Annotated in this window: 47 protein-coding genes and 1 riboswitch (2 of these 48 cut by a window edge); of the genes, 19 read left to right on the top strand and 28 right to left on the bottom strand. The window is 65.4% G+C overall.

All coding sequences use genetic code 11. The features are described from left to right. Nucleotides 1-303, top strand: partial view of a phosphodiesterase gene (locus D7S86_RS19380; RefSeq protein ID WP_121088501.1) — the 3' portion only. The gene continues 498 nt to the left of window position 1, outside the view; only the last 303 of its 801 coding nucleotides appear in the window; its start codon lies beyond the left edge, outside the window; its stop codon occupies nucleotides 301-303. A 174-nt stretch (nucleotides 304-477) separates the two neighbouring features. On the opposite strand, the gene D7S86_RS19375 is transcribed toward D7S86_RS19380, so the two are convergent. The 3 genes from D7S86_RS19375 to D7S86_RS19365 form a co-directional block, all read right to left on the bottom strand. Continuing rightward, nucleotides 478-996, bottom strand: coding sequence for a ferritin-like domain-containing protein (locus D7S86_RS19375; RefSeq protein WP_240648299.1), 519 nt, complete (start codon nucleotides 994-996; stop codon nucleotides 478-480). 113 nt (nucleotides 997-1,109) lie between these two features. Further along, the gene (locus D7S86_RS19370) at nucleotides 1,110-1,271 is read right to left on the bottom strand and encodes a DUF1328 domain-containing protein (RefSeq protein WP_121088499.1); all 162 of its coding nucleotides are present in this window, start codon (nucleotides 1,269-1,271) and stop codon (nucleotides 1,110-1,112) included. 39 nt (nucleotides 1,272-1,310) lie between these two features. After that, a complete protein-coding gene (locus D7S86_RS19365; protein ID WP_121088498.1) occupies nucleotides 1,311-1,487 on the bottom strand; it encodes a DUF1328 family protein in 177 nt (58 codons plus the stop codon). A 349-nt stretch (nucleotides 1,488-1,836) separates the two neighbouring features. Here D7S86_RS19365 and D7S86_RS19360 point away from each other — a divergent pair, with 349 nt between their 5' ends. The 8 genes from D7S86_RS19360 (at nucleotide 1,837) to D7S86_RS19325 (ending at nucleotide 15,235) form a co-directional block, all read left to right on the top strand. Further along, entirely contained in the window at nucleotides 1,837-4,008 is a 2,172-nt protein-coding gene (locus D7S86_RS19360) for an NADPH-dependent 2,4-dienoyl-CoA reductase (protein ID WP_121088497.1), read from the top strand. 123 nt (nucleotides 4,009-4,131) lie between these two features. After that, nucleotides 4,132-4,233, top strand: a riboswitch (TPP riboswitch). 73 nt (nucleotides 4,234-4,306) lie between these two features. Next, nucleotides 4,307-6,223: a phosphomethylpyrimidine synthase ThiC gene (thiC, locus tag D7S86_RS19355; RefSeq protein ID WP_121088496.1), complete on the top strand. Its 1,917-nt coding sequence runs from the start codon at nucleotides 4,307-4,309 to the stop codon at nucleotides 6,221-6,223. Nucleotides 6,224-6,535: 312 nt separating this feature from the next. Then, the gene (locus D7S86_RS19350) at nucleotides 6,536-6,901 is read left to right on the top strand and encodes a hypothetical protein (protein WP_147432391.1); all 366 of its coding nucleotides are present in this window, start codon (nucleotides 6,536-6,538) and stop codon (nucleotides 6,899-6,901) included. A 440-nt stretch (nucleotides 6,902-7,341) separates the two neighbouring features. Further along, nucleotides 7,342-8,979 (top strand): L-lactate permease, encoded by a 1,638-nt coding sequence (locus D7S86_RS19345; RefSeq protein ID WP_121088494.1) that lies wholly within the window; start codon nucleotides 7,342-7,344, stop codon nucleotides 8,977-8,979. A gap of 454 nt (nucleotides 8,980-9,433) precedes the next feature. Next, entirely contained in the window at nucleotides 9,434-10,813 is a 1,380-nt protein-coding gene (locus D7S86_RS19340; protein ID WP_158602030.1) for a sensor domain-containing diguanylate cyclase, read from the top strand. A gap of 61 nt (nucleotides 10,814-10,874) precedes the next feature. Further along, nucleotides 10,875-12,212, top strand: a complete 1,338-nt coding sequence (locus D7S86_RS19335; RefSeq protein ID WP_121088492.1) for an EAL domain-containing protein — start codon at nucleotides 10,875-10,877, stop codon at nucleotides 12,210-12,212. Between the two features lie 12 nt (nucleotides 12,213-12,224). Next, nucleotides 12,225-12,632: an alternative ribosome rescue aminoacyl-tRNA hydrolase ArfB gene (gene arfB, locus D7S86_RS19330; protein ID WP_121088491.1), complete on the top strand. Its 408-nt coding sequence runs from the start codon at nucleotides 12,225-12,227 to the stop codon at nucleotides 12,630-12,632. A 224-nt stretch (nucleotides 12,633-12,856) separates the two neighbouring features. Then, nucleotides 12,857-15,235, top strand: a complete 2,379-nt coding sequence (locus D7S86_RS19325; RefSeq protein WP_121088490.1) for an FUSC family protein — start codon at nucleotides 12,857-12,859, stop codon at nucleotides 15,233-15,235. A gap of 58 nt (nucleotides 15,236-15,293) precedes the next feature. Here D7S86_RS19325 and D7S86_RS19320 read toward each other — a convergent pair whose 3' ends face one another. Further along, entirely contained in the window at nucleotides 15,294-15,506 is a 213-nt protein-coding gene (locus D7S86_RS19320) for a hypothetical protein (protein WP_121088489.1), read from the bottom strand. Between the two features lie 65 nt (nucleotides 15,507-15,571). Next, entirely contained in the window at nucleotides 15,572-16,036 is a 465-nt protein-coding gene (locus D7S86_RS19315) for an Lrp/AsnC family transcriptional regulator (RefSeq protein WP_121088488.1), read from the bottom strand. 205 nt (nucleotides 16,037-16,241) lie between these two features. On the opposite strand from D7S86_RS19315, the gene D7S86_RS19310 reads away from it, so the two are divergent. Next, nucleotides 16,242-16,790 (top strand): cysteine dioxygenase family protein, encoded by a 549-nt coding sequence (locus D7S86_RS19310; protein WP_240648288.1) that lies wholly within the window; start codon nucleotides 16,242-16,244, stop codon nucleotides 16,788-16,790. Between the two features lie 77 nt (nucleotides 16,791-16,867). Here the strand turns inward: D7S86_RS19310 and D7S86_RS19305 are convergent, their stop codons facing one another. The 3 genes from D7S86_RS19305 to D7S86_RS19295 form a co-directional block, all read right to left on the bottom strand. Next, nucleotides 16,868-19,411, bottom strand: coding sequence for a mechanosensitive ion channel family protein (locus tag D7S86_RS19305; RefSeq protein WP_240648287.1), 2,544 nt, complete (start codon nucleotides 19,409-19,411; stop codon nucleotides 16,868-16,870). Nucleotides 19,412-19,621: 210 nt separating this feature from the next. After that, nucleotides 19,622-20,083, bottom strand: a complete 462-nt coding sequence (locus tag D7S86_RS19300; RefSeq protein WP_121088485.1) for an Rrf2 family transcriptional regulator — start codon at nucleotides 20,081-20,083, stop codon at nucleotides 19,622-19,624. Nucleotides 20,084-20,342: 259 nt separating this feature from the next. Continuing rightward, nucleotides 20,343-20,744, bottom strand: coding sequence for a hypothetical protein (locus D7S86_RS19295; RefSeq protein WP_121088484.1), 402 nt, complete (start codon nucleotides 20,742-20,744; stop codon nucleotides 20,343-20,345). Here D7S86_RS19295 and D7S86_RS29600 point away from each other — a divergent pair. Further along, the gene (locus tag D7S86_RS29600; RefSeq protein WP_158602029.1) at nucleotides 20,743-20,895 is read left to right on the top strand and encodes a hypothetical protein; all 153 of its coding nucleotides are present in this window, start codon (nucleotides 20,743-20,745) and stop codon (nucleotides 20,893-20,895) included. The two genes, D7S86_RS19295 and D7S86_RS29600, sit on opposite strands and share 2 nt — an antisense overlap. A gap of 227 nt (nucleotides 20,896-21,122) precedes the next feature. On the opposite strand, the gene D7S86_RS19290 is transcribed toward D7S86_RS29600, so the two are convergent. From D7S86_RS19290 to D7S86_RS19225, 14 genes are all read right to left on the bottom strand, one after another. After that, nucleotides 21,123-21,869, bottom strand: a complete 747-nt coding sequence (locus D7S86_RS19290) for a DUF2968 domain-containing protein (RefSeq protein WP_240648286.1) — start codon at nucleotides 21,867-21,869, stop codon at nucleotides 21,123-21,125. A 39-nt stretch (nucleotides 21,870-21,908) separates the two neighbouring features. Then, nucleotides 21,909-23,300 carry a sigma 54-interacting transcriptional regulator gene (locus D7S86_RS19285; RefSeq protein ID WP_121088483.1) on the bottom strand — a complete coding sequence of 464 codons (1,392 nt, stop codon included), beginning with the start codon at nucleotides 23,298-23,300 and terminating at the stop codon, nucleotides 21,909-21,911. A gap of 48 nt (nucleotides 23,301-23,348) precedes the next feature. Beyond that, nucleotides 23,349-25,193 carry a TadG family pilus assembly protein gene (locus D7S86_RS19280; protein ID WP_121088482.1) on the bottom strand — a complete coding sequence of 615 codons (1,845 nt, stop codon included), beginning with the start codon at nucleotides 25,191-25,193 and terminating at the stop codon, nucleotides 23,349-23,351. 94 nt (nucleotides 25,194-25,287) lie between these two features. Beyond that, entirely contained in the window at nucleotides 25,288-25,590 is a 303-nt protein-coding gene (locus tag D7S86_RS19275; protein ID WP_121088481.1) for a DUF3613 domain-containing protein, read from the bottom strand. Beyond that, complete coding sequence (locus D7S86_RS19270) at nucleotides 25,587-26,363, bottom strand: tetratricopeptide repeat protein (protein ID WP_240648285.1); 777 nt, start codon at nucleotides 26,361-26,363, stop codon at nucleotides 25,587-25,589. Before D7S86_RS19270 ends, D7S86_RS19275 begins: the two co-directional genes overlap by 4 nt. 8 nt (nucleotides 26,364-26,371) lie before the next feature. After that, nucleotides 26,372-27,460, bottom strand: a complete 1,089-nt coding sequence (locus D7S86_RS19265; protein WP_121088595.1) for a type II secretion system F family protein — start codon at nucleotides 27,458-27,460, stop codon at nucleotides 26,372-26,374. Between the two features lie 45 nt (nucleotides 27,461-27,505). Further along, on the bottom strand, nucleotides 27,506-28,450 hold the full coding sequence (locus tag D7S86_RS19260) for a type II secretion system F family protein (protein WP_121088480.1): 945 nt from the start codon (nucleotides 28,448-28,450) through the stop codon (nucleotides 27,506-27,508). Beyond that, nucleotides 28,443-29,843: a TadA family conjugal transfer-associated ATPase gene (locus tag D7S86_RS19255; RefSeq protein WP_121088479.1), complete on the bottom strand. Its 1,401-nt coding sequence runs from the start codon at nucleotides 29,841-29,843 to the stop codon at nucleotides 28,443-28,445. The genes D7S86_RS19260 and D7S86_RS19255 overlap by 8 nt, the downstream gene beginning before the upstream one ends. Then, complete coding sequence (locus D7S86_RS19250) at nucleotides 29,840-31,132, bottom strand: fimbrial protein (protein ID WP_121088478.1); 1,293 nt, start codon at nucleotides 31,130-31,132, stop codon at nucleotides 29,840-29,842. Before D7S86_RS19250 ends, D7S86_RS19255 begins: the two co-directional genes overlap by 4 nt. Nucleotides 31,133-31,186: 54 nt before the next feature. Beyond that, the gene (locus tag D7S86_RS19245; RefSeq protein WP_420813265.1) at nucleotides 31,187-32,515 is read right to left on the bottom strand and encodes a type II and III secretion system protein family protein; all 1,329 of its coding nucleotides are present in this window, start codon (nucleotides 32,513-32,515) and stop codon (nucleotides 31,187-31,189) included. Between the two features lie 270 nt (nucleotides 32,516-32,785). Beyond that, entirely contained in the window at nucleotides 32,786-33,871 is a 1,086-nt protein-coding gene (gene cpaB / locus D7S86_RS19240; protein ID WP_121088477.1) for a Flp pilus assembly protein CpaB, read from the bottom strand. Nucleotides 33,872-34,073: 202 nt separating this feature from the next. Next, nucleotides 34,074-34,628: a TadE/TadG family type IV pilus assembly protein gene (locus tag D7S86_RS19235; protein WP_240648283.1), complete on the bottom strand. Its 555-nt coding sequence runs from the start codon at nucleotides 34,626-34,628 to the stop codon at nucleotides 34,074-34,076. A gap of 2 nt (nucleotides 34,629-34,630) precedes the next feature. Continuing rightward, entirely contained in the window at nucleotides 34,631-35,155 is a 525-nt protein-coding gene (locus D7S86_RS19230; RefSeq protein WP_121088476.1) for an A24 family peptidase, read from the bottom strand. Nucleotides 35,156-35,167: 12 nt separating this feature from the next. Further along, nucleotides 35,168-35,353 (bottom strand): Flp family type IVb pilin, encoded by a 186-nt coding sequence (locus D7S86_RS19225; protein ID WP_121088475.1) that lies wholly within the window; start codon nucleotides 35,351-35,353, stop codon nucleotides 35,168-35,170. 715 nt (nucleotides 35,354-36,068) lie between these two features. Between D7S86_RS19225 and D7S86_RS19220 the strand changes: the two genes are divergently transcribed. The 4 genes from D7S86_RS19220 to D7S86_RS19205 all read left to right on the top strand — a co-directional run bounded on the left by D7S86_RS19220 (nucleotide 36,069) and on the right by D7S86_RS19205 (nucleotide 42,267). Beyond that, complete coding sequence (locus D7S86_RS19220) at nucleotides 36,069-37,580, top strand: collagen-like triple helix repeat-containing protein (RefSeq protein ID WP_121088474.1); 1,512 nt, start codon at nucleotides 36,069-36,071, stop codon at nucleotides 37,578-37,580. Between the two features lie 168 nt (nucleotides 37,581-37,748). Then, a complete protein-coding gene (locus tag D7S86_RS19215; RefSeq protein WP_121088473.1) occupies nucleotides 37,749-39,242 on the top strand; it encodes a collagen-like triple helix repeat-containing protein in 1,494 nt (497 codons plus the stop codon). A gap of 610 nt (nucleotides 39,243-39,852) precedes the next feature. Then, complete coding sequence (locus tag D7S86_RS19210; protein ID WP_240648298.1) at nucleotides 39,853-41,496, top strand: ShlB/FhaC/HecB family hemolysin secretion/activation protein; 1,644 nt, start codon at nucleotides 39,853-39,855, stop codon at nucleotides 41,494-41,496. Nucleotides 41,497-41,817: 321 nt separating this feature from the next. Beyond that, the gene (locus D7S86_RS19205) at nucleotides 41,818-42,267 is read left to right on the top strand and encodes a DUF2147 domain-containing protein (protein ID WP_240648297.1); all 450 of its coding nucleotides are present in this window, start codon (nucleotides 41,818-41,820) and stop codon (nucleotides 42,265-42,267) included. 119 nt (nucleotides 42,268-42,386) lie between these two features. On the opposite strand, the gene D7S86_RS19200 is transcribed toward D7S86_RS19205, so the two are convergent. The 6 genes from D7S86_RS19200 to typA all read right to left on the bottom strand — a co-directional run bounded on the left by D7S86_RS19200 (nucleotide 42,387) and on the right by typA (nucleotide 52,686). Beyond that, nucleotides 42,387-43,316: a transposase gene (locus tag D7S86_RS19200; protein WP_158602028.1), complete on the bottom strand. Its 930-nt coding sequence runs from the start codon at nucleotides 43,314-43,316 to the stop codon at nucleotides 42,387-42,389. Between the two features lie 141 nt (nucleotides 43,317-43,457). Next, nucleotides 43,458-44,555, bottom strand: coding sequence for a cell division protein ZapE (gene zapE, locus D7S86_RS19195; protein WP_121088471.1), 1,098 nt, complete (start codon nucleotides 44,553-44,555; stop codon nucleotides 43,458-43,460). Between the two features lie 112 nt (nucleotides 44,556-44,667). Further along, nucleotides 44,668-46,098: a dihydrolipoyl dehydrogenase gene (lpdA, locus tag D7S86_RS19190; protein WP_121088470.1), complete on the bottom strand. Its 1,431-nt coding sequence runs from the start codon at nucleotides 46,096-46,098 to the stop codon at nucleotides 44,668-44,670. A gap of 28 nt (nucleotides 46,099-46,126) precedes the next feature. Next, nucleotides 46,127-47,398, bottom strand: a complete 1,272-nt coding sequence (gene odhB / locus D7S86_RS19185; protein WP_121088469.1) for a 2-oxoglutarate dehydrogenase complex dihydrolipoyllysine-residue succinyltransferase — start codon at nucleotides 47,396-47,398, stop codon at nucleotides 46,127-46,129. An 89-nt stretch (nucleotides 47,399-47,487) separates the two neighbouring features. Continuing rightward, on the bottom strand, nucleotides 47,488-50,343 hold the full coding sequence (locus D7S86_RS19180; RefSeq protein ID WP_121088468.1) for a 2-oxoglutarate dehydrogenase E1 component: 2,856 nt from the start codon (nucleotides 50,341-50,343) through the stop codon (nucleotides 47,488-47,490). A 516-nt stretch (nucleotides 50,344-50,859) separates the two neighbouring features. Continuing rightward, entirely contained in the window at nucleotides 50,860-52,686 is a 1,827-nt protein-coding gene (gene typA, locus D7S86_RS19175; protein WP_121088467.1) for a translational GTPase TypA, read from the bottom strand. Between the two features lie 236 nt (nucleotides 52,687-52,922). Between typA and D7S86_RS19170 the strand changes: the two genes are divergently transcribed. From D7S86_RS19170 to D7S86_RS19155, 4 genes are all read left to right on the top strand, one after another. Further along, nucleotides 52,923-53,393, top strand: coding sequence for a MarR family winged helix-turn-helix transcriptional regulator (locus D7S86_RS19170; RefSeq protein WP_121088466.1), 471 nt, complete (start codon nucleotides 52,923-52,925; stop codon nucleotides 53,391-53,393). 163 nt (nucleotides 53,394-53,556) lie between these two features. After that, nucleotides 53,557-55,116 carry an efflux transporter outer membrane subunit gene (locus D7S86_RS19165; protein ID WP_121088465.1) on the top strand — a complete coding sequence of 520 codons (1,560 nt, stop codon included), beginning with the start codon at nucleotides 53,557-53,559 and terminating at the stop codon, nucleotides 55,114-55,116. 96 nt (nucleotides 55,117-55,212) lie between these two features. Further along, a complete protein-coding gene (locus tag D7S86_RS19160) occupies nucleotides 55,213-56,394 on the top strand; it encodes an HlyD/EmrA/EmrK family protein (protein WP_121088464.1) in 1,182 nt (393 codons plus the stop codon). Nucleotides 56,395-56,408: 14 nt separating this feature from the next. After that, nucleotides 56,409-57,671, top strand: partial view of a DHA2 family efflux MFS transporter permease subunit gene (locus tag D7S86_RS19155; protein ID WP_121088463.1) — the 5' portion only. Its footprint extends 294 nt past the window's final position; 1,263 of the gene's 1,557 nt are visible here — the first part of the coding sequence; the start codon lies at nucleotides 56,409-56,411; the stop codon falls past the right edge of the window.

The raw sequence follows: 57,671 nt of genomic DNA, 5'->3' as shown, positions 1-57,671 counted from the left end.
GATTCGATCTGCCTCGCGGCCGACGACGCGCGTGCCTTCGCGCAGATCGTGCACGCTCATCCGAATATCGAACGCGTCATTGCCGGGCATGTCCATCGCGCGATCGTACGGCGCTTCGGCGGCACGATCGCCTCGACGTGTCCATCGACCGCGCATCAGGTCGCGCTCGATTTCCGCGCGCACGTCCCGCTCGGCCACATCATGGAACCGCCCGGCTTCGCGATCCACGACTGGCAACCGGACCGCGGCCTCGTCACGCACTATGCGCCGCTCGGACAATACGGCAAGGCGACGCCGTACTAGCGTCGCCTTGCCGGTCGCCGTGCATGCTTCGCGCGTCAGGTCGGACCGTTCACCGTCTTCGATTCACGGTCCTAACGTCATGCCCGCCCCTCACGGCTCGCGACTCATGCGGCGTTCGCCGCGCGACGCCACGTTCGGTCCGCCCATCACGACGCGCGATTCACGACAAACGACTCACGACTCACGCCCCGCCAGCAAATCGGCCATATCGTCCGCATGCTCTTCCTCGACGGCCAGAATCTCTTCGAAGATCCGTCGCGTCGTGATGTCGTTCTCGCCAAGGTACGTGACAATCGCACGATAACTGTCGATCGCGATCCGCTCGGCGATCAGGTTCTCGCGAATCATCTCGGTCAATGTCGTGCCCTCCGTGTATTCGGAGTGACTGCGCGACGCCAGGCGATCGGGCGCAAAATCCGGCGCGCCGCCGAGCTGCACGATGCGTTCGGCGAGCCGGTCCGCATGCTCCTGCTCCTGCGTCGCGTGCTCGGCGAACTCGGCCGCGACCGCTTCGGACTGAATGCCCTTGGCCATGAAGTAATGCCGCTTGTATCGCAACGCGCAGACGACTTCGGTCGCCAGCGCATCGTTGAGCAACCGGATCACCGTCTCGCGATCCGCGCGATAGCCTTCGGTCACGGCGCCTTCCTCGATATCGTGACGCGCGTGCTCGCGGATCTTCGCCACATCCATCACGAACGCGTGATGCGACGCGCGTGCGCCGTCCTTGTCGTGTTTGTCGTCCCGGCCGGCGGCACGCCGCGTGTGTTGTGTCGTATCAGACATCTGCGCCTCCCTGAGTCCCATCAAGTTCGAAACACGCCAAGCAGCAACGTCACGACGAACACGACAAGGAAAATGTAGAAAAGAATCTTCGCGATTTCCGCGGCGCCGGCCGCAATGCCCGTAAAGCCGAACAACGCCGCAATGATCGCGATCACAAAAAACACAATGGCATAGTGAAGCATGGCGACCTCCTTATTGTTGTGCCGACGCGCGCGCGACGGCTAGTCGACGACCTTCTTCGCAATCACGAAACCCAGCACGAGAAAGACGACGAACAGAACCACGAACACAAAGAACAGGAACTTCGCGATCGCGGCCGCCCCCGCCGCGATACCCGTGAATCCGAGCAAGCCCGCGACAACCGCGACGACGGCAAAGAAAAAAGCCCACTTGAGCATGGCGCGTGCCCTCCTTCGGTTTGAACTCGGTTTGAACTCGACATGCCCCGCATCGACGCGATCGCAGCGCACCCGCGTGCCGCGTCCTCGCCTACGACCACTACGAAGACGGCACCGCGCGACACGCCGCGCCACGGCAATCGAGGCTCGGCAACGTCATAGCGAGAAGAGCATCGAGCGTGCCCGCTCCCGCGCGGCGCACGACGCTCGCTCGCGTCGCACGTTCGGCTAGCCCGCATGCGCGCCCGCCGGAGCGCGGCGATCCTAGTGGACGCCCTCCTCGCCACACGGCGCGCGGCGGTGTATCGTGCGCCAAAAATTCCAGAGGGCGTCGCGCCCCGTTCCGCCCATGTCGATCCCCACGCCGTCCGACGCCACGCACAACGCTGCCCCTGAGGCCGCCCCTGATGCCGCCGCCCCCGACGCCATCTCGCGCGCCGCCTCGCCATCGCTTACGCCGGGCTCGCCCCGCGATCCCTATCCGCGCCTGACCGCCCCGCTCGATCTCGGCTTCACGACGCTGCGCAACCGCGTCGTCATGGGATCGATGCATACGGGACTCGAAGACCGCTTCTGGCACTACCCCGAACTCGCCGCCTATTTCCGCGAACGCGCGCGAGGCGGCGTCGGGCTCATCGTGACGGGCGGCATCTCGCCGAATCGCGAGGGTTGGCTGCTGCCGTTCGGCGGCACGCTGAATTCGGTCTTCGATCTGCGCAACCATCGGCTCGTGACCGACGCCGTCCACGAGGAAGGCGGCAAGATCGTCATGCAGATTCTTCATGCGGGACGGTACGGTTACCAACCCTTCGTCGTCTCGGCCTCCGCGATCCGCTCGCCGATCTCGAAGTTCAAGCCGCGCGCGCTCGACGCACGCGGCATCGAACGCACGATCGACGCGTTCGCGCGCTGTGCGCGACTCGCGCAACGCGCCGGTTATGACGGGGTCGAGCTCATGGGCAGCGAAGGCTATCTGCTCAACCAGTTTCTGAGTCCGCGCACGAACAAGCGAACCGACGACTGGGGCGGCGGCATCGAGGGCCGCATGCGTCTGCCCATCGAAATCGTTCGGCGCGTGCGCGCCGCGGTCGGCGAGCGCTTCATCGTCATGTATCGGCTCTCGCTCGTCGATCTCGTCGACGACGGCATGACATGGGACGAGACGGTCGCCGTCGCGCAAGCGCTCGAGCGCGCGGGCATCACGCTGCTCAACACGGGCATCGGATGGCATGAGGCGCGTGTGCCGACGATCGTGACGTCGGTGCCGCGCGCCGCGTTCGCCACCTTTACGCATCGTCTGCGCGCATCGCTCAAGGTGCCCGTCGTCGCCTCGAACCGCATCAACACGCCCGACGTCGCCGAGGCGCTGCTCGCCGACGGCAGCGCGGACCTCGTCTCGATGGCGCGTCCGCTGCTCGCCGACCCCGATTTCGTCAACAAGGCCGCGGACGGCCGCGCCGACGAGATCAACACGTGCATCGCATGCAATCAGGCCTGTCTCGATCACACGTTCCAGAACCTCCGCGCGACCTGTCTCGTGAATCCGCGCGCGGCCCGCGAGACCTCGCTCGTCTATGTGCGCACCGCGCACCCCAAACACGTCGTCGTGATCGGCGCCGGACCCGCGGGCTTGTCCGCGGCGACGGTCGCGGCCGAGCGCGGCCATCGCGTGACGGTCTACGACGCCGCTGACCGAATCGGCGGGCAATTCAATCTCGCGATGCGCATCCCCGGCAAGGAAGAGTTCGCCGAGACGCTCCGCTATTTCCGCGCACGCCTCGCGACGCTCGGTGTCGAGGTGCGTCTCGGCACGCGCATCGATCCCGACGCGCTCGCGACGCTCGATGCCGATCACGTCGTCGTCGCGACGGGCATCGTGCCGCGCGCGGCGGGCATCGCGGGCGGCGACGGGCCCAACGTCGTCTCGTATGTCGACGTGCTGCACGGGGCGCCCGTCGGCCAGCGCGTGGCGATCGTCGGCGCGGGCGGCATCGGCTTCGACGTCGCCGAATTCCTGCTGCATCGCGCGGACCTACCACTGCCCGTTCCCGTCGCGACGTGGTTCGACGAATGGGGCGTCGATCCGCTCGTGCGCGAACGCGGCGGGCTCAAGCCCGCGATCCCCGCCGATCCGCCTCGGCAGATCTGGCTGCTCCAGCGCAAGACGGGCAAGCTCGGCGCCGGTCTCGGCAAGACCTCGGGCTGGGTCCATCGCGCCACGCTCGTGCGCAACGGCGTCAAAATGCTCGCGGGCGTCACCTACCGTTCGATCGATTCGACAGGACTGCATCTCGAACGCGCGGGCCGCGCCGAGCACCTCGAAGTCGACACCATTGTCATCTGCGCGGGGCAGGAGTCCCTGCGCACGCTCTATCCGGCCGATTCCACCGATACGTCCCGCGCGAACGCACTCGAACGCGGCGGCACGACGTTCCATCTGATCGGCGGCGCGCGCCTCGCGGGCGAGCTCGACGCGAAGCGCGCGATCCGCGAAGGCGCGGAGTGCGCCAACCGGCTCTGACGTCACTTGGCGCCGCTTAGCGACACTCGGCGCCACCTGAGGCCGCTTGAGGCCGCGCGAGTCCGCTTGAGGCCGCTCGACGCGCCCGGCTTGCCGTGACCGCACGCGGCGTGTATCGTGTGCACCTCGACGCAGGGGTCCTGCAACGATTGTCGTTGCGGGTGAGAAATACCCTTTGAACCTGATCTGGATAATGCCAGCGCAGGGAGCGTGGTGACGAACGCCCTCCCTTCGCCGCCAACCCTCCTTCTCCGTTGACACGCCCGGATCTCCTGCGTAGTCCCCCTCAGGAGATGCGATGAACGCCAACCCCAAATTCATTTCCGCCGACGCGCACGTCGATGCCGCGGCGATCCAACCGCTGCCGAACTCGCGCAAGATCTACGTGACGGGCTCGCGCGCCGACGTCCGCGTGCCGATGCGCGAAATCACGCAGTCCGACACGCCGACCGGCTTCGGCGGCGAGCGGAATCCGCCGATCCACGTCTATGACACATCGGGCCCCTACACGGACCCCGACGTCAAGATCGACATCCGCTCGGGTCTGCCCGAACTGCGCGCACGCTGGATCGAGGAGCGCGGCGACACGGAATCGCTCGCCCATCTGTCGAGCGCATTCGGCCGCGAGCGCGCCGCCGATCCCGCCACCGCGGACCTGCGTTTCCCGACGCTGCATCGTCATCCGCGCCGCGCGAAAAAGGGGCGCAACGTCTCGCAGATGCACTACGCGCGCCAGGGCATCATCACGCCCGAAATGGAATACGTCGCGATCCGCGAAAACCAGCGTCGCGCCGAATATGTCGAGACGCTGCGCGCCTCGGGTCCGCAAGGCGCGAAGCTCGCCGAACTCATGAATCGCCAGCATCCGGGCCAGAACTTCGGCGCCGCGATCCCGCGCGAGATCACGCCCGAATTCGTGCGCGACGAAATCGCGCGCGGCCGCGCGATCCTGCCGAACAACATCAATCACCCCGAAAGCGAGCCGATGATCATCGGCCGCAATTTCCTCGTGAAGATCAACGCGAATATCGGCAACTCGGCCGTCACGTCGTCGATCGGCGAAGAAGTCGACAAGATGACCTGGGCGATCCGCTGGGGCGGCGACACGGTCATGGATCTCTCGACGGGCAAGAACATCCACGAGACGCGCGAGTGGATCATCCGCAACAGTCCCGTGCCGATCGGCACGGTGCCGATCTATCAGGCCCTCGAAAAGGTCAACGGCAAAGCCGAGGACCTCACGTGGGAGATCTTCCGCGACACGCTGATCGAACAGGCCGAGCAAGGCGTCGACTACTTCACGATCCACGCGGGCGTGCTGTTGCGCTATGTGCCGATGACCGCGAATCGCATGACGGGCATCGTGTCGCGCGGCGGCTCGATCATGGCCAAGTGGTGTCTCGCGCATCATCGCGAAAGCTTCCTCTACGAGCACTTCGAGGACATCTGCGAGATCATGAAGGCTTACGACGTGGCGTTCTCGCTCGGCGACGGCTTGCGTCCGGGCTCGATCTACGACGCGAACGACGAAGCTCAGCTCTCCGAACTCAAGACGCTCGGCGAACTCACGCAGATCGCCTGGAAGCATGACGTTCAGGTCATGATCGAAGGCCCCGGCCACGTGCCGATGCAGTTGATCAAGGAAAACATGGACCTCCAACTCGAGTACTGCGACGAAGCGCCGTTCTATACGCTCGGACCGCTGACGACGGATATCGCACCGGGCTACGATCACATCACGTCGGGGATCGGCGCGGCCATGATCGGCTGGTACGGCACGGCGATGCTCTGCTACGTGACGCCGAAAGAGCACCTGGGCCTGCCCGACAAGGACGACGTCAAGGAAGGCATCATCACGTACAAGCTCGCGGCGCACGCGGCCGATCTCGCGAAGGGCCATCCGGGCGCGCAAGTCCGCGACAACGCGTTGTCGAAGGCGCGTTTCGAGTTCCGTTGGGAAGACCAGTTCAATCTCGGCCTCGACCCCGACAAGGCGCGCGAATTCCACGACGAAACCCTGCCGAAGGACTCGGCGAAGGTCGCGCATTTCTGCTCGATGTGCGGTCCGCATTTCTGCTCGATGAAGATCACGCAGGACGTGCGCGAATACGCCGCGAAAACGGGTGTCAGCGACACGGAGGCCTTGCACAAGGGGATGGAAGTCAAGGCCGTCGAGTTCGTCCGCGCGGGCGCCGAAATCTATCAGAAGCAGTAAGACGGCATCGAAGGTCGGCGTCGTCCTCGAAGCGACGTCGACCGGCCTCAGTCAGCGTCTCACGCGGCCGCGAGCCTCGCCGCATGCTCCACGCCCCCACAGCGCGCGCATGACGCGCCCATGCGCGAAGCCGCGCGTAAAACGCGCACGCCTCGCGCTTGGGGTGTTCGGTTCACGACGAATAGATCGGATTCGTGCGCGCTGAAATCTGCTGAAACATGCGTGACGCCTTTTGCAATCCACGAGGGCACGAATTTTCATATCCTTGAGGCATCGCGTGCGACATCTCGGTCGCCGCCCGGGAGAATGGAAATGAAGACCGGTTTGATCAGCGTGGCCGCGGCCGCGCTCGTGCTTTCGGGGTGCTACTACCCGGGGCCTTACGTGTATTACCCGACCGTGCCCGCGCAGAGCGCGGGCGTCGAAACGATTCCGCCGAACTCGCCCGATTATCCGCAACAGGGATCGGCACAGACTGCGCAGCCCCCGGCGTCCGCGTCGCAAGCGCAAGCCGTGCCCCCCGGGTATAACGGCGGTGCCGCCTATTACGCCTATCCCGCGTATCCGGCTTACCCGACCTATCCGGCCTACTATGGCTACCCCGCGTATCCGGGCTACCCCGTCTACGGCGGACCGGCCATCGGCCTGGGCTTCTCGTTCGGCGGACACTGGCGTTGATGCCGCGTCGATCGCTTCAGGCAGCGCAGTACGAACCGGGTCGATAGATCCGCGCAATACGCAGGCTCGAGACACGAGCCGGCTACACAGCCAGACACACAGCCAGACACACGCCCCGGATACGCCGGCCCGACACGCCGGCCTCGCCCTGACATTCGAGTGGGGCGTCCATGGAAACAGGGCGTCGCCCCGCGCGATGCCACCCGCTGCCGCCCTCGTCGGCACACCCAAAACGCCTGACCACGCGCCGCGTCGTCGGGCGTTTTTTCCTTCTCGACCTGCCGCGTGCCCCCCTTCGCGGATAACCGCGCGTAAGTGCCGATTGCGCATGCATGTCCCCCTTACTAGCCTTTTTTAAGTGTCTGGCGCCTCGCGGCCCGACGCATCGCAGCACCTGGGTCTCAGCTTGTTTCTCATAGCCACAATAAACAGGAGACGAGATGTTCCAGCAACTACTGACACCGATCGGCAGCGCCCTGCTGCCGTCGTTCATCGTCGCGGCGATTCCGATCGTCGTGGTGCTCGCGATGCTCGGCTGGCTGCGCCGGCCCGCATGGCAGGCCTCGCTCGGCGGCCTCGTGGCCGGTATCGTGATCGCCATCGCCTGTTGGCAATTCCCGGTCAATCTCGCGTTTGCCGCCGTCGCGAACGGCATCGTGTTCGCGCTCTGGCCCGTCATGTGGATCGTGTTCTCGGCGATCCTGCTCTACAACGTCGCGCAACGCTCGGGGCGCTTCGACGCGTTCCGGCGCTGGATGATCGACAACATTCCCAACGATCGCCGCGTCGTGCTCGTCGTCATCGGCTTCTCGTTCGGCGCCCTGCTCGAAGGCATTTCCGGCTTCGGCACACCGATCGCGATCACAAGCTCGCTGTTGATCCTGCTCGGTTTTCCCGCGCTCGAGGCCCTGACCTTCACGCTGATCTTCAACACGGCGCCCGTCGCCTTCGGCGCGCTCGGCGTGCCGATCACCGTACTCGGCGCGGTCACACATCTGCCGCCGATCGCGCTGAGCCAGATGGTCGGACGGCAGTTGCCGCTCTTCGCGTTCGTGCTGCCGTTCTACGTGATCGCCGTCTATGCCGGCTGGCGCGCGATGCTGCGCATCTGGCCCGTGTTGCTCGTGGCGGGCGGCAGCTTCGCGGTCACCCAATTCGTCGTCTCGAACTACATCAACTACAGCCTGACCGACGTGCTGTCGTCGCTCGTCTCGCTGATCGTCACGATTGCCTTCCTGCGCGTCTGGAAGCCCGCGAACGAGCCGCGCTTCGCGCTCGCGATCGACCGCGCGGCCATGGCCGCGCACGAGGCCACACATGACGCCGCGGCGCCCGGCCGCGCGAACGTCAGCGGCGCGCAAGGCTGGCTGCCTTGGATCATCGTCTCGGTCGTCGTGATCGTCTGGACGGTCGCGCAGATCTTCGCGATCGGCGACGTGAAGATCCCCTGGCCGGGCCTGCACAACGCCGTGTTCATTACGCTGTATAAAAAACCCTATCCCGCGATCTGGGACTTCCAGCCGCTCGCGACGGGCACCGCGATCCTCGTCGCCGCGATCCTGACCGCCGCGATCGTTCGCTTGCCCGCGCGCGAGTTCTTCACGGCGATTCGCGAGACATGGGTCCAGACGCGCATGGCGATCCTGACGGTCGCGATGATCGTCGGTCTTGCCTATCTGATGAATTACTCGGGCATGACCTACACGCTCGGACTCGGCGCGGCATCGGTCGGCGCGTTCTTTCCGCTCGTGTCGGCGTTTCTCGGCTGGGTCGCCGTGTTCCTGTCGGGCAGCGACACGTCGGGCAATGCGCTATTCGGCAACCTGCAGGTCGTCGCCGCGCATCAGCTCAATCTCGATCCCGTGCTGATGGCGGCCACCAATTCGTCGGGCGGCGTCATGGGCAAGATGATTTCGCCGCAGAACATCTCGACGGGCGTCGCGACCACCGAACTCAAGGGCCGCGAGGGCGACGTATTCGCAAAAACGTTCAAGCACAGCCTCGTGCTGACGATCGTGCTCGGCATCCTCGTCTGGTTCCAGCAGAACGTGCTGACGTGGATGATTCCGCCGTATTGATGCGGTATTGAGCGCCATGCTGACCGCCGTGCTCGGTGCCGCATCGGCTCGCCGCGTCGGTCAGTCATATCGCCCGAACCCCGTGCCCGGCCCGCTACGGGCCTGCATCGCCTGGAGACCCGGCGGCCCGCGGGCGTCAAACCTCGCGGGTCGCCGACCGTTCGATTCCGGGAACAAACGCGCGAATCGGCCTCAAATCGCGCCGTGCGGCATCCGTCATCGCCCTTAGAATGCATGGTAACGGCTCCGCGCATGATGCACGCAAGCGCGGCGACAGCCCCTTCGCGGGGAAGGCGAACCTCGGCGCATGCGGCCGGGCAAGCCGACGAATCGAACTGCTATGCCCCTGTTTAACGGCACGACCCCACGCGGACTTAAGCGGGATTTTCCCCGGGTATCGGTGACGCATCACGCCCTGATAGATTCTCCCCGTCATCAAGGAGGCGGAGATCGGATGGACGATGTGACGGGCTTGCGCGCCTCGCGCCGACACCAGGCGCTGGCAGCCGCGGTCACGCTCGCCCTCGTCGCGACTGTCGTCTGCGTGGTGCCGATCGCGTCCGTCTCCGGGCCGGTCATCGCGGCTTTCCTGCCGCTGTTCGCCATGGCCGTGCTGCTGACCGACGGCATCACGGCCTATCTGCTCGGTTCCCAGTTTGTCATCTCGCGCGAGCCTTTCCTGGCTTCGCTCAGCGGCGCCTACGCGTTCACGGCGATCACCGTGACGCTCCAATTGCTGATGTTTCCAGGCGTGTTCTCGGCGCAAGGTCTGCTCGGCGCGTCCGCGCAAAGCGCGGTCTGGATGTGGGTCTTCTGGCACGGCGGCTTTCCTTTCTTGCTGCTTTCCTCGGCCTGCGTGCGCCGCCAGACGCGCATCGATCCGATCCAGCCGAACCGGCTGCGCCTCGTCGGCCTGCTCTGCATCGGCATCCCCTTGCTGCTCGCCGCGGGCGGCGCTTGGCTCGCCGCCCATTGCGACCAGCTGCTGCCCCCGCTGATCGCGGCCGGCGGCTCGTATCGCACGCTGAGCACCGGTCCCATCGGCCCCGCGATTATTGCAATCAACCTGGTTACAGTGATCGCGATCTGCGTGTCGGGACGCTTCCAGACCACGCTCGACGTCTGGCTCGCGGTCGCCGCGCTCGCCAATCTCGTCGACGCGAGCCTCACGCTGCTCGGATCCGCGCGGTATTCGATCGGCTGGTACGCCGCGCGCGCGGCCTCGGTCGTGGCGTCGACCACCGTGCTCAGCGTCCTGCTCTGGGAGATCAACCGGCTGTATCGCGGGCTCCAGCGCGCGCATGCGCGGCTTCAGGAGTTCTCGATCCGCGACGGTCTGACCGGCGTCTACAACCGGCGCTTTTTCGACGAACGCTATGCGCGCGAAATCGAGCGCGCGAAGCGCACGGGTCGGCCCTTGTCGGTGCTCATGGTCGATGTCGATTACTTCAAGCTGTTCAACGATACGCATGGACATCAGCGCGGCGACGAATGTCTGATCGCGGTCGCGACGGCGATCTCGCGTCAGGCCGCGCGGCCCGGCGACTTCGTCGCGCGATATGGCGGCGAGGAGTTCGTGCTCGTGCTGCCCGATACGGATCGCGCGGGCGCCGCAACCGTCTCGGAGCGTGTGCGCGACGCGGTCTCCGCCCTGCGCATCCCGACGCCGACGCCTTCGGGTATCGTCACGCTGAGTGTCGGCGCGTCGACGATCGAGCGGCCGCCTCCCGCGACGGACGCGCTGTTGCGCGCCGCGGATACCGCGCTCTATATGGCTAAAAACAGTGGCCGCAACCGCGTCTGCTTCTCGGACGTCGCAGTCCCCGCATCATGAGTACTCCATTGACCTGTTGTACCGGCCGCGACCCCGCGCGGTCCGAATCGAGGACGTTTCGATGAGTCGCGCCTCTGCTGCCGCCGCCCCGCCGCGCCGCGCGATCCCCACGCTCGAGGTGCTGTTGTCGATGATGGAACGCGACGGCAACAGCTGGTTCGCGAACTACCGGGGCATCGAGATCCGCAGCGCGTTCCAGCCCGTGCTCAGCGTCTCGCATGCGAAGGTCATCGGCTTCGAGGCGCTCATGCGCGCCCGCACGCCCAAGGGCGAAGCGCTGCCGCCGCCGCTCGTGTTCTCGCTCGCACGCCGCCACGATGAAGCCGTGCTGCTCGATCGCCTGTCGCGCGCGGTGCACGTCGCGAACTTCGCCGATCAAGGCGGCGAGATCGGCTGGCTGTTTCTCAACGTGCTGCCGCAGATCCTCGAAGCGAGCTGGGAAGACGCTGTCTTCGCCGAACATCTGATCCAGCGCTTCAATCTGCCCGCCGAGCGCATCGTGCTCGAAGTGCTCGAACAGCCGGCCACCGACGAGCGCACGCTGGCGCGCACCGTCGATGCGTTTCATAGCAAGAACTTCCTGATCGCGATCGACGACTTCGGCAGCGGCTTCTCGAACTTCGACCGGATCTGGTCGACGCGGCCCGACATCGTCAAACTCGACCGCACGCTCGTCGGACGGCTCACGCAGCGCAACAGCGATCACGAACTCATGCGGCATCTCGTCTCGATGCTGCATCAGGCGGGCACGATGGTGCTCGCCGAAGGCGTCGAGGCCGATGGCGAATTGATGGCCCTCATGGAGGCCGACGTCGATTTCGTCCAGGGGTACTGGCTCGCCCGTCCGCACTTTTCGCTGACGCGCGCACAGGCATCGGCGCTCGAACGCGCCCCGCTGCTCTGGCCGATGTTCGCATCGCACAGCGCACGCGTGCCGCATTTGCCCGCGATCCGCTTCGAATCGTTCGAGTCGACGATGACGGCCGCCGCGCTTTGCTACTCGCGCGACGGCGATCTCGCGCGCGCGGCCGCGATCGTGTTCGAAGTCGCGGGCGCGCGCAGCGTGTTCACGGTCGACGAACACGGCGTCCAGACGCAGGACACCGTGTCGGCCCCGCTCGAGGCCGGACCGCGCGAACGCCGCGACGCGGCCAAGCGGCGTCTCGCGCCGCTGCTCGAAGGCTCGCCCGGCAACTGGTCGCGACGCGCGTATTTCAAGCGCGCGATCGCGGCGCCGGGACGCGTGGCGGTCATGGGTCCGTATTTCTCGCTGACCGAGGGCAAGGGCTGTCATACTGCGGCGATCTCCGTGCAGGTCGAAGGCCGAACGATGGTCTTCTGCGCGGACTTCGTACCCAATGATGACGGCGTCGAAATGGATGCCGTCGATTCCGACTAGGACTTGCCCGTCATGTCGAGGACCGCTTTCACGCTTGCGCCCGACGACATCGAAATCACCGCGGTTCGCGCGCAAGGCGCGGGCGGCCAGAACGTCAACAAGGTGTCGAGCGCCGTGCATCTGCGCTTCGATATTCGTGCGTCGTCGCTGCCCGACGTGCTCAAGGAACGCCTGCTCGCGCTCGCCGATCATCGGATCACGCGCGAGGGCGTGATCGTGATCAAGGCGCAAACCCAACGGACCCAGGAACGCAACCGCGAAGAGGCCATCGCGCGACTGCGCGAGCTCGTCGAACGCGTGAGCTTCACACCGGCATCGCGGCGCGCGACGCGGCCGACCTTCGCGTCAAAGGTCCGGCGTCTCGACGGCAAAACACGACGCGGCGAGATCAAGGCCAATCGCGGTCGCGTGCTCGACTGAGGTTCGACTGAGGCTCGATCCGGACTCGACCGGGCCTCGACGGCACGCTCGACGACGACGCCGTTGTCACTCGATCGAGTCGCCGCTCCCGCGCGGCGCATTCGCACACACGGTTCGCCGGCGCGCACATATCGATCCGCCAAGTCCGAATCCCGCGGGCCCGGCAGACACGCTAGACTGCTGGCGTCCATGGCAAGTCGGCGCGCGAAGCCGTCCGTTCCTCGATGCGATATTCGACCGAGATCAGAAAGTTTCTCTATAGCCAGTATTTCTACGGCGGCCTGCGCATCGCGTTCGGCGTTTCCTTTCCCGTGATTCTCTGCGTGCTCGTGCTGCACGATACCGACCTCGGCTTCACGATATCGGCCGGTGCGCTCGCGGCATGCGCGGTCGATATGCCGGGTCCGATCAAATACAAGCACAACGAGATGCTGTCGTGCGCGGTGCTCGGCTTTGCGTCGGCACTCGTCACGGGGCTCGTGACGCCCTGGCCCGTGGCGCTGTTCGTGACGGTCGTCGCGCTGTCGTTCACGTTGTCGCTGACGGTCGTCTATGGATTCCGCTGGCCGCAGATCGGCTTTGCGACGCTGTTCATGATGATTCTCACGATGGATGAACGCTTCACCGTCGTCGAGGCATTCGAGAACGCCGGCTGGATCCTCGCGGGCGGCCTTTGGTACACCTACTGGAGCACGGCGCTCAGCACGCTGCTGCGCGACCGCATCGAACAGCAGGCCATCGCCGACAACCTGTTCGCGCTCGCCGAATACGTCCGTGCGCGCGCCGCGTTCTACGACCCTCAACGCGATCTCGACGAGTGCTACCGGAATCTCGTGCTGCGTCAGATCCCGACCGTCGACAAGCAGGACGCCGCGCGCGATATCGCGCTGCGCAATCTGCCGAAGCTCGAAAACGGTCAGCTCGATGCGCGGCGCACGGTGCTGTTCAATCTGTTCATCAATACGGTCGATCTGCACGAGGGCGTGCTCGCCGCGCACACGGACTATCCGCTCGTGCGCTCGACCTTCGGCGACGCCGACCTCATGCTGTTCTTTCGCGACCTGCTCGACAAGCTGGCCGACGATCTCGAACACGTCGGCCTCGCCGTGCTCCGCGATACGCCCGTCGACGAGCGCACGCATACGAAGGCCGAATTCCGCGCGATCGAATACGAGATCGAGCAACTGCGCAAGAAGCACTATCCGGCGCAACATCCCGAGGCCTATTCGGCCGTCGTCGCGTCATACCGGCGCATCTGGAGCGCGGCGCGCGTGCTCGACAAGATGCGCGCGAACACGCATCGGGACATCGCGGTCCAGAAGCCTGAAATGCCCATCGACAAGGCGCTCGACCGCTTTCTCGTCACGCGCCGCGTCCAATGGCGGCTGCTGCTGTCGAACCTCACGATGGCCTCGCCGAGCTTCCGGCATGCGCTGCGCGTCGCGATCGCCGTCGCGCTCGGGTTCTGGCTCGGCAAGATCCTGCCGCTGACCCACAGCTACTGGATCTGCATGACGACGATCATCATTCTGAAGCCCGGCTTCTCGATGACTCGACAGCGCAATGCGCAGCGGATCATCGGCACGGCAATCGGCTGCGCGGCGAGCGTCGCGCTCGTGCTGTCGATCCACAACCGCGATATCGAGCTTGCGATCATGGCCGCGTGCATGGTCATGTCGTATAGCCTGACGATCTTCAACTACACGGCGAGCGTCGCGTTCACGTCGGCGTTCGTGCTGATCCTCTATCACCTGCTCGCGCCCGCGAGCATGCGGCTCATCGGCGAGCGCGCGATCGACACGGCGGTCGGCTGCGCGCTCGCGATCGGATCGAGCTATCTGTTTCCGTACTGGGAATACCGGCTGATGCGGCCCGCGGTCAACGAGGTCATCGCATCGATGCGCCGCTATCTCGATGCAGTCTGGCCGCGCGGCGCCGAGGCCGCCGGCGCAGCGAACGCGGGTGCATCCGCTCCATCTTCGGCATCGTCTTCGTCCGCGTCCGCGTCCGGCCTCGCCGCGGCTCAAGTCGCGCCGGCCGCGCCGCTCATGCAACGCGGCAAGCTCGGCGAACAACTCGGCGCGCGCGCGGGCAGCCGATCGCCGACGCGCGCGGCCGATGCGGTCATCGATGCGGACTTCACGCGGCGTCTCGCACGCAAGAACATGCACGTCGCATTTGCGAATCTCGGCAATGCGTTTCAGCGCATGATGCTCGAACCGAAATCGCAGCAACGCTTCGTCGCCGAACTCAACGATCTGCTCGTGCAAAGTCACACGCTCGGTTCGCAGATGGCCGCGGCGACGCCGCTGTTTGTCGCGCCGCCCGCACCCGAAGCGGACTTGCCCAAACTCGACGCGGCGCTCGGCGACGTGCGCGCGAATCTCGTGCATGCGGAGCAAGGCGATCTATCGGCGCAAACGGGCGATCCGCGCGAACGCTCGCGCGTGCTCGACACCCTCGTCGTCGCGCTCGAAAAAGATCCGTCGACAAGCCCCGAGACGATTCAAGACCTCAAGCTGCTCGTGCATCAGACCAAGCAAATGATCGCGGTCTCCGAGCGGATCCGCAAAGACGCCGCCGCGATCCGCTTACCGGCGTGACGATCTCGCGGCGTCGGATCGGGCCGCATGAGTCGGGGCCGCATGAATCGGGGCCACGTCAGTTCGCGCCCGATGCGGCCGATGCCGCGCTCGCCGACGCCGGTTCGGCCGCGCTCGCCGAGACATCCGCCGCCGCGCGCTGTTCCGATTCGTATTCCTTGCGACCCGAGATCGCCTCATAGAGCAGCATCGCGATCATCAATGCGACGAAAACGAACACGAAAATGCCGATCGATCGAACGGCATCGAGTTTCTTTTTAGGGGCGTTCATGGGCAGTGGAAGACGTTCGTGCGGCGCATCGACGCGCGCGCGGGTTTGTCGCGCATTTTACGCGGCTATTGCTCAAACGACCTGACAGGCAGCGCCGTCGAATACTTGATCTGCTCCATGGCGAAACTCGAACTCACGTCGTGCAGCGAGACGTCGCGAATCAGCCGCTTGTAGATCCGATCGTAGTCGTCGATATCCGCGACGACGATCCGCAACAGATAGTCCGTCTCCCCGCTCATCCGATAGACCTCGACGACTTCGGGAATCGCCGTGACAGCGTCGGTGAACTGTCGCGCCCAGGCCTCGTTGTGCTGATTCGTGCGTATCGACACGAACACCGTCGTGCCGACACCGAGCTTGCGCGCATCGCACAGCGCGACCTGCGAGCGAATCACGCCGCTTTCCTTGAGCCGCTGGACGCGCTTCCAGCACGGCGTCTGAGACAGATTGACCTGCTGGGCCAACTCGGCCACGGGTGTCGTCGCGTCTCGCTGAAGCAATTCGAGCAGTTTGCGGTCAATCTGATCCATGATCGGTTCCGTAGAAAATCGTTCTATTTAAAAAATCTTAAATACAATTTTTTAGAAAAAAATTCAATGTTTTGAATGATATAAATCTCCTCATCGAATCAGACTTTTGCGCCGATCCATGAGTTCAGGTCCCTATCGCGCCGGCCGGGCCGACCGCCCCGCCGCCACCGTGCGCTCTGTCACGAGCACAAACCATGCACAGGCCATGTTCGATGACCTTTCGACGCACTTCCGCCGCGTGCTCGAAGGCGCGTGCGGCGCGCATGCCGATACGTTCGAGGCTCGCGTATGCGACGCGTTAAGGGAGGCCGCGCCGCTCGTCGACCTGCTGCCCGCGAACGTGCTCGACGGATGCGCCGAACGCTACGCACGTCATCTGCTCGCAAGCGACGCGTCGGGCCGCTTCGCGGCCGCTGCGCTGATCTGGCGCCCCGGACAAGTCACGCCCGTGCATGGGCATCACACGTGGTGCGGATATCGGGTCGTCAAGGGCGCCTTGACCGAGGAATGGTTCAGCGCGCGCGGCACGGACGGCCGCGCGTCATATATCGGCACGCGGATGCGGCCCGCCGGCGCGGCGTCGTTTGTCGGCCCGGCGTCCGATGGGATACACCGGCTCGCGAATCGCGGTACGACCGTGGCGGTCTCCATCCATGTCTACGGCGTGCATGCCGACGCGCTCGCGTCACGTGTCAATCGGCTCGTCGATCTCGACGATCCCGTGCTCAGCGCCACGGCGGCCGAAGCCGAGTAAGCCGAGTAAGCCGAGTAAGCCGAGTAAGCCGAGTAAGCCGAGTAAGCCGAGTAAGCCCAATAAGCCGAATAAGTCGGCTAACGCGGGCCGACGCCCTCGCCCGCGGTCGAGATCTGCGGCTGGATGTCGTTCGACGCCTGCGATGCCTGCGCGACATCGCTCGAAGCCAAGGGCTTTTTCGACGTCGGCGCGGCGCCGTGCTGACCGCCATGCCCAGTGTCATGCTCGCCAGGATGCTCGGCGGCCGGTTCGTCGCCGTGCGCCGAGCGCGGCGCGAGCGGTTGCCATGTATCACGCGCCGGCATCGGCGCGCTCGCGTCGTCGCGCGATGCCACCGCCTGCGCGTCGGTCGACGAGCGCAGCATCATCTGCGGCACGGGAATCTCGACACCCGCCTCGTCCATCTTGCGCTTCAAACGCTGATTGAACGCGCGCACGATCGGCCATTGCTGAAGCGGACGCGTGCGAATCTGCCCCTTGATGACCATCCAGTTCGGATCGAAGCGGTCGAGCCCGAACACCTCGACGGGGCCGAGCATTTCGCGCCGGTAGCGGACGTCGTCGTGCAGGTCCTTGCCGACTTCGCGAATCAATTCGGTGATCTGATCGACATCGGCCGAGAACGGCACGCGCACGTCGAACACCGCATAGGCGAAATCGCGTGAGAGGTTCTTGATCGTCTTGATCTGAGAAAACGGAATCGCATGGATCGCGCCTTGCGAATCGCGCAGACGGCAGGTGCGGATGCTCAGCGTCTCGACAATGCCCGCATGACCGCCGTCGACTTCGATCGAGTCGCCGACCGAGATCGTGTCCTCGATCAGGATGAACAGGCCCGTGATCAGGTCCTGAACGAGCGACTGCGCGCCGAAGCCGAACGCGAGACCGATCACGCTCGCGCCCGCGATCAGCGGCGTGACGTTGATGCCCAGATTCGCGAGCGTCGAAATGATGACGATCACGAGGATCACGACGAACGTGAAGTTGCGGATCAGCGGCAGCATCGTGCGCGCGCGGCTGCTCGGCTTGGACTGCTTGCCGCGATGCGTCGTCGGATTGAGCGCCTCGGTTACGGCCGTGTCGAGGATGATCCAGACGAGCCATGAGAAGAACAAGGTCGCGCAGATGCTGAAGATCGAGTGGCTGATGCCGCGCCCGCTCGCGGATTCGCGCGCGAAGCGCAGGACCGAATGATCCCAGACCCGCGCATTGAGTTCGATAAAACCGAGCCAGACGAACACCGTCAGCAGCGAACCGAAGAACCGCACGAGACGGATCAGATACACGGATTGCCCATGCCGCTGGCGACGTCTCGCGCGTTCGGGCGAGCGCGTCAGGTGCCGGATGATCGCGGTCAGGAAGAACGCGACGACCATCAGCACCGCGCTGCCGATCGCCTTCTGGAGCACATGCTCGGATGAATCCGTGCCCATGATCGTCGCGAGGATCGACGCGAAGCACAACAGCAGGACCGGCATATGCCAGAGCGAAGCGATGATCGAGAACGTTTCGTTGCGCGCGCGATGCGCGGTCCGGTATTCATAGGCGCGATTGCCGAGCAGATGCGCGATCGGACGCCGGAACGCGAGCGCGAAAACGGCGACGCTGATGGCCGCGCCCATATTACAAAACGTCGACAACAGCGCGGCGAGATTGCCGCCGAGCATCGCGACGACGCGATCGTCGACGGCCGCGTCGCCGAGCGCGCCGAGCACGCCGACGAGCACGAGAAGGCGGCGCGCGCGCACGAGCAGCACCTGGACCGCCGCGCGCCGATGTCCCGCGGAAAAAAGCGAGAACATGATCAGACACAATGCCGAGAACACCGCGCCCGCGACGATCGCATAGGCCACGATGACCACGAGCATGCGGCCCAGCGACGGATCGAGCATGCGCTGCAGCGTGAGTGTCACGACAAAAGCAACTGTCAAAGGCGCAATTCGGCGCGTCGCGAACAACAGCAGTGCGGGCGTCGTCGGATTCGGCTGGAGTCGGACCGTGTAGCGGAAATAGCGCGCACAGCGGCGCTCGGCGTACGCGAGCGCGAACACGGTGAAAGCCCAGAGCGCGAGCAGCGAAAAGAAATCGAGCACGAGCTCCTTGAACGGCGTGCCCGTGCTGCCGTAGAAGATCCCGACCCAGTCGCGCGCGGCCGCGTGCATGCGCGATTGCCAGTAGCGATACGGCGAGCGGCCCACGCGCACGTTTTGCTGGACTTCGGTCAAGCCTGTCGCGATCGCGCCGAGCAAACCCGCGCTCGCGGGCGGCGCCGCCGTCTGCGAGGCATCGGCGAGACGGTTCGCATCGCGAAGCTTCTTGAGTTGCGTGACGAGCGCCGTGCGCTGCTTGTCGTTGTCGAGCGTCGAAATGACCGAGTCGAGCGACTGCTCGAGTTCGGCCTGACTCGCCGGGCTCGGGGCCGAAGCGGCCGATGCGGGCTGCGCGGGGGCGATCAGCTTCGCGAATGCGGGCAGCGAGGGAATCGCGGCGGCGGCGCCGGTCGGCGCGACGGTGGCGGGCGCGGGCGCGGCGCTACCCGCATCCGCGGCATGCGCGCACGGCGAGACGAACGCCGCGCTCATCGCAACGAGCAGGCACAAGAAAACCAGAACGCCGGTCAACCGCGCATGCGGGCGCGCGGCACAGCTTGGCTGGATTGTCGAACACGACGGACGCATCGAGCCCTCTGCAAGACATGAACACAATCGAGCGTCACGGTTTTGCAATCGCCGTGACGACATCGGCCGCTATTGTGCCCGCTCGCAGCGCGCCAAAACGTCGATCGACCCGTGCGCGAGCCGATCGTTTGCAACAAAACGTTTCGCGAAGACTCAGCCGACCTTGCGCTTCGCGACCTTGCGGACACGCGCTTTCTCGTGCTGCGTCAGCGAGCTCGCCAGATCTGCGAGAGTCTGCTCGGCGAGCGTCGCATCGATCGCGTGTTCGATGCGATCCGACACTTCGAGCAGCACCGTGCGGATGTGTCGGCCGACCACCGACCCCGCCGCCGGGCGTTCGCGATGCAAGGCGAACACCGGTGCATCTTCGAGTGCGCGATACACATCGACGAGCCGAATCTCGGCGGGATCGCGCGCGAGCAATGCGCCCCCGCCGGTGCCGAGCTGCGCTGTCGTCAGGCCCGCCTGCGCGAGCATCGACAGCAGGCGCCGAATCAGCGCCGGGTTGGTGTTGACGCTGGCCGCAATGCGCTCGGACGACAGCGGCGATCCGTCATGAAGGGCAAGCATGGCCAGGATATGTACACCGACCGCGAACCGACTACTGGTGTTCACTGTCTCTCCTCGTCGATCACTCAATGATCAAGGCAAACATGCTCACAATTGCCAAGGGTCTCGCGGTTCGGGCTTGAACCGGGAAACTGAAACGAGCATAGGTACAGATATACCCACGGTCAAGGGATAAGTGCGACGCAAAGGATCGCCTGTGTGTTGTGGGCAGTTACATGTTCTTACCGGCGCGGACGATCCGTGCGCATCGATGCGCCTCACACGTGAAATCCACCCAATATCGCGCGGCATCGAGACCACGCACTCACCGGGCATGCCGCTTGTACGATGCGCGACGCCATCCGGGACGCGATGCCGAAGCCGGCGCGGACGCCAATGCGACCGCCGATGCGGACGCGTCCGCCCGGCTCGCGGCGAGCGGCGTGCTGGCCGCGACCGCGCTGCTCGCGAACGACTGGAGTTGCGTGCCGGCCTCGATGAGGCCATCGCCGGCTTTCGCAATGACCTTCGACGCCGCTTCGCCGATCGTGGCGTTCGTTGCATTCGCGACATCGCTCAGACGCGGACCCGACGCGGGCATCCCGATCGAGGCCTTGGCCGATTCGAAAACCGACGCCGCCACGATACCGAGCGCGCTCGTCGATGTCGCGGCGGCCGCATCGAACGCGGGACGCGCGGCCGACACCGCGGATGCGCCCGCCGCCATGGCGGCGCTCGCCGCTTTCGCGATGCCCGCGAGCGCGCCCGAGGCGCCGCTTGATGCCGTAGCTGATGCCGTATTTGATGTCGTATTTGATGCCGCACCGGATGCTGCTTTCGATGCCGCACCCGAGGCCGCATCGACCGCGCCGGCCTGAGCGGCGCTGCTCGCGTCGCGCTTGGCTGCGCCGGTGTCGTTTTGAGTCGAAGAGGAATGGCAACCGGAGAGCCCGGCGCCGAGGCATACCACCAATGCGGAACACACCCATGCCGCCATCGGCGTGGCGGCATACCGGGGCACGGCACGCGCGCCCCGGACGACTCGGACATTCATACACTCCTCCAGACAGGGATCCGCCCGGGAGTGTACGGTGTCCGGCGCGCCTTAGCGATAACGGCGCGGCAAACCGCTTTCAGTTTGCTGACGCATCTGCTCGATCTGACGGCGCAATGCGTCGAGCTTGCTCTGCTCGGCCTTGCGCGCCGCTTCAAGCTGCGCCGCCTGCTGCGCCGTTTCCTGCTGATGCGCGGTCACGAGCGCTTGCTGCGCGTGCTGATTGTCGAGGTCCGCCTGCAGGTAGGCCGCACGCTCCTCGTTGATCGCGATGAGTTTCGCCGTGTAAGCCTTCTGCGCTTCGAGCTTCGTGCGCCGGATCTCGATATCCGACAATTGCGTCGTGCGCCGCACGAAATCCGCGTAAATCCCGTCGGCACGGACATCGCTCGACGTCTTGATGACGCGCCAGAAATTCTTCTGCTGGAACAGCGTCACGTAATACTGCATTTCGTTGCCGTCGAACAACAGGCTCGCGCCGTAGCTGCCGTTGTACGTCGTGCGCAACTCGGTGACAGCGTTGTTCTGGATCAGCTTCTGCAGTTCGGCGACCGTGCCGCCGTTGTCCTGAACGGGCGCCGGTTCGGTCAGCGCCGTCTGCGTTTGCCCGGCCGGCAGCGGCTGATCCGTCGCCGCGCCGTCCGACGCAACCACCACGCCGTCGGCCGCCGCGGGCTGGGCGACCGAGACGGCGCTGGCCGCATCCGCCGTCGCTGCCTGGGCCTGCGCCTCGCTCGCCGCGCACACGACCGCGAGCGCGACGAGCGCTGCGCGCATTCCCATCAACTTATCGTTCATTTGAATCCACAGATCTAATTATTATCGAGACGCGCAATCTTACTCAAATTCACGCGCCTCTGGTTCATCGTCGAACATCCGATACTTCCGCATTTTCTCCCAGAGCACCTTGCGGCTGATGCCGAGAAACTGCGCCGTATCCTGGCGTCGCCAGCCGTGGGCCTCGAGCGCTTCCGAAATACGGCCGCGCTCGGCCATATCCCATTTGCTCCGGTCGACAACCTCGGCGGCATCCATGCGCGGCGCCGGATTGCTCCGAGCGCGTAACAGGATCGCCTGCAAACGCTGCGTATCCCACCCCAGTTGCCTGACGGTGACCCCGATGCGTTCCGCCAGATTACGCAGCTCACGCACGTTGCCGGCGAAATACGTGTCGGCGATCGCGTCCGTAAGCCAATACGGAATATCGTTGAGTTCGGCCAGTTTGCCTTCACCCAGTACAGAAACCAAAAAAGCCTTGAAAATCGCGATCTTGTCGACAGCCCCCCGCTCTTCGAGGCTCGGTATCGTCAGTTCGATGACCGCCAGCCTGTAGTAGAGATCGGCACGAAACTCCTGTTCTTTAGCGAGATTGGATAAGTTTTTATGCGTCGCTGCAACAAGACGAAAATCCAGCTGTACGGGTGAGGTCGAACCGATGCGCGTGATGGCGCTGTCTTCGAGCACGCGCAACAACTTGACCTGCTGATAAAGAGGAAGATCTCCTATTTCGTCGAGAAAAAGTGTGCCGCCGTCCGCCTGTTCGAAATAACCCTTATGCGAGCCGACCGCTCCTGTAAACGCGCCTTTCGCGTGACCGAAGAACAACGATTCAAAAAGTCCATCGGGAATTGCCCCGCAATTGACCGCCACGAACGGCCCTTTCCCGTATTTCGCATTTTTTTCGTGCAGTAACTGGGCGATCCGCTCCTTGCCGACGCCGGTTTCGCCATGGAGCAGCACGCTCGCGTCGCAGTCGGCGAATGCATCGATTTCGCGCAGGAACTGCTGCATGGGTTCGGAATTCGCGATGAGCGCGGTCGGCGCCTGCGTCGCGGCGACATGCGCGCGCATTTGCAGCACGAGCTTCGTGACCATGGTCCGGAGTTCGGCGCATGTGAAATCGACCGCGAGAATATGCGAATACTCTGCCGGGAACTGCGCGGGGTCGTTCGCGCGCGCGGCGGCGCCGACCCAGACGACCGGCATGCCGTGCGCGGTTTCCCAGTCGCGCGCCGACAAGGCGCCGGTATCGATGACCGTGACGCTCATCAGCGCGATCGATGGCCGCGACGCGACGCGCTCGGCCGAAATCGCGATGCCGTCGGCCCGAATGACCTCGACTTCGAAACTCGCCATGCAGCGCGAAACGCGCTCGACGATGTCCGCCTTGCCCTCCCAGACATAGATGTCGAGCGCGTCGAGTTTCGGGATAGAAATTTTATTGGCCATGATGTCCTACGGCTGCGCCGTGCGCGCGCCGGGTGCGTTCATTTTAGGTTACTGGACCAGCTCCACGTTGCCGCAGGTCAGCGACAGATCCGTCACGGTCGCCGAGCCGATTTGCGCGCCCAGCGCGTTGAGCAAAGGGGGAATCGTCGTGCTCAACAGACTTTCGACCGTCGTGGTGAGCACGTTCTGCACGAGCAACTGGACTGCGGGGCCGAGCACGGTGGACAACGTGGTGGAGATCACCGCGGAAAGGAGCCCGCCGAGTGCGCCCAACCCGGAGATCTTGAGCTGCAATCCGGCGACGAGCTGACCGAGCACGCCGCCCGACTGGCCGCCGAGCACCGACGCGAGATCCTGACCGAGATCGTTCGAATTCGCGGCCACGGGGTTGGCGGACACGATATCGGTGCCCACCCCCGTAAAGGTCACGGTCGACGATGCCGGCTGTGCCGACGCATAGGCGCTTTGACTCGTGATCGAGAGCGTGGGCGGCGTGGCCGGCGTGATCCCGAGATTCAGCAACGACAGACTCACGAGCGTGACCGCGCCGGTGCACGACGGCGCCGGGCCGATCGGCGCCGCATTGAACAGATTCAACGCGCTCTGCTGAGTCGTGATGCACGCCTGCAAAATGCTCGGTTGCACCGACATCTGCGCGGAACTGTCGTTCACGCCCGATCCGCATTGCGTCTTCGTCAGCGTCGCCTGACCGTTGCCGATCGCGAGATAGAGCGGCACTTCGACCGTCAGGTTCGCCAGAATCAGTCCCAGCGGATCGTTGGGCGACTGCGTCGACAGTTGGAGGTCGAGATAGAGTTTGATCTGCGACGAGCGCGCGATCGTGCTCGCCGTACCGGCCTCGCCGACTGCGAGCACCGGCGGCTGTCCCAGCGAAACCGACAATTGGGACTGCGATAAATCGATCCCCGCGATCGTCGGCAGCAGACTCACGCTGAGACCGATCGGCGCCACGCCGTTGCCCGTCGTATGCGCGACCATCGCCGCGACCATGACCGCGTCGAGCGCATCGATCGTCGCGTTCGCGGCCGCGTTCTTGTTTTCGAGGCCGACGTCGAGCAGTCCCGTCTGGCCGTTCGAGCCGTCCATCGGCACCTTGTTGCCGCTTCCGCCGGCAGTCGCCGCGGACGACAAGCCCGACAAGGCGGTTTGCGAGGCGTCACCGGCAGGTAGCACGTGGCTCACCGCGGACAACAGCGTACCGAGCGTCGGCGAGCTCGCGAGCATCTGCACGATGTCGTTCGCCCCGTTCGAGTTGACCTGGGCCGCGAGATCGCCGAGCTTGATCTGCGCGTCGGCGAGCGCCTGATACGACGCGATCCCCAGATTCACGCTCGATCCGAGCAGCGAGGTCAACAGGCCGTTGAGCAACGCCGAATTGCCCGTCTGCACCGCGAGTAGCGACGTGCCGAGCGTAAACGCGTTGACGTTGACCACGCGCGAGGTCGATTGCACGGCGACGCCCTCGCTCAGCGAGCCGATCATCGGCATGAACCAGTACTTGACCGTGCTGTTCAGCAGAACCTGAATCGCATTGACCGTCGTATACGGCGAACCCTGCTCGGTAAATGTACTTGATCCAGTTTCAAATCGACCGCAGGTGACCGTATAGGTGCCCGTATAGCCGTTCGACGCGGCGATCTGCGCGGCGACCGACTGCGTCCCGCCGCAGGTATCGTCGAGACGCTGAGCCGCCGACAGCGCCATCATATCGGCCACACCCTGAAGTGCGCGCCGCTCCCACCAGACGTGACCGACGTCGATGACGCAGAGCGCGACGACGATGGTGGACAGCCAGATCGCCGCCGTGATCGCGATCGCGCCGCGCATGCGTGACGCCGCGGCGAGGCGTCGAGTCTGTGGCTTGAAGTTCATGATCGGTCCGGCGTCGAGCTGCGTCTTGGGTCTATCGGTCGGGCATCGTCGGCGCGGTCGGATCGGGTTCGATCGGTCGGTCGTGCGCGACGCGTCAGGGGTTCGACGACGTGTTGCTCGTCGAACCGACGTCGCTCTTGAGCGACGAACTGAAGGTCACGGGTATCGGCGCGCTGAACGACTTCAGGTAGCGCGCATACGCGGCGCTCGCCTGATCGCCCGACATCGACAACGGCTGCCCGGCCTGCGCGCCGCTGCGCTGAATCTCGAGCGCGTGTTCCGTGGCGGTCCCGACGGGCGGATCGACGATCGTGTCGTTGCCCCATGCGTGCGCCTCGATGGCCACGAGGCAGATGCACGCGCCCACCATTGCGCGCAGGCTCATCATTGAGGTCATTGCGTGCTCCTGTTTTGTCGATGCGCGGCGGCCGCCACGGCCTGCGCGTCCTTGTTCACGGCGTCGCGCACATCGCGCGACATGCTTTGCGCGGTCATGAGTCCGTTCGCGTTGCGCGCATCGCCGTTCGCGAGCAAGAACAAAGCGAGATTGCCCATGACCTTCGGACTCTTCGGATCGAGTTCGACGGCCTTCATGATCGGCACGCGCGCGGCGGCGACATCGCCCGCGCGCATGCGCGCGTAGGCGAGATCGCTGAGCGTCTGCGCATCGGTCGGGTTCGTATCGGCCGCTTGCGCGAGATATTGCGCGGCGCGCGCGAAGTCGCCGCGCTCGCCCGCGATCAGCCCGAGACCGCGATAGCCTTGCGGCGCATAGGGCGTGCCGAACAGCGCCTGATACGCCTCGGCGCTCGCCGCCATCTGGTGCGTCGCGCGCAGCGCGTCCGCGCGCATCAGCGTCGTCTTCGGCGACGCGCCGTACTGCCGCTCGTATTGATCGAGGTGCGCGAGCGAGGCGAAATACATGTCCTTCTGCTGCATCTGTTCGATCAGTGCGAGATAGACCGCGGCCGAATCGGGTTTGTCCTTTTGCGCGAGCGCCTGCGCCTCGGCGGACTGATTCGCGGCGGCGTCGCCGACGCCGTATCCGTTGCGCGCCGCGCACCCGCTCAGGCAGACGGACCCGCACAGCGATACGCACACGGCGAACGTCGCCATCCGCGCGCGCAGGCTCGGCCGCGCGCCGCGCGAGGGTCTGTGCGGTGTCGTCATCGTCGGGGTCATGGTTTGGCCAGCGCGGAAAGAGAACGGATGACCGCGAGAAAACCGGGACCCGCGGTCACGATGAGCAAGGCCGGCAGCAGCGTCGTGATCATGACCGTCGTCATCTTGACGGTCAGCTTGCCGATGCGTTCGCGCAGCGCCGTTCGCCGCGCTTCGCGCAGCCGCTCGGCGAATTGTTTGAGCGGTTCCTGGACCGCGCCGCCATGGCGGTCGACTTGCACGATCAGGCGCGTGAGCGCGCGCAGATCGTCGTTGTCGAAAATCGCGCCGAGACGGTTCAGCGATTGCTCGCGCGTGCGCCCCGTGACGAACTGCCGATTCGCGATCTCGAGTTCCTGTCCGAGCACGGGCAGCACGCGACGAAATTCGCCGACGATGACCTGCACGCTCTGATCGATCGACAAGCCCACGCCTTGCAGCAGCCGCAACAGATCGACGAGCATCGGCAATTCGTCGACGACCGACTGGCGCCGATTCGCCGCGATACGCGCGAGCACCCATTTCGGCACCATGAACCCGAAGCACAACGCGGCGAACAGCACGACCGTCGCGTGGACCACGCCGTCGCCGAGCACGCTGTCGAACGCGAAGCTCGCGGCGAGCGGCACGCCGAACGCGCACAGCACGCGCGCGATCAGGAACCCGCCTTTCGCGCGCGGATCGACAAAGCCGCATTGTTCGAGCAGCAGTTGGTCCTCGGACGCGACGAGCTGCTTGCCGAGCCGCGTCTCGAATCCGCGCATGCCGAGCGCCGCGAGCCGCTCGCGCATCGTGCGCGCCGTACGATCCGCACGTTCCGCGCGCCCCGCTTGCGCGCCCGCGCGCGCATCGCCGTCGACGGCCAAGGCCGCCGTCCCCGCCGACTGCATCCGCATCGCGCCCGCGGGCGGCATGCGCGCCTCGTGCGCGGGCTGACCGATACGGGCGGCGTGTCCGATCTGCGCGGCACGTTCCGCAAGCGCGTGTTCAAGCATGCGTTCACTGCGCGCGTGCACGCGCAGCCCCCGGATCAGCAACAGACCGCAAAGCACGAGCGCGACGGCGAACAGCGCGCAGCTCAGCGCAAACAGATCGGAGGCGTCCATCGACAGCGCGTTCATAAAAGTGTCCATGAGCATTCCCCGACGCACTCAAAGCTTCGCGAGCCGGTAAAGCAGGAAGGCACCCGACGCCTGAAGGCCGAGTGCGCCGTACAGCAGATCGCGGCCGGTCGCGTCGTTCCACATGCCGACGAAATACGACGGGTTCCGGAACACGATGAAGCCGCCGATCGCCAGCGGCAGCACGCCGAGAATCCATGCCGACAGACGCGTTTCGGCCGACAGCGCGCGCAGTTCGCGCTCGGCCATCTCGCGATCGCGCATGAACGCGGCCATGCGTTCGAGCACGATGTCGGCGCGGCCGCCATAGCGGACCGACAGGCGCACGACCGCCGCGATCAGCATGAACGCCTCGACGCGATACAGTTCGGCGAGCTGCAGCAGCGCGCTGTCGATCTCGACGCCCGCGCGCATCATGCGCGACGCGCGTTCGAGGCACTCTCGCAGCGGCAGGTCGGCGCTCGGCACGGCGGCCTGGAACGCGGCCGGCACGCTGTTGCCGATCGTGATCATGCGCACGACGCCATCGAGAAACCCGGGGAGCTGCGTGACGATGCGCTGCTGCTGCGCGACCGCGCGCTGCCAAAGCACGAACCGCAAGCACGCCGCCGCGGCGATGACGACCGCGACGCTCGCGATCCAGCCGAGGCGAATCCAGACGAACAGGCCGAGCACCGCGAGCACGAGTGCCGCGATCAGATAGAAGCGCGCGATATCGTGAATGCCGGCACGATGCGCGATACGCATCGCGCGTTCGACATGCGGGGCGCTCCACCGACGCAGCGCTTGCTCAAGCGCCGAGGCTTCGTGAGCGCCGGCCGGACCGCGCGTCGCGGCGGGCGCCGCGACATGGCTGTCGACGAAACGCTGCACGCTCGCGCGCTGCTCGACGAACGTCGCGCGCTGCCAGAGCCAGAGCGCGAGCGCGATCAAGAGCAGCGCAAACGCGGCGATACCGGCGAGCACGCTAGGCACGATAGCCTCCACCGCCGAAACTGCCGCCGCTCATGCCGCCGCCCATACCACCAAAGCCACCGCCCGGACCGCCGAATCCGCCGCCGTCCGCCTGCCCCTGCGCGGCCGACAACGCCGCGCGAAACCGCGCGAGCTTCGGCGAATGCGGGAGGATGCCGAGCGATTGCCAGTGATCGATATCCTCGCCGTCGGGTCCGCTCTTCGGTTCGAAGCGATAGAGCTCCTGCGTCGATACGATGTTGTCGCCGAGGCCCGTGACTTCAGTCACCGAGAGAATCCGGCGCTTGCCGTTCGGCTGCCGCCCGATCTGCACGATGAAGTCGATCGCATTCGCGATCTGACGGCGCAGGCTCACCTCGCTGCCCTGATAGCCCGAGAAGCCCGCGAGCATTTCAAGGCGGTACAGACACTCGCGCGGCGAACTCGCGTGTATCGTGCCCATCGAGCCGTCATGGCCCGTGTTCATCGCCTGCAGCATTTCGAGCACCTCGCCGCCGCGGACTTCGCCGACGATGATCCGGTCGGGACGCATCCGCAAGGTATTGCGCAGCAGATCGCGAATGCTGACAACGCCCGCGCCGTCGAATCCGCCGGGGCGGCTTTCGAGCCGCACGACGTGCGGATGATTCAGCGAGAGTTCCGCGGTGTCTTCGATCGTCACGACGCGTTCGTGATCGGGGATGAAGAACGCGAGCGCGTTGAGCAGCGATGTCTTGCCCGAGCTCGTGCCGCCCGATACGAGGACGTTGCAGCGCGCCTGGACCGCCGCGTCGAGCAACGCCGCGATCTCGGCGTTCATCGTGCCGAGCGACAGCAGATCGGCCGGGCGCAACGGGTCCTTGCGGAATTTGCGGATCGATACGACGGGGCCGTCGATCGACAAGGGCTCGATGACCACGTTGACGCGGCCGCCGTCGGGCAGGCGCGCATCGACCATCGGATTCGATTCGTCGAGCCGGCGTCCGATCGGCGCGAGGATGCGCCGCACGATGCGCAGCAGATGCGCGTTGTCCGCGAAGCGCACGCCGATCTTCTGCAGCACGCCGTGCCGCGACACGTAGACGTCGTTATAGCCGTTGATCAGGATGTCCTCGACCGCGGGGTCGGCGAGCAGGTCCTCGATCGGGCCGAAGCCCGCGAGCTCCTTCGTCAGCGCCTCGGCGATCTGCCGGACTTCGCTCTCGTTGATCGGCACATGGCGCAGCCGCACGAAGCTGTCCATTTCGAGGTCGACGAACTGACTGATGGCCTGCCGCGACCATCGGCCGAACTCGGCGCCGAGTTCTTCGATGCGCGTCAGCAGATGCTCGTGAGCCGCGTGCTTGACGTCCTGGAATTGCTGCGTCTGGTCGAACGCGTGCGCGTCGTCGGCGAATTCAATGCTCTTGCTCATCGTGATGAAACCCGCTTTCTGGATGAGGAAAGGAAGCGCCCGAGCGGAAGCCGCGCACCGAGCCCCGCGTGTTCGATCGGCGACGACATGGGTTCGGGTTCCAGACGACCGATCAGCGCGTCGAGCGCGCGCACATAGGGATCGCGCTCGGCCTGCTCGGCCAGCAGCGTGCCTTGATTGATCGCACGGCCGAGCGGCACCGCGCGCGCCGGCACCACGGCCGCCAACGGCAATTCGAGCCGGTGCGCGACCTGTTCGGGCGTGAGGCTCAGGCCCGGATCGAACTTGTTGACGATGAGGCGGATCGCGCCGATATCGACGTCGAGTCCCTTGAGTTCGTCGAGCAACGCCACGGCCGACACGATCGAGGCCACGCCCTGATCGCAGACGAGCCAGACTTCGTCGGCTGCGCGCGCGAGATGCGCGGTGAACGCCGTGTTCGAGAAGCCGCCGAGGTCGACGATCTGCTGATCGAAGAACGCCCGAAACCGGTTGACGAGCCCGATCGCGCCCGCGAACGACACCTCGCGCATCGCCCCGAGATCGAACGGCAGCGACAGCAACGCGAGGCCGCTTTCATGGCGCGAGAGCGCGGTATGCACGAAGGTCTGGTCGATGCGGCGCACGTTGCGCACGGCGTCGACGAAATCGAACTCGCAGCGCGTATTCAGATGCAGCGTACTGTCGTGCGCCGGCAGCCCGAGATCGAGCAGCGCGACCGGATGGTCGGTATGACGGCGGCGCTGCGCGCGCGCTTCGTGCTCGGCATGATCTCGATTCTGTATCTGAAGCCGGTACGCAAGATTCGCCGCGAGCGTCGACACGCCGATGCCGATGCGCGCGCCGAGCAGCACGGTCAGCTTGCCGCGCCGCACGACGACGTCGCCGAGATTCGCGAGCACGTCGCGCGTGATCCGCAAGGCGTCTTCCATCGGACTCTGCGTATCGACGAAGTCGCGCACGCCCGCGCGCAGCGCCGCCAGCGCGCTGCCCGCATCGGACATCGCGCCCAGCGCGATGATCGGCAAATCGGGGAACGATGCGCGGATCGTCGACGCGGCTTCCGTCGCGGCGCCGCCCTGTTCCCCGGTGAAATCGAGAAACACGATCGACGGATTGATGACGCCGATGCGCTGCGCGAGCGCCTCGGCGTCGATCCGTGTCGCTTCGACCGCGCCGGCCGCCTGCAAGCCGCTCGTGAGCCAGAACACATGTGCCGGGTCGTTCGACGCCAGCACGAAGTGATCGACGATCTCGCGTTCAGCCAAGGGTTCCACGCTCGCGTTCATCTCCGCACTCCCAGATGCGCGAGCCCGATACTCGCGCCGTACGAACCGTCGTACTCATTTCGAAAATCCCGGCAACGCATCGTCCGACGCCATGCCGCCGACAAACGACCGCCAGACACCGCCTTCGCGTTGCTCCTGCTTCTCGCCGGGCAGCGGCACGACCGCGCCCTTCGCAAGCGGCGAGACGAGATGCGGCGTCACGACGATCACGAGTTCCTTGTCGGTCTGCTGATAGTTGAGCGACTTGAAGAACGCGCCGATCACGGGCAAATCGCCGAGAAACGGGACCTTGTCGACGCTCGTGATCGTCTCGCGGTCGATGAGCCCGCCGATCACGAAGCTCTCGCCGTCGCCGAGTTCGACCGTCGTGTCGGCCCGGCGCGTGAGGATCGCGGGCACCGAGACGCCCGAAATCGTGACGCCGTGCGCGAAATCGAGATCGCTCGCCTCGGGCGCCACCTTCAACGCGATGCGGTTCGGCCCGAGCACGGTCGGCGTCAGCGTGAGTCCCACGCCATAGGGCTTGTATTCGATCGCGGTCGAACCGAGTCCCTGCGGTACCGGAATCGGCACCTCGCCGCCCGCGAGGAAATTCGCGCTCTGCCCCGACAACGCGACGAGCGTCGGCTCGGCGAGCACGCGCGACAGACCGTCGTCTTCGAGCACCGACAAGCTGCCCGTCAACCCGCGGCTGCTCCAGTTCGCGATGAGATTGAACGCGCTCGCGATCGGCGAATCGGTGCTGGTCGTGCCCGGATTCGCGATCCCGTACGAGAAGCCGCTGCCCATCTTCTGGAAATTGATGCCGATTTCCTTGAGCAAGGACCGGCTGAACTCGACGACCTTGACGTCGACCTGCACGACAGGCGACACCGCGATGCTCGATTGATCGACGACCGATCCCTCCTTGCCGGTCATCGTCTTCGCGGCGGACACCGCGCGTTCGTGCGACACCATGCTCGGCGAAGCGCCCGAGATGAGCGTCGACGTGCCGGCGGCCGAGACGGTGGCGCCGTTCGGGTCCGCGAGCGCCCGCGCGGCCGCGCCGACGACGTTGACCGTGTAGCGGCGCGGTTCGGACGCGTCGCGCGGCCAGACGAGCAGGCTCGTCTGGCCCGGCGCTTTCGCGATCAGCAACAGACTGCCGGCCGGGCCTCCGCGCATGACCATCACGTCGGCGATGTCCGGATCGCCGATCGCGACGCGCGCAAGCGATGTGCCGACCGTCAACGATTGCTGGACGCCGACGACGAGGTTCAGCACGGACGACGCGCGCGGGCTCGCAACCGATGCATGGCCCGCCCCCGCCGGCGAACCGTATGTGGGCGTGTCGGCGGCGGCGAGGCGGCCGAGCATGGGCCGCGCGGCGGGTCCGGTTGCCATACCGGTTGCTACACCGTTCGCCATACCTCCGGTTGCCATACCAGCGGACGGCGCAAGCAGCGGCGCAGACGGCACAAGCGATGACGCGGGAAGCGACGACGGCGCGGGCGAGACGGACGCGAGCGTGGCCTGATCGCCCGGCGCGCCGTCGAACGCGCAGACATGCAGGGGGACGGACATCGTGAGCGCACCCGCGATGACGACGGGCATCGCGGGGCGGAACGGAAGCGGCGGGCGGCGGGTCGTTTTCATAGTTGGGGTCCGGTCGCGTTAGCCGCCTGTCGTATCGCGGTGAGTGCCGCGAATGATTTCGACACCCGCGTCACGCGGACGCGCGGGGGCCATCGTGTCGCTCACTCGCGTCGCGCGCGGGATCGGCGCGAGTGCGGGCAACGGCGTATCGCCGTTGCGCGGCGCGCCCTTATCGCGCACGAGTTGTTCGAGCAGAAGCCCCGCGGCCGCGCGATTTTCGGGCTCGCGCGGCGGCGTCGCGCCGCCGTTGACCTGCGTGAGCACCGAGCCGCTCGGACCGAATGCGGCGTCGTCGGACACGCGTTCGTCGCCCGGATTGCGCAACGCGAGCACGAGGCGGCCCGCGCTGTCGGCGAGCGCGAGCGCATCGACGTCCTCGACGCGCAGCGCGATGACCGCGGTATGCGCATTGGCTGGATCGTTCGCGGCATTCTGCGCGGCGGACGCATTCGAGGGCTGCGCATAAGCGCGCGAGGTGGCGGACGTCGGATTCGCGTCGGCCGTGTTCGAAGGCTGCGCATCCGCGCGCGAGCGCGCCGCGCCGCCGCTCGCGGGCGCCGCGGCGCCCGCGTCGTCCTGCGTGATATCCGAACGGCCGTAGGCGAGCACACGCACTTTAGAGAGCAGCAAGCGCGCCTGCGTGCGGGTGATCTCGCCGCTACGATCGTCGCGATGCAACAGCATGAAGACATCGACCCAGTCGCCCGGCCGCACGCGCCCGCCGACGCCGGCGAGTTCGTCGACCTTGATCGCGACGGCGCGCTCGCCGGGTTCGAGCCGACCCGCGAGCCCCGCGAGCAAGGCACGCTCGACGATCGCCTGCCCCGCGCCGATATCGACGACGGGCACGCGGCCGACCAGCGATGCGGTATCGCTGAAACCGCCCGCCGGACTCTGCGGCATACGGCTCACATCGAGATCCGACGCGGCGATCGGCACACCCGCGCGCATCGGGTGCGAGGCGACGACGACCGCATACGTGGGGGGCGCGACATGCACGATCGGGACGGGCGCCGGATGACGCGCGACCATCCACGCGAACACCCCGAGCGCGACCGCGGCGACCACGAGAAGCCCTGCCAGGGCCTTCGTCAGGTTGACCATATTCCTCTACGCGAAGCGTTCGACGCCTCGCCCCCCAAGTTTGTTGTTCGTATCAGGACGCGTTCCCACGCGCGTCCTTCACTGCCCCTGCTTCACTGCCACGACACCTGCTTCAAAACGCCTGCTTCACTGCTCCCACTTCACTGCCCCTCCTCACTGCCACTCCTCACTGCCGCCACGCGCTGCACCTGCTTGGCTTCCCCTACATATTCGACATGATGCTGGCCGGATCGAGCTGCACCGTCGCCTGCGCGCCGAGCGTATTCGGCGTGACGAACCCGAGCAGCGGCAGGTTCGGCACGATCGGCTGCGACGCATAGTCGTACTGCATCGATACGGTCACGCACACCATCGCGTTCGACGGCCCGCACGCGCTCTGAGTGCACGACGCGCTCGACGCCGCGCTCGGCAACCAGGTCATCAGCGCGCTCGCGCGCGTGCACGCGTTCTGCAGCCGGGCCGCGTATTCGGCCGTCAGCGTCGTCTGCCCGGCGCTCGCGAGTGCCGCGCGCGCCCCTTCCTGCGTGGCGCCCGACATCGCCATGTTGGCGAGCAGGATCAGGCAGTACGCGACGATCGCGTAGAGCACGACGAAGAACAGGGGGAACACAAACGCGAATTCGACCGCCGCGACCCCGCGCTGCGTGTGCAAGGCATGTCGCGCATGCCCATGCGCATGTCCCTGTCCACGACTGACGCGGCGCACGGCACGCGCCGGGTGCGGCGCGCGGGTCCGAGTCATGAGCGGGCGTGTCATGGTCAACCTCCCCAGACGGGCAGCGCGATGAGCCCGGCACGATGCGCGAGGACCGCGCACACGGCCAGCACGAGAAACGCCGCATAGGGCGCGCCGCGAATCGGCCGCTGCGCCGCGCCGCCGAGCGCAACCGCGTGACCGAATACGACGACCGGCGGCAAACGCGTTCTCGCGACCGCGTAGACCGCATGAACGCACGCCGCGACGCTCGCGATCATCCAGACCGGCAGCAGCACGCCGCCGCCGAGCCAGACACCGAGGACCGCGAAGACTTTGACGTCGGCGGCGCCCATCGCGCGAAACGCATAGAGCGGCACGAACACGGCGAATGCGAGCGCGCCGCCAAGCAGCGACTGCGCGAGCGTCAACTCGCCCACGCGCGTGAGGCCGGCGCACCCTGGAACGAACTGCGACCCCGCACACGCAAGACCCAACAGGACAAGCCCGTTCGGCACCCTGCGCACGCGGATGTCATAGATCGATACTGCGGCAGCCCACGCGCCGAACACCACGAATGGGATCGGCATCTGCGCGAACGCTCAGTGCGTGTTGGCTGCCGCCGTCTGCGCGGCGCTCGACACGGTGTTGAACACCGTCGTCAGGTTCGTCCCGATGGCCGTGACAGCCGTGACGATCCCCGCCACGATCAGTCCCGCGATCAAACCGTATTCGATCGCCGTAACGCCCGTGTCATCTTTAAGAAAGGTCTGGATTTGGGTTTTCATATTGGCCCACACATTATTAGTGTCTGATCCGGGCGAATAATCCTGAGTCCACGCTGAGGATCCCGTCCGAATTAAAATAAACGATCGCCGTTTGCTTCAATGAGAATTCAAACAGGCGAACCATGAAATCGCATTGCAACATTAAGCGTTTCGATAGCCGGCCCTCCTCTGATCGCGATTTTTCTCACTTATAGCGGACACCCAAAATTCAAGCAATATTCTTGTTGGTGAAAATACACAGCGTGCGATTGGGTATGTTTTTAGTCGATCCTCACGCTGTGAACAAGTATCAGACAGCCGTTTCGAACGGTTCCTCTAGCCCCGCAAACGTACACCAGACGGGGCTCAGGGAAGAAAATTCCCATTGGACGCTAATGAGTTGAATGCATAAGAAATCCATTCCGAGGGTTTCTCCCGACGTACCGTTACGCGCGTTCCGTTACGTCGATCCGGGCTCGTAACGTTACATTCGATCGGCCAGCGGCCCGCAAACGTTTTTCCCCTTTTCCGCTTGCGGCTTTATCGCTGTGATTCAAACTCCTTTCAAATCGCGCAAAGCCGCGCCGCATCTGGAGCGCAGCCTTTCTCCCCCGTCGCTCAGACGCACGCTTGATTCGCATTGGCATGACAGTTGCCCTATGTGAGCCGCCGAATTGAATCGGACCACACGAACCGGCCAAACGAATCGGGCCAACCGAGAACGAGGGGAAAAACCATGAACAAGCAATCGATTTACGGGGCATTCAAACATTCCGCCATCGCGGGCGCCGTCGTGACGCTGATCGCCTTGACGGGTTGCGCGGGCTCGGGCTCCGCCAACACGGGTGTCGGCAGCTCGGGCGGCACGACCGCGACGACGGGCGGCAACGGCAGCTCGGGCGACGGTCAAAGCACGGGCTCGACGGGCAGCGGCGGCACGAGTTCGACGGGGACGTCCGGCGGCGACACGGGCGGCACGTCGGGCGGCGGAACCACGGGCGGCGGGACCACCACGGGCAGCGGCGGCTCGGGCGCGACGGCCGCCAACGCGGTGGGCACGGTCGTCGACAACACGGGCAACGTCGTGTCGTCCGCGGGCAACGTGGTCTCGTCGATCGGTAACCAGATCGGTAACACATCGGTACCGGGCGTCAGCGCCACGACGATGAGCGATGCCGGCGCGACGGTATCGAGCGTCGGCACCATTGTCGGCGCCCTGGGCAGCGGCCTGTCGAACGGCCTCGGTCAGCTCGGCGCGAGCACGAATCCCGTCGGCACGACGGTCGGCACGGTCGGCAACGTCGTGACCGACGCGGGCCATACGACCGAGGACGTCGGCGCGACGATCGCGAGTCTCGGCACCGGACCGCTGTCCGCGCTCGCCCCCGTCACGGGCACGGTCGGCTCGATCGTCGACAGCACGGGCGCCGTCGTCGTCCATGTCGGCACCCAGCTCGGCAGTGCGCTCACCAGCGGCCCGGTCGAGCAACTGACGTCGACGACCAGCGCGCTGATCACCCCGATCACCTCGACGGTGGCGGCCGTCACGCAGACCGCCGGCAACGCGACCGGGCTCGGCGCGCCGCTGAACAGCGCGCTCGGCGCGATCGGCGGCGCGTTCACGCTCGCCGGCTCGAAGATCGCGAGCGCGACGAACAATCCGATCGGCGCATCGACGGGCGCGCTCGTCTCGTCGGTCGGGACGACCGTCGCGAGCGTCGGCGGTCTCGTGAGCGGCAACGCGTCGTTGACGCCGCTCACGACGCTCGGCTCGGCCCTCGGCGGACTCACGGGTTCGCTCAGCGGCGCGACGGGGTCGAGCAACCCCGTCACGGGCCTCGTCAGCGGCCTGACCGGCACGCTCGGCGGCGCTTCCGGCACCTCGAACCCCGTCACGAGTCTGGTCGGCGGCCTCACGGGCGCGCTCGGCACGAGCGGCACGAGCAACCCCGTGACAAGCCTCGTCGGCAGCCTCACGGGCACCCTGAGCGGATCGACGGGCGGCACCAGCGCGTCGAACCCGCTCGCCGCGCTGACCGGCGCCATCGGCACCGTCACCGGCACGCTCAACAGCACGGTCCACGTGACGACGACGTCGACGCCCGCGCAAACCACCGCGACGACCACGACACCCGCCGGCGGACTCGTCGCCAGCACCGGCACGAGCGGTACGTCGGCGTCGGGCGGCGTCACGAGCGTCGGCGGACTGTTGGGCGGCGTGGTCGGCGGGCTGCTCGGCCATAAGTAGCGAACGCGTGTAACAGGCGCGCGCGTGCCGTGGTTCCGGGGCAACGAGCCAACGCGCGCGCCTTTCCGAGGGACAGCCGGGCGCCCTTGACCCGGCCGGCCCACCGTATCGCCCCTGCGTCAGCGTGACGCTCCGGCTCGGCTTATCCGTCCTCCCAAGGAGACAAACATGAATGGTTTAGACGACGCCTCTCGCGATATCGCCCATGGCATCGCAGCGATCCGCGCGCACGGCGCGGGCCGCCCCTCACGTCCCATCGCACGAGCGATCTCCCGCGCGCTCGCGCACTCCGTCTCGGGCACCGCGCTCGTCGCCGCGTGCGCCCTGACGCTCGGCCTCGCGGGCTGCGGCTCCGACGGCACCTCGTCGACCGGGTCCACGGGCAGCACGGGCTCGACGGGCAGCACGGGGACAACCGGCACGACGACCACGACCGCCGCGAACACGGGCGTCGCGACCGAAGTGGGCAAGACCGCATCCGATCTCGGCAATGTGATCGCGACCACGCCCTTGCCCGCCGGCATCAGCTCGCAAGTCTCGCAAGGGCTCGGAAACACGGTATCGAGCGTCGGCGACATCGTCTCCGATCTCGGTTCGGGCATCGGCAACGGGCTCGGCACGATCGGCACGTCGACCAATCCGGTCGGCACGACCGTCTCGAGTCTCGGCAACGTCGTGACCGATGCGGGCGGCGCCGTCGTCGGCGTCGGCACGGTCATCGGCGGGCTCGGCGCGAGCGGCCCCTTGAGCGCGTTGAGCCCCGTCACGACGCCGCTCGCAGGCGCGGTCGGACTGGTCGGCGTATCGCTCGAAAGCGCGGGCCAGACGCTCGGCACGACGCTCTCGACGGGCCCTGTCGAAGCGCTCACGCAGCAAACGAGCACGATCATCACGCCGATCGTCACGACGCTCGGGAACACCACGCAAACCGTCGGTAGCGCGACGAGCCTCGGCGCCCCCGTCGACAACCTGCTTCAAGCGGTCGGCGGCGCGGTGTCGCAGGGCGGCAAGACGGTCAGCGCGTCGTCGAACAACGTCGTCGTCAACGACCTCGGACAAGTCGTCACGAGCCTCGGCAATACGGTGGCGGGCGCGGGCAGCCTGCTCGACCGCAACGGCATCAACGGCGGCGCGCCGATCGCGGGCTTGCTCGCCAACCTCGGCAACGTGAGCACCGCGCCGACGAGCGGCACGGGCACGTCGTCGGGCACGCTCGGTCCGCTGTCAGGGCTGCTCGGCGCGCTCGACGGGCTCGGCTCGACGAGCGGCTCGGGTACGTCGGGCAGCAGCGGACTCGGCGGGCTGCTCGGCGGCCTGACCGGCAGCAGCAGCGGACTGACGGGTATCACGAGCATCACCAATATCACGAGCATTACGAACATCACGAGCGTCGGCGGCACGAGCACCAGCAGCAGCTCGAGCAATCCGCTTGCTCCGGTGACGGCGCTCGTGTCGGGTCTGACGTCCGCCGTGGGCAGCAGTTCGAGCACGGGCGCAAGCGCGAGCGGCACGTCGTCCAGCAGCAACCCGCTCTCGGCCGTGACCGCGTTGCTGAGCGGCGTGACGGGCAGCCTCGGCGGCAGCACGAGCAGCGGCAGCGGCGTCGGCGGTGCAACGAACAACAGCGCAACGACGAAGACGCCGATCGCGGTCGCACGTTGACAGGCAGGAAAACGGGCCGGCCCGCACATAGGGAGGCAGGCCGCGCCCGGCAGCAAAGAGCAGCACAGAGCAGGACGGGTCATACCCGGCGCCGCGCATAGGGAGGCGGGCGCAGATAAAGAGACGGGTGCCGGCGCGCAAGCGCCGGCAGTCCCGCACAAGGCCATAGAACACAACACAAAGACTACGAGGACGCATCATGACGAAGAACGCACGGGGCTTCCGTCCCACCACGTCTGCGGCGATGGCCGCGACCGCATCGGCCACCGCATCCGCATCTGCATCCGCCGCGGCAGCCGTTATCGACTCCGCTACCGAATCCGTTACTGAATCGGCCATCGGATCGGCCATCGGATCGGCCATCGAGTCGGCCATCGAGTCGGCCATCGAGTCGGCCATGAAGTCGGCCGCGGAATCGGCCACCGGCCCCGTCACGGTGGCCGCCGCGTGCGCCGCCGTGCAGCGCACCGAGCACACTGGCGCATCCGTCGGCTCCGGCATCGCAGCGCCCCGTGTCGTGCCCCGTGTCATGCCAGCGCCCTGTGCCGCGCCCTTCACCGCGCCCGTGATCACGGCGATCGTGGCGGCCATCGGCATCGCCCTGCTCGGCATGCCGCACGCGGCGTTCGCGCAGGCGGCCCGCGCGCCGGTCGGCGGCAATCCGATCCAGACGCTGCCGCAAGTCAATGCGCCCCCGCCCGCGCCGAGCGTCACCGTGCAGGTCGAAAAGCCCAACGCGCCGCTCGAACAGTTGCTCGCGCGCACGCTCACGCCGACGAAAGTCCAGATCGAAGGCGTCAAGGCGCTGCCGTTCGACGAAGTGGCGCAACGCTTTGCGCCGCGCGTCGGCAAGGAAACGACGGTCGGCGAACTCATCGAGATTGCCAATGGCGTCACGCGTCTTTATCAGGAACGCGGCTACGCGCTGTCGTTCGCGTTTATTCCCGCGCAGGACTTCGCCAATGGCGTCGTGCGCGTGACGGTCGTCGAAGGGTATGTGTCAAAGGTACAGATCAGCGGCGATGCGGGGAATGCCGAGGCGAAGATTCGCGCGATCGCGTCGCGCATCGAAGCCGACCGCCCCCTTCGTCGCAGCACGTTCGAGCGCTATATCAACGTGCTCGGCCTCATGCAGGGCGTCAAGATCGCGGCCAATGTCCCGCCGCCGACGACGACCGACGGCGGTACGACGCTCGAGCTCAAGGTCGAGCGCAAACGCTTCGACTTCAATATCGGGACCGACTTCAATCACCCCGGCGTGCAGGCTCTCGCGACAGCCGTCGAAAACGGCGTGCTCGGATTCGGCGAGCAACTGAGCGTCTCGGCGCTGTTTCCGCCCGGCCCCGACGACGTCACCTATTTCGCGGCGAATTTCTCGGCGCCGCTGGGCACCGACGGCCTCGTCGGCAAACTCAACGCATCGCACTACCGTGGCGAACCCGTCGACAATCCCGGCTTGCCGTCGAGCGTCGGACGCACGGTCACACAGGACAAGTTCGGCGGCGCAATCGCGTATCCGTTCATCCTCTCGAACACGCGCAGCCTCGTCGGACAATTGAGCGCCTATGCGACGCACGACGAGGATCGCTATACGAACGGCACGACGGGCGCCGAACTCGGACTTCGATCCAACGTCCGTGTGCTGTCGCCCGAACTCGACTTCGCCGACACGAGCAACGATCGCTCGCTCAAGGCGTCGCTCTCGATCTCGAAGGCGTTCAACGTCCTCGGCGCATCGAAAGACGCCTACTCGAACGTCGCGGGCGCCGCGCCGAACAACCAGGTCGATATCGCGTTCTTCAAGACGAACGCGAGCTACACGCAAACCAATGCATGGCCGTTGGGCTTGGGGACGACGTTCTCGATCGCCGGCCAATACAGCGGCGATTCGCTGCCGACCTCCGAGCAGATCACCTTCGGCGCGCAACGCTTCGGCCTGGGTTACCAGGCCGGCGAGGCGGCCGGCGACTCCGGCTGGGGCGCGTCGATCGAGTTGAACCGCGCGTTCAGCCTCGGCTACACGTACTTCAAGACGGTGCAGCCCTATCTCGAGTTCGATACGGCACGCGTCTATCTGCACTCCGGTCCGACGTATCCGAGCCATCTCGCGTCGATCGCGATCGGCGCGCGCTTTGGCGATCTCAAGCACTATGCACTCGATCTCGCCGTCGGTCGGGCCGTGGCCGACGCACCGATCGAAAGCGCATCGCGGAGCCCGCGCATCAATGCGAACTTCTCGTACAACTTTCAGTGACGCGTCGCCTCAGACCGCCTGATGACGCGCGCGTGACGACACGAACGCCACCTCAGACATTCGTTTAGAGGAGTTTTTCCGAGATCGGGCCGCCGCTTTCGCTTATGCTGGGCCGGCATCACGTGCAGGCTTGGGACCGAACGGCCTGGGTCATGGACACCGATGCACGCATCGACGAGAGACGACAACAGCGCCGCACGCACGGCGCACCACGGCGCAGGCGAACCGGGCATCGCGGCCCGCCGCACTGACGCGTATCAGGAGGAAGACATGCAGACCCAGAGGCTCGCGACGACGCCCCGCGCGACGATGCGCAAAACGATGCGCCGGCTGAGCGCCGCGATCGTGGCAACAGGATTCGTGCTCGCACCGCTCGCGCACGCGCAAACGGACAATTCGCCGGTCGGCGTCTGGCAGACGATCGACGATCACACGGGCCAACCCAAGGCGCTCGTGCAGATTACGCAGGACGCCGATGGCACGCTGAGCGGCAAGATCCTCAAAGGCCTGGGCCCGAACGATCAACCGGGCCGCCGCTGCGACAAGTGCACCGACTATCGCAAGGATCAGCTCATGCTCGGCATGACGATCATCAACGGCATGAAGCAGGATGGGGACAAATATGACGGGGGGCAGATTCTCGACCCCGAAAACGGCTCGCTGTACAAATGCACGATGCACACGGACGAGAACGGCCAGAAGCTCGTCGTCCGCGGATACATCGGCATTTCGCTGATCGGGCGCTCACAAACGTGGAGCCGTCAACAGTAGGCTCGTGCGTCGTCCTTCGACGACGCACGGCACGCACGACACGTGCAGCGCGACTCGTCCGATCCCGAAACCGGCCGGTCGCGCTGTCGTGTTGATGCACACGGTGTCGATCGACGCGATCAACGTTCGGGCAAGGCATCGCTGACGGCCTGGATCGCGTCAAAGTCCGCTGGATGGTTGGAAACCGGCCTGGCATGCCATGCGGTCATCGTCTCCTGCGTATCCCGGGTGTCCGCGTGGGCGATGTCGCCCATCGCGCACGGCGCGCCGATCGGCGCATCTTTCCGTGCATGCGCCGCGTCGTCGCACGCGCACATTTCGGCATGCTGGCTCGCACCCCAATGTACGGCGCCCGCTGTCGGACGACCTTCGCCCTCACAGCGACCGCACACGTCGGAATCCGCCTCCACGCCGTGAACCTCCCGTGCCTCGTGGCGCTCGTGCCGATCACCATGCGCATCCTGCTCGGCGCAAACATCGGACGACGTACGCGAAGCGATCTCCATGGCCGCATGCGCAGGCATCGGCGCTTGACCGCAAGACGCTTCGGCATGGAACGGACTCATGGACTCGCAAGCATGCAGCGCGTTGCGCAGCGGCGCGCGTGACGGCAACTGTGCGAACGCGCTGTGCAGCACGCTGGCGCTCCAGACCGAGTCGGCGGCGGCGACGCCGCCGGCGTGCGTCATCGGATCGGCCGCGCGTTGCGGGCGGGCCGCCGCGCCCGTGGGCTGCGGATTGCGCATACGCGCGACGATGGCGGTGTGGAACTCGTCGCCTGCCGGCCCGAACAACTGCGTCAGCACGCGCTTGAGCACACCCATGCGCTGCCACGCCTTGAAGCGCCGATGGCAGGTCTGATACGAAGGAAATCGACGCGGCAACATCGACCACGATGATCCGCTATGCATGACCCAGAGCACGCCGTTGAGCACTTCACGCGTGTTGGTCAGGGGACGTCCGCGCGTTTCCTTGCGCGGTTGAAGTTCAGGCAGCAGCGGCGCGACCGCGAGCCACTCCTCATCGGTCAGAACTCGATAAGGTTTCATACACTCTCCTTGAATGGTGAGCCGCATCAACCGCGAACTTGCGGATGACGGGCCTCCCGAACTCAACCAGAACGGGACAGGGAGAACGTTATCGAGACGATGAGATTCGGCAAATCAGATAAGTCTGAAATGCCGGTCAGCCTATGTCAGTGATGTGTTCACGACGCGCCTCGGCGTTTCGAGATACTCGCGAGACTGCATCTCGATAATGCGTGAAACCGTACGGGCGAACTCGTTGGCCATCTTGCCTTCGGTGTACAACTCCGCCGCCGGCACCTCGGCCGACATCAGCAATTTGACCTTGTGGTCGTACAGCACGTCGACGAGCCACGTGAAGCGACGCGCCTCCGATGCCATACGCGGCGACATGCACGGCACCTCGGAGAGGATGACCGCGTGGAAACGCGAGGCCAGCTCGAGGTAGTCGTTCTGCGAGCGCGGTCCGCCGCACAGTGTCGCAAAATCAAACCATACGACACCGTCGGCTTTTCGCAATGCCTTGAGTTCGCGCTGTTCAATATGAAGAATCGGACTTTCATCCGGAACAGCGGCGAGAGACGTGAAAGCTGTTCTGAGTGCCTTGTCGGCCTCTGCGCCAAGCGGTGTCAGATAGGCTTGGACCTGGCTTAAGGTCCGCTGACGGTAGTCGATCCCCGCGTCGACGTTGAGCACGTCGAGCCGCGTGTTGAGCAAGTCGATCGCGGGCAGAATCCGGTCGCGGTGTAAACCGTCCGGGTACAGGTCATCGGGGGCGTAATTCGACGTCATGACGAACTGCACGCCGTTCTCGAACAGGCCCAGGAGGAGTTTGTAGAGAATCATCGCGTCAGCGACGTCTGACACATGAAACTCGTCGAAGCAGATCAGCCGGTAGCGTTTCGCGATGCGTCGCGCAAGTTCATCGAGCGGATCCGCCGTGCCCTTGAGCTCCTGCAACTGGCGGTGCACTTCCCGCATGAACTCGTGAAAATGCAGTCGCGTCTTGCGCTGCACGGGCACGCACGCGTAGAAGCTGTCCATCAGGAAGCTCTTGCCGCGCCCGACGCCGCCCCACAGATAGATCCCCTTCGGAATATCGGGATGCAGGATCAGCTTGCGCAGCGCGCTCGAACGCGTCGCCTTATAGGCCACCCATTCGTCGAAGCAGCGCTGCAGACGCGCGACTGCCGCGAGTTGCGCGGGATCCGACTGGTAGCCGCGCGTGGCCAATTCTTCTTCGTAGTATTGAGTGACATTCATCGCGGGAATCGTCCCAAAACGGACAAAGGCGAGTCGAAGCTCGCCTTTGTCCGGGTCCTGCAAGCCAGCGTCGTGCGTCGCGCGAACCCGTGGGCCGCGCGACGGGTGGCGCTTACATATTGATCGCGCGCTTGTCGGCCGCCAGCGCGGCTTCGCGCATGACTTCGGACAACGACGGATGCGGATGGCAGATCCGGGCGATGTCTTCCGACGCCGCCTTGAACTCCATCGCCACCGCCGCTTCGGCGATCAGGTCCGATGCGTTCGGGCCGATGATATGCACGCCGAGGACCTCGTCGGTCTTCGCATCCGCGATGACCTTGACGAACCCTTCCGCCGCATTGATCCCGAGCGCGCGGCCGTTGACCGAGAACGGGAACTGACCCGCCTTGATCTCGCGGCCTTCGGCCTTGAGCTGCTGTTCCGTCTTGCCGACCCACGCGATCTCAGGCGACGTGTAGATGACCCACGGAATGCAGTTGTAGTCGATATGCGGCTTCTGACCGTCGATGACTTCGGCCACGAGCACGCCTTCGTCTTCGGCCTTGTGCGCGAGCATCGGACCGCGCACGACGTCGCCGATCGCATAGACGTTCGGCAGCTTCGTGCGGCAGTGATCGTCGACCTCGATGAAGCCACGCTCGGTGACACCGAGACCGATGTTTTCGAGACCGAGGTTGTCGGTGTTCGGCACGCGGCCGACCGACACGATCAGGCGGTCGGCATCGAGCGTCTGCGCGTTGCCGTCCTTGTCCGCGTACTGGATCGAGACGCCCTTGTCCGACGTCGTGACCGAGCCGATCTTGACGCTCAGGTGAATATCGAGCCCCTGCTTCTTGAAGATCTTCGCCGCTTCCTTCGCGACGCCGACATCGCATGCGCCGAGGAATTCGGGCAGCGCTTCGAGCACCGTCACGTCAGCACCCAGACGACGCCAGACCGAGCCGAGTTCGAGGCCGATGACGCCCGCGCCGATGACGGCGAGCTTCTTCGGCACCGAGTCGAACGAGAGCGCGCCCTCGTTGTCGGCGACCAGCGTGCCGTCGACCTTCGCGAACGGCAGATGACGCGCCTTCGAACCCGTCGCGATGATCACGTTGCGCGCGGTCACCGTCTCGGCTTCGCCTTCGCCCGACACTTCGATCTGATAGCCGGCGTCGCCCTTCGAGACGAACTTGCCGTGCCCCTTGAGCCACGTGATCTTGTTCTTGCGGAACAGGAACTCGATGCCCTTGGTCATCTTCGTGACGATGCCTTCCTTGCGGGCCAGCATCTTCGCGAGATCGATCTTCGCGCCTTCGACCGTGATGCCGTGGTCGGCGAGGTGATGACTGACCTTCTCGAACTCTTCGGACGAGGCAAGCAGCGCCTTCGAGGGAATGCAACCGACATTCAGGCACGTGCCGCCGAGCGCGAGTTCACCCTTCGGGTTCTTCCACTTCTCGATACACGCGACCGACTTGCCCAATTGCGCGGCGCGCACGGCCGCCACGTAACCGCCGGGACCCGCGCCGATCACGACGACATCAAAATCTTTAGCCATATTTTTTTAACCGTATCCGTCGCAAAAGTTACAGGTCGAGCAGCAGACGCGCCGGATCTTCGAGCGCTTCCTTCATCGCGACCAGCGACAGCACGGCTTCACGGCCATCGATGATCCGGTGGTCGTACGACATCGCGAGATAGTTCATCGGACGGATCACGATCTGACCGTTTTCGACGACCGCGCGGTCCTTCGTCGCGTGCACGCCGAGAATCGCCGATTGCGGCGGGTTGATGATCGGCGTCGAGAGCATCGAGCCGAACGTACCGCCGTTCGAGATCGAGAACGTGCCGCCCGTCAGGTCTTCGAGCGAGATCTTACCGTCCTTCGCCTTCTGGCCGAATTCGGCGATCTTCTTCTCGATGTCGGCGAGGCTCAGCTGGTCCGCGTTACGGATGATCGGCACGACGAGGCCGCGCGGCGAGCCGACGGCGATACCGATGTCGAAGTAGCCGTGATAGACGATGTCCGTACCGTCGACCGATGCGTTGACGACCGGGTACTTCTTGAGCGCGTGGACGGCTGCCTTCACGAAGAACGACATGAAGCCGAGCTTCACGCCGTGTTCCTTCTCGAACTTGTCCTTGTACTTCGTGCGCAGGTCCATGACGGGCTGCATATTGACTTCGTTGAACGTCGTCAGGATCGCGTTCGTCGCTTGCGACTCGAGCAGACGTTCGGCGACGCGCGCACGCAGACGCGACATCGGCACGCGTTGTTCAGGACGGTCGTTGAGCCAGTCCGAACCCTTGATCGGCGCGGCGACCGACGGCAGTGCCGGACGCGCAGCCTTCGGGGCCGGCGCGGCGGCGGCGGGAGCCGGCTTCGTGCCCGCGGCGAGCACGTCGCCCTTCGTGACGCGGCCATCGCGGCCCGTACCGGCGACGTCGGAGGCCGAGAGGCCCTTTTCCGCCAGGAGCTTCGCAGCCGACGGCGCGGCGATCGAGCCCGACGCGCCACCCGTTGCGGCGGCGGCCACGGCCGGTGCGGCGGCGGCGGGTGCAGCGGCCGGCGCGGCGGCGGCCGGCTTCGCTTCGGCGGGCGCGGCGCCTGCCTTGCCTTCCGTATCGATCGAGGCGATGACCTGATCGGCCGTCACGGTCGCGCCGTCGTCCTGATCGATCTTCGCGAGCACGCCGGCAGCCGGCGCGGGGACTTCGAGCACGACCTTGTCGGTCTCGACTTCGATAAGAATTTCATCTTGCGCGACCGCTTCGCCGGGGCGCTTCTTCCACGTCAGCAGGGTCGCTTCGGACACCGATTCGGACAGCTGCGGGACTTTGACTTCAACGATTGCCATTTCTCTGATCCTGAACTTGTTTTATGTGAGCCGGGCGTGCGCAGGGGCACGCGTGCGCGAAGCCCTGCTCCGCGCACGACATCGCCCGATTACTTCGTGGTGATGGCGCCCTTCAGACGGCCGAACGCACCTTCGATCAACGCCTTCAGTTGCTCGTAGTGCGTCGCGTAGTAGCCCACTGCCGGCGATGCCGATGCCGGACGGCCGCTGTACGCAAGCTTCTGGCCTTCCTTGAGCCCCTCGAGCAGGTGATGCTCGATGTAGAACCACGGGCCCTGGTTCTGCGGCTCGTCCTGGACCCACACGACTTCGGTCAGGTTTTCGTACTTCTTGAGTTCGGCCTCGAATGCCTTATGGCCGAACGGATAGAGCTGCTCGATCCGGATGATCGCGATGTCCTTCGTCTTCGCTTCGCGGCGATGCGCGATGAGATCGAAGTACACGCGGCCCGAGCACACGAGCACGCGCTTGACCTTCTTCGCGTCGATCGTGTCGTCGGTCTCGCCGAGCACCGGGTGGAAGCTGCCCTTCGCGAGTTCCGACAGATCGCTGATCGCTTCCTTGTGACGCAGCAGCGACTTCGGCGTGAAGACGATGAGCGGCTTGCGGAACAGGCGGATCATCTGACGGCGCAGCAAGTGGAACATCTGGGCCGGCGTCGTCGGCTGGACGACCTGCATATTGTGATCCGCGCAGAGCTGGAGGAAACGCTCGATACGCGCCGACGAGTGCTCGGGGCCCTGGCCTTCGTAGCCGTGCGGCAGCAGCATCGTCAGACCCGATGCGCGGCCCCACTTGACTTCGCCCGACGAGATGAACTGGTCGATCACGACCTGCGCGCCGTTCACGAAGTCGCCGAACTGCGCTTCCCATGCGATGAACGTGTTCGGTTCGGCCGTCGAGTAACCGTATTCGAAGCCGAGCACGGCTTCTTCCGACAGCACCGAGTCGATGACCGTGAACTTCGCCTGACCTTCGGCGATGTTCTGCAGCGGGATATACGTGCCGTCGTTCCAACGTTCGCGGTTCTGATCGTGCAGCACGGCGTGGCGGTGCGTGAACGTGCCGCGGCCGCTGTCCTGACCCGTCAGACGCACGGGGTAGCCCGACGCGACGAGCGACGCGAACGCCATCGCTTCGCCCATGCCCCAGTCGAGCGGCGCTTCGCCGCGGCCCATCGCGCGACGGTCGTTGATCACGCGCTCGACGAGCGGGTGCACCTTGAAGTTTTCCGGGACCGTCGTGATCCGTTCCGCCAGACGCTTGAGTTCGGCGAGCGGCACGGCCGTATCGGCCGCGTCGGTCCACTTGCGGTTCAGGAACGGCACCCAGTCGACCGCATACTTGCTCTTGTAGTTCGAGAGCACGGGGTCGATCGTGTGATGGCCTTCGTCCATCGCCTTGCGGTATTGCTTGACGTAGTTTTCGGCGTCATCGGCGCTCAGCACGCCTTGCGCGACGAGCTTTTCAGCGTAGAGCGCGCGCGTGCCCGGATGCTTGGCGATCGTCTTGTACATCAGCGGCTGCGTGACCGCCGGCGTGTCCTGCTCGTTGTGGCCGAGCTTGCGGAAGCAGACGATGTCGACGACCACGTCCTTGTGGAATTCCTGACGGTAATCGAGCGCGAGCTGGATCGTGAGCACGACCGCTTCGGGATCGTCGCCGTTCACGTGGAGCACCGGCGCCTCGATCATCTTGACGACGTCCGAGCAGTAGAGCGTCGAGCGCGAATCGCGCGGATCCGACGTCGTGAAGCCGATCTGGTTGTTGATGACGATGTGGACCGTGCCATGCGTGCCGTAGCCGCGCGTTTGCGCGAGGTTCAGCGTTTCCATGACGACGCCCTGGCCCGCGAACGCCGCGTCGCCGTGCACCTGGATCGGCAGCACTTGCAGACCGAGTTCGTCGCCGCGGCGCTCCATGCGCGCCTTCGCCGACCCTTCGACGACCGGGTTCACGATTTCGAGGTGCGACGGGTTGAACGCGAGCGACAGGTGGACCGGACCGCCCGGGGTCGCGATGTCCGACGAGAAGCCCTTGTGATACTTGACGTCGCCCGAGGGCAGATCGTCGGAATGCTTGCCTTCGAATTCGGCGAACAGATCCGCCGGCATCTTGCCGAGCGTGTTGACGAGCACGTTCAGACGGCCGCGGTGGGCCATCGCGATCACGATTTCCTGCACGCCCTTCGCGCCCGCGTGATGGACGAGTTCGTCCATGGCCGCGATGAAGCTCTCGCCGCCTTCGAGCGAGAAGCGCTTCTGGCCGACGTAGCGCGTATGCAGATAGCGTTCGAGACCCTCGGCAGCCGTCAGGCGCTCAAGGATGTGCTTCTTCTTTTCAGCCGTGAAATTCGGGGTTGCGCGGATCGATTCGAGGCGCTCCTTCCACCAGCGCTTTTGCTCGGGATCGCTGATATACGCGTATTCGGCGCCGATCGTGCCGCAATACGTGTCGCGCAGGGCCTTGATGATGTCGCGCAGCGTGGCTTGCTGGAAGCCGAAGTACAGATTGCTCGCGTCGAACACCTGGTCCATGTCGGCTTCGGTGAAGTCGTAGAACGCCGGTTCGAGCTCGGGAATCTGCGGCCGTTCCTGGCGCTTGAGCGGATCGAGGTTCGCCCAGCGCGAGCCGAGGAAGCGATACGCGCCGATCAGCGATTGCACGAACACTTGCTTGCGCGCCGTCGACATCTCGGTCGCGCCCGCGCGCGGCAAGAAGGCGTTGGCACGCGCGCGTTGCGCAAAGGATTCGACGATGGGGGCGTGTGCGACGTCGTTGGCGGCCGAGCCGTCCACGGCCGGCACGTTCTGCAGCGCGTCGAAGTATTCGCGCCAGTTGTCCGGCACCGAAGCCGGATTGTCGAGATACGCTTCGTACAGTTCTTCGACGTACGGAGCATTGCCGCCGAACAGGTAGGAGTTCGACTGGGATTCTTTCATCATTTTGACGCTCACCTTTCTTCGAGTTTCTCGAGAAACGCGGGTTACTCAACCTTCCGCGGCACGGCCTGACCGATTAGCGGATGCGCAAACATCAAGTTGTGCAGGAAGGACCAGAAAACAATGCCTCAAGACGCGGCGAGAATATCACGTAAGCATAGCCGACGCAGAGCCGAACACAAGCCGAAAGCCTTGTCCCGCCTGGATCGGCGGGGTTCGAGCCGGGCCTGCACCTCATCCGGACTCGCTTTCGCGGCTTGTGTACGGCGCGCGTATCGCGTGCCATTGACCGTTCAATTCAGCCGCCTCAATTCGGCGCTCATTGCATTTACGGCTTAAAACAGGACTTCTTTACCGTCTACCTTCCGATAAACGCCTGGGGGAAACCCGCTGTCTCGCCACGTGATCGACGCGCCGGCGCGTTTTCTCCCCCACCCGCAACGCGCGACCCCTTCAGGCCGTGCACCGCGTTAACAAAAAAAGGGCCGCACGATGGTCTCGTCCGGCCCTCTCGATGTCTTACTCCGCCACGGCCTCGCGGCTTGCGCGACGGCGCTCGTGCTCCTTCAGGAAACGCTTGCGCAGACGAATCGTCTTCGGCGTGACCTCGACAAGCTCGTCGTCGTCGATGAATTCGACCGCGTATTCGAGCGAGAGCTGGATCGGCGGCACGAGGCGCACGGCTTCGTCGGTGCCCGAGGCGCGCACGTTCGTGAGCTGCTTGCCCTTGATCGGGTTCACGACGAGATCGTTGTCGCGGCTGTGGATGCCGATGATCATGCCTTCATAGAGCGCATCGCCGGGGCTCACGAACATGCGGCCGCGATCCTGCAGCTTCCAGAGCGCGTAGGCGACGGCCGCGCCGTCGTCCTGCGAGATCAGCACGCCGTTGCGACGCTCGCCGATGCTGCCGTCCTTGATCGGCGCATACGAGTCGAAGATATGGCTTGCGAGGCCCGTGCCGCGCGTGAGCGTCAGGAATTCACCCTGGAAGCCGATCAGGCCCCGCGCGGGAATCCGGTACTCGAGACGCGTCCGGCCGCGGCCGTCCGACGCCATGTCGAGCAATTCGCCCTTGCGGCGGCCGAGTTCTTCCATGACCGAGCCCTGATGACCGTCTTCGAGGTCGACCGTCAGCAGCTCGTACGGCTCGCTCTTGACGCCGTCGATCTCGCGCGTGACCACGCGCGGACGCGAAACGGCCAGTTCATAGCCTTCGCGACGCATGTTTTCGATCAGGATCGTCAGATGCAGCTCGCCGCGGCCCGAGACTTCGAAGACCGTCTCGTCGCCGGTGTCGCGCACGCGCAACGCCACGTTGTGATTGAGTTCGCGGTTCAGGCGGTCGCGGATCTGGCGGCTCGTGACGAACTTGCCTTCCTTGCCCGCGAGCGGCGACGAATTGACGAGGAAGTTCATCGTGATCGTCGGCTCGTCGACCGTGATGCGCGGCAGCGGGTCCGGCGACTCGGGCGAGCAGATCGTCACGCCGATGCCGATGTCTTCGATGCCGTTGATCAGCACGATGTCGCCGGCTTCGGCCGACTCGACCTGCTGGCGGTCGAGGCCTTCGAACGTCAGCACTTGATTGATCTTGCGGTTCAGCACCTCGCCTTCGGGGCCGAACTGCATGACGACGGGCATGCCGGGCTTGATGCGGCCGCGCGTGATGCGGCCCACGCCGATACGGCCGACGTACGTCGAATAATCGAGCGACGTGATCTGAAGCTGGAGCGGACCTTCGGGATCGGCATCGCGGACCGGCACGTGTTCGAGGATCGCCTCGAACAGCGGACGCATCGTGCCTTCGCGGTCATCGGGGTTCAGGCTCGCATAGCCGTTGAGCGCCGACGCATAGACGACCGGGAAGTCGAGCTGTTCGTCGGTCGCGCCGAGCTTGTCCATCAGATCGAACGTCTGGTTGATGACCCAATCCGGACGCGCGCCCGGGCGGTCGATCTTGTTGACGACGACGATCGGCTTGAGGCCGAGCGCGAGCGCCTTGCGCGTGACGAAGCGCGTCTGCGGCATCGGGCCTTCGACGGCGTCGACGAGCAGGAGCACCGAGTCGACCATCGACAGCACGCGCTCGACCTCGCCGCCGAAGTCGGCGTGGCCCGGGGTGTCGACGATATTGATGTGGGTGCCTTCGTACTGGACGGCGCAGTTCTTCGCAAGGATCGTGATGCCACGTTCCTTTTCGATGTCGTTCGAGTCCATGACCCGTTCTGCAACCGCCTGGTTTTCGCGGAACGTGCCCGACTGGCGGAGCAATTGGTCGACTAGTGTGGTTTTGCCGTGGTCGACGTGGGCAATGATGGCGATGTTGCGGAGAGCGCGGGTCATATACGGAGGGGAAACAGGCAAGACAGGCACGAATTGCCGCGCCCTGGCCATTTTCGACTATCGAAAACCCGCAATTCTAGCACGGACATACGACACGAGCGCGTCCCGCACAACGCCCGCGCACAGGCCGTGTGGCAAACCCGTCATTTTGGCGCCAGAAATGATACTTGTCGCGTCAACCAACCTCGCCTACACTTCTGCCTAGACAAATATTGCAGGCGCACGTAAAACACCCCATGGATGAGCTGAGCCCGCCGACGTCCGTCGAATTTGCCGCAAGCATGGAAGACAGCATCGGGTATCTGCTCGCTCGCGTGCGCTCGAATCTGTGGAATGCCGTAACCCAGCAGACGATGCAGGAACTGGGCGTGACCGCGACCCAGGCCTCGATGCTGTCGATGCTGGCAAGCGGCCAGTGCCTTGCCGCGGCCGAACTCGCGCGCCAGTACGGCATCGACGCGAGCGCCGTGACCCGGCTGCTCGACCGACTCGAAAAGCGCGGTCTGCTGGTCCGGGTCCGCAGCCAGGACGACCGCCGCGTCGTCAAGCTGCGGCTCACGGAACAAGGCACGGAGTTCGCGGAGCGCATGCCCGCGCTGTATTCGGATGTCGTCGACAAGTTGTTGCGGGGGTTCGCTCCCGATGAGGTCGGTTTGCTGCGTGCCATGCTCAAACGCATGCTCGTCAATTCAAACGAACCGGCCTGAGCCGCAGATTCACAGAATTCGCTGATTGATCGTCGTACCGTGTCGTAGATCGTCCACCGGGGCATCGCGCCGCCGCCCGATCCGGATCGTCGTCCGATCCGTTCGCCGGTTTCGCCTCCCCTCCGCAGCACCGAACATTTGAAGTGTTAACTTGAGTCAGGCAATGAGTGCTTTTCTCCGCTTTACCGCCCAACTGCCCCGGCAGCGGGCGATCCCGTGCGCCGCGGCGCTCGCGCTCGCGACGACCCTGTCGGGCTGCGTGACCTGGCACGGCATCGGCAGCGACAAGTCGACGACCGACGCGAATCGGCTCGATGCCCATCTGAGCATTCCGGCTCAGGGCGGCAAGTGGCCCGACGCGAGCTGGGCCGACCAGTTCGGCGACCCGCAGCTCAGCCAGCTGATCGCCGAAGGCCTCGCCGACAATCCGAGCATCGCCCAGGCGAAGGCGCGCATCGAGAAGGCCTCGTCGTTCGTCCAGACCGAGCATGCGGCCGAATTGCCGACGGTCAGCGGGCAATACTCGTGGAATCGCGAGCTCTACTCGGCCAACGCCTTGTTCCCGCCCCCGTACGGCGGTTCGTGGTACAGCGAAAACAAGGGACTCATCACGGCGTCGTGGGACCTCGACCTCTGGGGCAAGCATCGCGAAGCGACCTCGGGCGCGGTGTCGCAGCAGAAAGTCGCCGAGGCCGACGAGCAGGAAGTCCGCGTCACGCTCTCGACGTCGATCGCGCAGACCTATAACGAACTCGCGCGCGACTACGCGCTGCTCGACGTCGCGCAACGCGAGACCGAGGCGCGCGACGAAGTCGGCCGCATCACGGTGGGCCGCGTCGCCGCCGGACTCGACACGCAGGTCGAACGCCGCACGTCGGACGGCAATATCGCGGCGAGCCGCGCGTCGATCACGCAGCTCGAAGGCCAGATCACGGCGACGCGCTACCAGTTGGCCGCACTGCTCGGCAAGGGTCCGGACCGCGGCCTGTCGATCGCGAAGCCGACGATGGATCCGAAGTCCGATATCACGCTGCCCGACAATGTGCCGGCCAACCTGCTGTCGCGCCGTCCGGACCTCGTCGCCGCGCGCTGGACGATCGACGCGACGCAACACGACATCAAGTCGGCGAAAGCCGAGTTCCTGCCCGACGTGAACCTCGCGGGCCTCGCGGGCTTCGACGCGTTCGGCTGGAGCAACTTCCTCAAGTTCGACAGCCGGCAGTTCCAGGCCGGTCCGGCGATCGACATCCCGATCTTCGCGGGCGGCGCGCTGCGCGCGAACCTCAAGGGCAAGTACGCCGACTTCGATCTGGCCGTCGCCGAGTACAACCAGACGCTCGTCAACGCGCTCAGCGACGTCGCGACGCAGGTCGCGGCGATCCGCTCGACCGACCGGCAGCTCGTCGACGCGCAAGCCGCCTACGATGCGACGCGCCATGCGTACGACCTCGCCGTGGTCCGCTATAAAGCCGGTCTGTCGCCGCAGCTCCAGGTGCTCAATGCCGATCAGAATCTGCTCGCGCAGGAGCAAGGCGTCGTGAGCCTCAAGATGAACCGGCGTTCGCAGCAGATCGCGCTCATCAAGTCGCTCGGCGGCGGATTCGACGCGGACGCGACCGGACTCAATCCGCCGCTCGCGGGCGCGCTCAAGAATTCCGACGATGCGGCGAGCGCGGTCCAGGCCACCTCGACGGAGCCCCAGGCGTCCAACGGCACCCATTGAACGGCACCTATTGAGTCGATCGCAAGACATCGAACATCACACACGCGAACCCCGTAACGGGATTCAGGCACGAGATCAGAGAGTACGGAGCAAACCATGAGTACCCCCCAAGGCGCGGCGCCGGCAGAACAACCGAAGAACAGCAAGCGCACGCGGATGATGCTGCTGCTGGCCCTTGTCATCATCATTGCCGCAGTCGGCTACGGCTTCTATTACTTCAGCTACGCGCGCTTCCATGAAGACACCGACGACGCATACGTGAACGGCAACGTCGTTCAGATCACGCCGCAGGTCGTCGGCACCGTCATCGCCGTCAATGCCGACGACACGCAGACCGTCCAGGTCGGTCAGCCCGTCGTCATGCTCGACGCCGCCGATTCGAAGATCGCGCTGCAACAGGCCGAAGCCACGCTCGCGCAGACGGTCCGCCAGGTCCGCACGCTGTATGTGAACAACAACGCGTATCAGGCCGACGTCCAGCAGCGCCAGGCCGACGTCTCGCGCGCGCAGGACGACCTCAAGCGCCGCCTCGCGGTCGCGCAAACGGGCGCCGTGTCGCTCGAAGAGATCTCGCACGCGAAGGATGCCGTCAAGGTCGCGCAGGCTGCCTTGATCGCGTCGGAGCAGAACCTCGCGTCGAACCGCGCGCTGACCGAGCGCACGACGATCGCACAACACCCGAATGTGTTGGCCGCCGCCGCCAAGGTCCGCGACGCGTACCTGAATTACGCGCGCAACACGCTGCCCGCGCCCGTGACGGGCTATGTCGCGAAGCGCTCGGTGCAGGTCGGCCAACGCGTGTCGCCGGGTACCCCGCTGATGGCCGTCGTGCCGCTCAACGGCGTCTGGATCGACGCGAACTTCAAGGAAGTCCAGCTCAAGAACATGCGCATCGGCCAGCCCGCCGAGCTGACCGCCGACGTGTATGGCAACTCAGTCGTGTTCCACGGCAAGGTCGTCGGCTTCTCGGCCGGCACCGGCAGCGCGTTCTCGCTGCTGCCCGCGCAGAACGCCACCGGTAACTGGATCAAGGTCGTGCAGCGCCTGCCGGTGCGCATCGAGCTCGATCCGAAGGAACTCGAAGCGCACCCGCTGCGTATCGGCCTGTCGATGCAGGTCAATGTCGAGACGAAGGAAACGAACGGCGGCGAACTCGGCAACGCGAAGAACACGACGTATGAAACCGATGTGTTCGCGAAGTACGGCGAACAGGCCGATGCCGAAATCGCACGCGTGATCGCCGAGAACACGGGCTCGACGTCGCTCGCCACGAAGTAATCAAGGAAGACTCGATGGCGCAAGCCCAGCATATCGAACACGGGCCGCTGAGCGGCGGCGCGCTCGTCATCGGTACGATCGCCGTATCGCTCGCGGTCTTCATGAACGTGCTCGATACGTCGATCGCGAATGTGTCGATCCCCTCGATCTCGGGCGACCTCGGGGTGTCCTCCGATCAAGGCACGTGGGTCATCACGTCGTTCGCGGCCGCGAACGCGATCTCGGTGCCGTTGACCGGCTGGCTGACCCAGCGCATCGGACAGGTTCGCCTGTTCGTCTGGTCGATCGTGTTGTTCGTGATCTCGTCATGGATGTGCGGCCTGTCGCCGACGCTCGGCGCCCTGCTCGCCTCGCGCGTGCTGCAGGGCGCGGTCGCCGGTCCGATGATCCCGCTGTCGCAGACGCTGCTGCTCGCGAGCTATCCGCGCGCGAAGGCGCCGATGGCGCTCTCGCTCTGGGCCATGACGACGCTTGTCGCGCCGGTCTGCGGACCGATTCTCGGCGGATGGATCTCGGACAACATCTCATGGCCATGGATCTTCTACGTCAATATCCCGGTCGGCATCCTCGCCGCGTTCGCGAGCTGGTGGGTGTTCCGCTCGCGTGAATCGGCGACGCATCATCTGCCGATCGACGGCGTCGGTCTCGGGCTGCTCGTGATCTGGGTCGGCTCGTTGCAGGTCATGCTCGACAAGGGCAAGGATCTCGACTGGTTTTCGTCGCCGACCGTCGTCGCGCTGGGCCTCACCGCGGCGATCTCGTTCGCGATCTTCGTGATCTGGGAGCTGACGGAGAAACACCCCGTCGTCGACCTGATGCTGTTCGCGCGACGCAATTTCACGGGCGGCACGATCGCGTTGTCCATCGGCTATGGTCTGTACTTCGGCAATCTCGTGCTGATTCCGCTCTGGCTGCAGACGACGCTCGCGTACACCGCGACGAAGGCCGGCCTCGTGATGGCGCCCGTGGGATTGTTCGCGATCCTGCTCTCGCCGTTGACCGGGAAGTTTCTGCCGAAAACCGATCCGCGCTATATCGCGACCGCATCGTTTCTGATCTTCGCGCTCGTGTTCTGGCTCCGCTCGCTGTACACGACGAACGTCAACACGTATTGGCTCGTGATGCCGACGCTGCTCCAGGGCGTCGGCATGGCGGGATTCTTTATCCCGCTCGTCTCGCTCACGCTCAACGGTTTGCCGGGCAACAAGATCGCGGCGGCATCGGGCTTGTCGAATTTCGTGCGGATCATGTGCGGCGGGATCGGATCGTCGATTTTC

This window comes from Pararobbsia silviterrae, from assembly GCF_003628125.1.
GTDB classification, from domain to species: domain Bacteria; phylum Pseudomonadota; class Gammaproteobacteria; order Burkholderiales; family Burkholderiaceae; genus Pararobbsia; species Pararobbsia silviterrae.
The sequence above is the reverse complement of the archived record's forward strand: the minus strand, read 5'-3'. Positions and strand labels throughout refer to the sequence as shown.

Coding starts and splice junctions, on each gene's coding strand:
- D7S86_RS19375 (WP_240648299.1), bottom strand. CDS start 996: ATGGATGTGGCGAAGATCCGCGAGCACGCGCGTCACGATATCGAGGAA.
- D7S86_RS19370 (WP_121088499.1), bottom strand. CDS start 1,271: ATGCTTCACTATGCCATTGTGTTTTTTGTGATCGCGATCATTGCGGCG.
- D7S86_RS19365 (WP_121088498.1), bottom strand. CDS start 1,487: ATGCTCAAGTGGGCTTTTTTCTTTGCCGTCGTCGCGGTTGTCGCGGGC.
- D7S86_RS19360 (WP_121088497.1), top strand. CDS start 1,837: ATGTCGATCCCCACGCCGTCCGACGCCACGCACAACGCTGCCCCTGAG.
- thiC (WP_121088496.1), top strand. CDS start 4,307: ATGAACGCCAACCCCAAATTCATTTCCGCCGACGCGCACGTCGATGCC.
- D7S86_RS19350 (WP_147432391.1), top strand. CDS start 6,536: ATGAAGACCGGTTTGATCAGCGTGGCCGCGGCCGCGCTCGTGCTTTCG.
- D7S86_RS19345 (WP_121088494.1), top strand. CDS start 7,342: ATGTTCCAGCAACTACTGACACCGATCGGCAGCGCCCTGCTGCCGTCG.
- D7S86_RS19340 (WP_158602030.1), top strand. CDS start 9,434: ATGGACGATGTGACGGGCTTGCGCGCCTCGCGCCGACACCAGGCGCTG.
- D7S86_RS19335 (WP_121088492.1), top strand. CDS start 10,875: ATGAGTCGCGCCTCTGCTGCCGCCGCCCCGCCGCGCCGCGCGATCCCC.
- arfB (WP_121088491.1), top strand. CDS start 12,225: ATGTCGAGGACCGCTTTCACGCTTGCGCCCGACGACATCGAAATCACC.
- D7S86_RS19325 (WP_121088490.1), top strand. CDS start 12,857: ATGCGATATTCGACCGAGATCAGAAAGTTTCTCTATAGCCAGTATTTC.
- D7S86_RS19320 (WP_121088489.1), bottom strand. CDS start 15,506: ATGAACGCCCCTAAAAAGAAACTCGATGCCGTTCGATCGATCGGCATT.
- D7S86_RS19315 (WP_121088488.1), bottom strand. CDS start 16,036: ATGGATCAGATTGACCGCAAACTGCTCGAATTGCTTCAGCGAGACGCG.
- D7S86_RS19310 (WP_240648288.1), top strand. CDS start 16,242: ATGTTCGATGACCTTTCGACGCACTTCCGCCGCGTGCTCGAAGGCGCG.
- D7S86_RS29600 (WP_158602029.1), top strand. CDS start 20,743: ATGGCGGCGCTCGCCGCTTTCGCGATGCCCGCGAGCGCGCCCGAGGCG.
- D7S86_RS19295 (WP_121088484.1), bottom strand. CDS start 20,744: ATGGCGGCGGGCGCATCCGCGGTGTCGGCCGCGCGTCCCGCGTTCGAT.
- D7S86_RS19290 (WP_240648286.1), bottom strand. CDS start 21,869: ATGAACGATAAGTTGATGGGAATGCGCGCAGCGCTCGTCGCGCTCGCG.
- D7S86_RS19285 (WP_121088483.1), bottom strand. CDS start 23,300: ATGGCCAATAAAATTTCTATCCCGAAACTCGACGCGCTCGACATCTAT.
- D7S86_RS19280 (WP_121088482.1), bottom strand. CDS start 25,193: ATGAACTTCAAGCCACAGACTCGACGCCTCGCCGCGGCGTCACGCATG.
- D7S86_RS19275 (WP_121088481.1), bottom strand. CDS start 25,590: ATGACCTCAATGATGAGCCTGCGCGCAATGGTGGGCGCGTGCATCTGC.
- D7S86_RS19270 (WP_240648285.1), bottom strand. CDS start 26,363: ATGACGACACCGCACAGACCCTCGCGCGGCGCGCGGCCGAGCCTGCGC.
- D7S86_RS19265 (WP_121088595.1), bottom strand. CDS start 27,460: ATGGACGCCTCCGATCTGTTTGCGCTGAGCTGCGCGCTGTTCGCCGTC.
- D7S86_RS19255 (WP_121088479.1), bottom strand. CDS start 29,843: ATGAGCAAGAGCATTGAATTCGCCGACGACGCGCACGCGTTCGACCAG.
- D7S86_RS19250 (WP_121088478.1), bottom strand. CDS start 31,132: ATGAACGCGAGCGTGGAACCCTTGGCTGAACGCGAGATCGTCGATCAC.
- D7S86_RS19245 (WP_420813265.1), bottom strand. CDS start 32,515: ATGGCAACCGGACCCGCCGCGCGGCCCATGCTCGGCCGCCTCGCCGCC.
- cpaB (WP_121088477.1), bottom strand. CDS start 33,871: ATGGTCAACCTGACGAAGGCCCTGGCAGGGCTTCTCGTGGTCGCCGCG.
- D7S86_RS19235 (WP_240648283.1), bottom strand. CDS start 34,628: ATGACACGCCCGCTCATGACTCGGACCCGCGCGCCGCACCCGGCGCGT.
- D7S86_RS19230 (WP_121088476.1), bottom strand. CDS start 35,155: ATGCCGATCCCATTCGTGGTGTTCGGCGCGTGGGCTGCCGCAGTATCG.
- D7S86_RS19225 (WP_121088475.1), bottom strand. CDS start 35,353: ATGAAAACCCAAATCCAGACCTTTCTTAAAGATGACACGGGCGTTACG.
- D7S86_RS19220 (WP_121088474.1), top strand. CDS start 36,069: ATGAACAAGCAATCGATTTACGGGGCATTCAAACATTCCGCCATCGCG.
- D7S86_RS19215 (WP_121088473.1), top strand. CDS start 37,749: ATGAATGGTTTAGACGACGCCTCTCGCGATATCGCCCATGGCATCGCA.
- D7S86_RS19210 (WP_240648298.1), top strand. CDS start 39,853: ATGCCGCACGCGGCGTTCGCGCAGGCGGCCCGCGCGCCGGTCGGCGGC.
- D7S86_RS19205 (WP_240648297.1), top strand. CDS start 41,818: ATGCGCCGGCTGAGCGCCGCGATCGTGGCAACAGGATTCGTGCTCGCA.
- D7S86_RS19200 (WP_158602028.1), bottom strand. CDS start 43,316: ATGAAACCTTATCGAGTTCTGACCGATGAGGAGTGGCTCGCGGTCGCG.
- zapE (WP_121088471.1), bottom strand. CDS start 44,555: ATGAATGTCACTCAATACTACGAAGAAGAATTGGCCACGCGCGGCTAC.
- lpdA (WP_121088470.1), bottom strand. CDS start 46,098: ATGGCTAAAGATTTTGATGTCGTCGTGATCGGCGCGGGTCCCGGCGGT.
- odhB (WP_121088469.1), bottom strand. CDS start 47,398: ATGGCAATCGTTGAAGTCAAAGTCCCGCAGCTGTCCGAATCGGTGTCC.
- D7S86_RS19180 (WP_121088468.1), bottom strand. CDS start 50,343: ATGATGAAAGAATCCCAGTCGAACTCCTACCTGTTCGGCGGCAATGCT.
- typA (WP_121088467.1), bottom strand. CDS start 52,686: ATGACCCGCGCTCTCCGCAACATCGCCATCATTGCCCACGTCGACCAC.
- D7S86_RS19170 (WP_121088466.1), top strand. CDS start 52,923: ATGGATGAGCTGAGCCCGCCGACGTCCGTCGAATTTGCCGCAAGCATG.
- D7S86_RS19165 (WP_121088465.1), top strand. CDS start 53,557: ATGAGTGCTTTTCTCCGCTTTACCGCCCAACTGCCCCGGCAGCGGGCG.
- D7S86_RS19160 (WP_121088464.1), top strand. CDS start 55,213: ATGAGTACCCCCCAAGGCGCGGCGCCGGCAGAACAACCGAAGAACAGC.